Annotated in this window: 60 protein-coding genes, 1 pseudogene and 1 riboswitch (2 of these 62 cut by a window edge); of the genes and pseudogenes, 34 read left to right on the top strand and 27 right to left on the bottom strand. The window is 59.8% G+C overall.

Features of this window, described 5'->3' with window-relative positions; genetic code table 11:
* Positions 1-103: the final stretch of a hypothetical protein gene (locus tag FHT29_RS03440; RefSeq protein ID WP_132526955.1), read on the top strand. Its footprint begins 473 nt before the window's first position; the window shows 103 of its 576 coding nt (coding positions 474-576); its start codon lies off the left edge, out of view; the stop codon is at positions 101-103.
* A gap of 21 nt (positions 104-124) precedes the next feature.
* Here FHT29_RS03440 and FHT29_RS03435 read toward each other — a convergent pair whose 3' ends face one another.
* Genes FHT29_RS03435 through FHT29_RS03425 form a run of 3 tightly spaced genes read right to left on the bottom strand, consistent with a single transcriptional unit; the run spans position 125 to position 1,885 of the window.
* The gene (locus FHT29_RS03435; protein ID WP_168599136.1) at positions 125-910 is read right to left on the bottom strand and encodes an ImmA/IrrE family metallo-endopeptidase; all 786 of its coding nucleotides are present in this window, start codon (positions 908-910) and stop codon (positions 125-127) included.
* Positions 897-1,274 (bottom strand): hypothetical protein, encoded by a 378-nt coding sequence (locus FHT29_RS03430; RefSeq protein WP_132573089.1) that lies wholly within the window; start codon positions 1,272-1,274, stop codon positions 897-899. The genes FHT29_RS03435 and FHT29_RS03430 overlap by 14 nt, the downstream gene beginning before the upstream one ends.
* The gene (locus FHT29_RS03425; RefSeq protein WP_210255357.1) at positions 1,274-1,885 is read right to left on the bottom strand and encodes a transposase; all 612 of its coding nucleotides are present in this window, start codon (positions 1,883-1,885) and stop codon (positions 1,274-1,276) included. Before FHT29_RS03425 ends, FHT29_RS03430 begins: the two co-directional genes overlap by 1 nt.
* Positions 1,886-1,989: 104 nt before the next feature.
* Between FHT29_RS03425 and FHT29_RS03420 the strand changes: the two genes are divergently transcribed.
* The 4 genes from FHT29_RS03420 (at position 1,990) to FHT29_RS03410 (ending at position 5,637) form a co-directional block, all read left to right on the top strand.
* Entirely contained in the window at positions 1,990-3,141 is a 1,152-nt protein-coding gene (locus FHT29_RS03420) for a multiubiquitin domain-containing protein (RefSeq protein WP_348644847.1), read from the top strand.
* Entirely contained in the window at positions 3,141-4,535 is a 1,395-nt protein-coding gene (locus tag FHT29_RS03415; RefSeq protein ID WP_246702976.1) for a ThiF family adenylyltransferase, read from the top strand. Before FHT29_RS03420 ends, FHT29_RS03415 begins: the two co-directional genes overlap by 1 nt.
* Positions 4,532-4,864, top strand: a complete 333-nt coding sequence (locus FHT29_RS34890; RefSeq protein WP_132573095.1) for a DUF6527 family protein — start codon at positions 4,532-4,534, stop codon at positions 4,862-4,864. The genes FHT29_RS03415 and FHT29_RS34890 overlap by 4 nt, the downstream gene beginning before the upstream one ends.
* 182 nt (positions 4,865-5,046) lie before the next feature.
* Positions 5,047-5,637 carry a hypothetical protein gene (locus FHT29_RS03410; protein WP_132573097.1) on the top strand — a complete coding sequence of 197 codons (591 nt, stop codon included), beginning with the start codon at positions 5,047-5,049 and terminating at the stop codon, positions 5,635-5,637.
* 91 nt (positions 5,638-5,728) lie between these two features.
* Here the strand turns inward: FHT29_RS03410 and FHT29_RS03405 are convergent, their stop codons facing one another.
* The 3 genes from FHT29_RS03405 to FHT29_RS03395 form a co-directional block, all read right to left on the bottom strand.
* Positions 5,729-7,627 (bottom strand): AAA family ATPase, encoded by a 1,899-nt coding sequence (locus tag FHT29_RS03405; protein WP_168599134.1) that lies wholly within the window; start codon positions 7,625-7,627, stop codon positions 5,729-5,731.
* 9 nt (positions 7,628-7,636) lie between these two features.
* Positions 7,637-8,257: a hypothetical protein gene (locus FHT29_RS03400; protein WP_132573100.1), complete on the bottom strand. Its 621-nt coding sequence runs from the start codon at positions 8,255-8,257 to the stop codon at positions 7,637-7,639.
* Positions 8,258-8,615: 358 nt separating this feature from the next.
* Complete coding sequence (locus FHT29_RS03395) at positions 8,616-8,816, bottom strand: hypothetical protein (RefSeq protein ID WP_168599133.1); 201 nt, start codon at positions 8,814-8,816, stop codon at positions 8,616-8,618.
* 104 nt (positions 8,817-8,920) lie between these two features.
* On the opposite strand from FHT29_RS03395, the gene FHT29_RS03390 reads away from it, so the two are divergent.
* Both FHT29_RS03390 and FHT29_RS03385 read left to right on the top strand, forming a co-directional pair.
* Positions 8,921-9,535, top strand: a complete 615-nt coding sequence (locus FHT29_RS03390; protein ID WP_348644846.1) for a type II toxin-antitoxin system VapC family toxin — start codon at positions 8,921-8,923, stop codon at positions 9,533-9,535.
* A gap of 134 nt (positions 9,536-9,669) precedes the next feature.
* Positions 9,670-11,799: a DNA cytosine methyltransferase gene (locus tag FHT29_RS03385; protein ID WP_168599132.1), complete on the top strand. Its 2,130-nt coding sequence runs from the start codon at positions 9,670-9,672 to the stop codon at positions 11,797-11,799.
* 3 nt (positions 11,800-11,802) lie between these two features.
* On the opposite strand, the gene FHT29_RS03380 is transcribed toward FHT29_RS03385, so the two are convergent.
* Positions 11,803-12,543 (bottom strand): hypothetical protein, encoded by a 741-nt coding sequence (locus tag FHT29_RS03380; RefSeq protein ID WP_168599131.1) that lies wholly within the window; start codon positions 12,541-12,543, stop codon positions 11,803-11,805.
* Positions 12,544-13,053: 510 nt separating this feature from the next.
* Between FHT29_RS03380 and FHT29_RS03375 the strand changes: the two genes are divergently transcribed.
* From FHT29_RS03375 to FHT29_RS03325, 11 genes are all read left to right on the top strand, one after another.
* A complete protein-coding gene (locus FHT29_RS03375) occupies positions 13,054-13,245 on the top strand; it encodes a hypothetical protein (protein WP_132573108.1) in 192 nt (63 codons plus the stop codon).
* Positions 13,246-13,325: 80 nt separating this feature from the next.
* Positions 13,326-13,541: a hypothetical protein gene (locus FHT29_RS03370; protein WP_168599130.1), complete on the top strand. Its 216-nt coding sequence runs from the start codon at positions 13,326-13,328 to the stop codon at positions 13,539-13,541.
* A 25-nt stretch (positions 13,542-13,566) separates the two neighbouring features.
* The gene (locus tag FHT29_RS03365; protein WP_168599129.1) at positions 13,567-13,941 is read left to right on the top strand and encodes a hypothetical protein; all 375 of its coding nucleotides are present in this window, start codon (positions 13,567-13,569) and stop codon (positions 13,939-13,941) included.
* 22 nt (positions 13,942-13,963) lie between these two features.
* Positions 13,964-14,356, top strand: coding sequence for a hypothetical protein (locus FHT29_RS03360; RefSeq protein WP_168599128.1), 393 nt, complete (start codon positions 13,964-13,966; stop codon positions 14,354-14,356).
* 31 nt (positions 14,357-14,387) lie between these two features.
* Entirely contained in the window at positions 14,388-14,702 is a 315-nt protein-coding gene (locus FHT29_RS03355; protein ID WP_168599127.1) for a hypothetical protein, read from the top strand.
* 98 nt (positions 14,703-14,800) lie between these two features.
* Complete coding sequence (locus FHT29_RS03350; protein WP_168599126.1) at positions 14,801-15,145, top strand: hypothetical protein; 345 nt, start codon at positions 14,801-14,803, stop codon at positions 15,143-15,145.
* A gap of 69 nt (positions 15,146-15,214) precedes the next feature.
* Positions 15,215-15,517 (top strand): hypothetical protein, encoded by a 303-nt coding sequence (locus FHT29_RS03345; protein WP_168599125.1) that lies wholly within the window; start codon positions 15,215-15,217, stop codon positions 15,515-15,517.
* 1 nt (position 15,518) lies between these two features.
* A complete protein-coding gene (locus tag FHT29_RS03340; protein WP_132573122.1) occupies positions 15,519-16,334 on the top strand; it encodes a hypothetical protein in 816 nt (271 codons plus the stop codon).
* 36 nt (positions 16,335-16,370) lie between these two features.
* On the top strand, positions 16,371-18,545 hold the full coding sequence (locus FHT29_RS03335; RefSeq protein ID WP_168599124.1) for a DDE-type integrase/transposase/recombinase: 2,175 nt from the start codon (positions 16,371-16,373) through the stop codon (positions 18,543-18,545).
* Complete coding sequence (locus FHT29_RS03330; protein ID WP_132573126.1) at positions 18,545-19,495, top strand: ATP-binding protein; 951 nt, start codon at positions 18,545-18,547, stop codon at positions 19,493-19,495. Before FHT29_RS03335 ends, FHT29_RS03330 begins: the two co-directional genes overlap by 1 nt.
* A gap of 15 nt (positions 19,496-19,510) precedes the next feature.
* Positions 19,511-21,445 (top strand): TniQ family protein, encoded by a 1,935-nt coding sequence (locus FHT29_RS03325; RefSeq protein ID WP_132526959.1) that lies wholly within the window; start codon positions 19,511-19,513, stop codon positions 21,443-21,445.
* Positions 21,446-21,819: 374 nt separating this feature from the next.
* On the opposite strand, the gene FHT29_RS03320 is transcribed toward FHT29_RS03325, so the two are convergent.
* The 3 genes from FHT29_RS03320 to FHT29_RS03310 form a co-directional block, all read right to left on the bottom strand.
* Positions 21,820-22,569, bottom strand: coding sequence for an SDR family oxidoreductase (locus FHT29_RS03320; RefSeq protein WP_037195009.1), 750 nt, complete (start codon positions 22,567-22,569; stop codon positions 21,820-21,822).
* Between the two features lie 123 nt (positions 22,570-22,692).
* Entirely contained in the window at positions 22,693-23,607 is a 915-nt protein-coding gene (locus FHT29_RS03315) for an AraC family transcriptional regulator (protein WP_168599123.1), read from the bottom strand.
* Positions 23,608-23,687: 80 nt separating this feature from the next.
* The gene (locus tag FHT29_RS03310; RefSeq protein ID WP_037195018.1) at positions 23,688-24,443 is read right to left on the bottom strand and encodes a class I SAM-dependent methyltransferase; all 756 of its coding nucleotides are present in this window, start codon (positions 24,441-24,443) and stop codon (positions 23,688-23,690) included.
* 527 nt (positions 24,444-24,970) lie between these two features.
* On the opposite strand from FHT29_RS03310, the gene FHT29_RS03305 reads away from it, so the two are divergent.
* On the top strand, positions 24,971-25,432 hold the full coding sequence (locus tag FHT29_RS03305; RefSeq protein WP_037195019.1) for a cupin domain-containing protein: 462 nt from the start codon (positions 24,971-24,973) through the stop codon (positions 25,430-25,432).
* Positions 25,433-25,504: 72 nt separating this feature from the next.
* On the opposite strand, the gene FHT29_RS03300 is transcribed toward FHT29_RS03305, so the two are convergent.
* On the bottom strand, positions 25,505-26,023 hold the full coding sequence (locus FHT29_RS03300) for a GNAT family N-acetyltransferase (protein ID WP_168599122.1): 519 nt from the start codon (positions 26,021-26,023) through the stop codon (positions 25,505-25,507).
* A 16-nt stretch (positions 26,024-26,039) separates the two neighbouring features.
* Positions 26,040-27,035 carry a LysR family transcriptional regulator gene (locus FHT29_RS03295; protein WP_168599121.1) on the bottom strand — a complete coding sequence of 332 codons (996 nt, stop codon included), beginning with the start codon at positions 27,033-27,035 and terminating at the stop codon, positions 26,040-26,042.
* Between the two features lie 120 nt (positions 27,036-27,155).
* On the opposite strand from FHT29_RS03295, the gene FHT29_RS03290 reads away from it, so the two are divergent.
* Entirely contained in the window at positions 27,156-28,556 is a 1,401-nt protein-coding gene (locus FHT29_RS03290) for an MFS transporter (protein WP_037195022.1), read from the top strand.
* 45 nt (positions 28,557-28,601) lie between these two features.
* On the opposite strand, the gene FHT29_RS03285 is transcribed toward FHT29_RS03290, so the two are convergent.
* Together FHT29_RS03285 and FHT29_RS03280 are read right to left on the bottom strand one after the other, a co-directional pair.
* Positions 28,602-29,864: an RNA polymerase sigma factor gene (locus FHT29_RS03285; RefSeq protein ID WP_047562941.1), complete on the bottom strand. Its 1,263-nt coding sequence runs from the start codon at positions 29,862-29,864 to the stop codon at positions 28,602-28,604.
* Positions 29,865-29,889: 25 nt separating this feature from the next.
* The gene (locus tag FHT29_RS03280) at positions 29,890-30,288 is read right to left on the bottom strand and encodes a YciI family protein (protein ID WP_047562501.1); all 399 of its coding nucleotides are present in this window, start codon (positions 30,286-30,288) and stop codon (positions 29,890-29,892) included.
* Between FHT29_RS03280 and FHT29_RS03275 the strand changes: the two genes are divergently transcribed.
* From FHT29_RS03275 to FHT29_RS03265, 3 genes are all read left to right on the top strand, one after another.
* Positions 30,278-30,628 carry a hypothetical protein gene (locus FHT29_RS03275; RefSeq protein ID WP_131512294.1) on the top strand — a complete coding sequence of 117 codons (351 nt, stop codon included), beginning with the start codon at positions 30,278-30,280 and terminating at the stop codon, positions 30,626-30,628. The two genes, FHT29_RS03280 and FHT29_RS03275, sit on opposite strands and share 11 nt — an antisense overlap.
* 34 nt (positions 30,629-30,662) lie before the next feature.
* Positions 30,663-31,040: a VOC family protein gene (locus FHT29_RS03270; protein ID WP_047562498.1), complete on the top strand. Its 378-nt coding sequence runs from the start codon at positions 30,663-30,665 to the stop codon at positions 31,038-31,040.
* A gap of 278 nt (positions 31,041-31,318) precedes the next feature.
* Positions 31,319-32,020, top strand: a complete 702-nt coding sequence (locus tag FHT29_RS03265) for a phosphatase PAP2 family protein (protein ID WP_246702975.1) — start codon at positions 31,319-31,321, stop codon at positions 32,018-32,020.
* A 12-nt stretch (positions 32,021-32,032) separates the two neighbouring features.
* Here FHT29_RS03265 and FHT29_RS03260 read toward each other — a convergent pair whose 3' ends face one another.
* On the bottom strand, positions 32,033-32,419 hold the full coding sequence (locus FHT29_RS03260) for a response regulator (protein ID WP_037195035.1): 387 nt from the start codon (positions 32,417-32,419) through the stop codon (positions 32,033-32,035).
* Between the two features lie 229 nt (positions 32,420-32,648).
* Between FHT29_RS03260 and FHT29_RS03255 the strand changes: the two genes are divergently transcribed.
* Entirely contained in the window at positions 32,649-34,328 is a 1,680-nt protein-coding gene (locus FHT29_RS03255; RefSeq protein WP_234903743.1) for a phosphoethanolamine--lipid A transferase, read from the top strand.
* Between the two features lie 61 nt (positions 34,329-34,389).
* On the opposite strand, the gene FHT29_RS03250 is transcribed toward FHT29_RS03255, so the two are convergent.
* Positions 34,390-34,767 (bottom strand): cupin domain-containing protein, encoded by a 378-nt coding sequence (locus FHT29_RS03250; RefSeq protein WP_047562939.1) that lies wholly within the window; start codon positions 34,765-34,767, stop codon positions 34,390-34,392.
* Between the two features lie 211 nt (positions 34,768-34,978).
* On the opposite strand from FHT29_RS03250, the gene FHT29_RS03245 reads away from it, so the two are divergent.
* From FHT29_RS03245 to FHT29_RS03225, 5 genes are all read left to right on the top strand, one after another.
* On the top strand, positions 34,979-36,016 hold the full coding sequence (locus tag FHT29_RS03245) for an LLM class flavin-dependent oxidoreductase (protein ID WP_168599118.1): 1,038 nt from the start codon (positions 34,979-34,981) through the stop codon (positions 36,014-36,016).
* Positions 36,017-36,171: 155 nt separating this feature from the next.
* Positions 36,172-37,062, top strand: coding sequence for a MurR/RpiR family transcriptional regulator (locus tag FHT29_RS03240; protein ID WP_168599117.1), 891 nt, complete (start codon positions 36,172-36,174; stop codon positions 37,060-37,062).
* A 144-nt stretch (positions 37,063-37,206) separates the two neighbouring features.
* Positions 37,207-37,962 (top strand): COG4280 domain-containing protein, encoded by a 756-nt coding sequence (locus tag FHT29_RS03235; RefSeq protein WP_037195420.1) that lies wholly within the window; start codon positions 37,207-37,209, stop codon positions 37,960-37,962.
* Positions 37,959-38,165: a hypothetical protein gene (locus tag FHT29_RS03230; RefSeq protein WP_168595496.1), complete on the top strand. Its 207-nt coding sequence runs from the start codon at positions 37,959-37,961 to the stop codon at positions 38,163-38,165. Before FHT29_RS03235 ends, FHT29_RS03230 begins: the two co-directional genes overlap by 4 nt.
* A 173-nt stretch (positions 38,166-38,338) precedes the next feature.
* Positions 38,339-38,920 carry a histidine phosphatase family protein gene (locus tag FHT29_RS03225; protein WP_168599116.1) on the top strand — a complete coding sequence of 194 codons (582 nt, stop codon included), beginning with the start codon at positions 38,339-38,341 and terminating at the stop codon, positions 38,918-38,920.
* 21 nt (positions 38,921-38,941) lie between these two features.
* On the opposite strand, the gene FHT29_RS03220 is transcribed toward FHT29_RS03225, so the two are convergent.
* Complete coding sequence (locus FHT29_RS03220; RefSeq protein ID WP_168599115.1) at positions 38,942-40,366, bottom strand: PLP-dependent aminotransferase family protein; 1,425 nt, start codon at positions 40,364-40,366, stop codon at positions 38,942-38,944.
* Positions 40,367-40,460: 94 nt separating this feature from the next.
* Here FHT29_RS03220 and FHT29_RS03215 point away from each other — a divergent pair, with 94 nt between their 5' ends.
* Both FHT29_RS03215 and FHT29_RS03210 read left to right on the top strand, forming a co-directional pair.
* Positions 40,461-41,144: a pyridoxamine 5'-phosphate oxidase family protein gene (locus FHT29_RS03215; RefSeq protein ID WP_168599114.1), complete on the top strand. Its 684-nt coding sequence runs from the start codon at positions 40,461-40,463 to the stop codon at positions 41,142-41,144.
* Between the two features lie 29 nt (positions 41,145-41,173).
* Positions 41,174-41,836, top strand: a complete 663-nt coding sequence (locus FHT29_RS03210; protein WP_168599113.1) for a GNAT family protein — start codon at positions 41,174-41,176, stop codon at positions 41,834-41,836.
* Positions 41,837-41,911: 75 nt separating this feature from the next.
* Here FHT29_RS03210 and FHT29_RS03205 read toward each other — a convergent pair whose 3' ends face one another.
* Positions 41,912-42,397: an HIT family protein gene (locus FHT29_RS03205; protein WP_168599112.1), complete on the bottom strand. Its 486-nt coding sequence runs from the start codon at positions 42,395-42,397 to the stop codon at positions 41,912-41,914.
* Positions 42,398-42,629: 232 nt separating this feature from the next.
* Between FHT29_RS03205 and FHT29_RS03200 the strand changes: the two genes are divergently transcribed.
* The 3 genes and pseudogenes from FHT29_RS03200 to FHT29_RS03190 form a co-directional block, all read left to right on the top strand.
* Complete coding sequence (locus tag FHT29_RS03200; RefSeq protein ID WP_168599111.1) at positions 42,630-43,625, top strand: sterol desaturase family protein; 996 nt, start codon at positions 42,630-42,632, stop codon at positions 43,623-43,625.
* A 226-nt stretch (positions 43,626-43,851) separates the two neighbouring features.
* A complete protein-coding gene (locus tag FHT29_RS03195; RefSeq protein WP_047562476.1) occupies positions 43,852-47,175 on the top strand; it encodes a thiamine pyrophosphate-dependent enzyme in 3,324 nt (1,107 codons plus the stop codon).
* A gap of 26 nt (positions 47,176-47,201) precedes the next feature.
* Positions 47,202-47,427, top strand: a pseudogene (locus FHT29_RS03190) (flotillin family protein); the annotation flags it as partial.
* 220 nt (positions 47,428-47,647) lie between these two features.
* Here the strand turns inward: FHT29_RS03190 and FHT29_RS03185 are convergent.
* From FHT29_RS03185 to ugpC, 9 genes are all read right to left on the bottom strand, one after another.
* A complete protein-coding gene (locus FHT29_RS03185; RefSeq protein ID WP_080760682.1) occupies positions 47,648-48,493 on the bottom strand; it encodes an aspartyl/asparaginyl beta-hydroxylase domain-containing protein in 846 nt (281 codons plus the stop codon).
* Between the two features lie 298 nt (positions 48,494-48,791).
* Positions 48,792-49,181: a fluoride efflux transporter CrcB gene (gene crcB / locus FHT29_RS03180; protein ID WP_047562471.1), complete on the bottom strand. Its 390-nt coding sequence runs from the start codon at positions 49,179-49,181 to the stop codon at positions 48,792-48,794.
* A gap of 107 nt (positions 49,182-49,288) precedes the next feature.
* A complete protein-coding gene (locus FHT29_RS03175) occupies positions 49,289-50,692 on the bottom strand; it encodes a voltage-gated chloride channel family protein (protein ID WP_052212718.1) in 1,404 nt (467 codons plus the stop codon).
* Between the two features lie 116 nt (positions 50,693-50,808).
* Positions 50,809-50,897: riboswitch (Fluoride riboswitch) on the bottom strand.
* A gap of 57 nt (positions 50,898-50,954) precedes the next feature.
* Positions 50,955-51,779: a class I SAM-dependent methyltransferase gene (locus FHT29_RS03170; RefSeq protein ID WP_047562469.1), complete on the bottom strand. Its 825-nt coding sequence runs from the start codon at positions 51,777-51,779 to the stop codon at positions 50,955-50,957.
* Between the two features lie 157 nt (positions 51,780-51,936).
* Positions 51,937-52,980, bottom strand: a complete 1,044-nt coding sequence (locus FHT29_RS03165; protein ID WP_037195072.1) for a Gfo/Idh/MocA family oxidoreductase — start codon at positions 52,978-52,980, stop codon at positions 51,937-51,939.
* Positions 52,981-52,988: 8 nt separating this feature from the next.
* Positions 52,989-53,774 carry a ThuA domain-containing protein gene (locus tag FHT29_RS03160; protein ID WP_047562465.1) on the bottom strand — a complete coding sequence of 262 codons (786 nt, stop codon included), beginning with the start codon at positions 53,772-53,774 and terminating at the stop codon, positions 52,989-52,991.
* 163 nt (positions 53,775-53,937) lie between these two features.
* Positions 53,938-54,279, bottom strand: coding sequence for an SMR family transporter (locus tag FHT29_RS03155; protein ID WP_037195076.1), 342 nt, complete (start codon positions 54,277-54,279; stop codon positions 53,938-53,940).
* Positions 54,280-54,298: 19 nt separating this feature from the next.
* Positions 54,299-54,862 carry a TetR/AcrR family transcriptional regulator gene (locus FHT29_RS03150; protein ID WP_037195079.1) on the bottom strand — a complete coding sequence of 188 codons (564 nt, stop codon included), beginning with the start codon at positions 54,860-54,862 and terminating at the stop codon, positions 54,299-54,301.
* A gap of 95 nt (positions 54,863-54,957) precedes the next feature.
* Positions 54,958-55,652 carry the 3' portion of a sn-glycerol-3-phosphate ABC transporter ATP-binding protein UgpC gene (ugpC, locus tag FHT29_RS03145; protein ID WP_037195081.1) on the bottom strand. The gene runs 394 nt beyond the window's last position, so 695 of the gene's 1,089 nt are visible here — the last part of the coding sequence; its start codon lies beyond the right edge, outside the window; it ends in the stop codon at positions 54,958-54,960.

Raw genomic sequence — 55,652 nt, 5'->3', positions numbered from 1 at the left:
CACCTCCCTCTTCAAGACCGATCGACCTGCAGTCGTCGAAGCAGTCGACAAGGCTCTCCGACGCCGGGGATGGCTGGCATACGCCCAGACTTTCCAGCGCTGATTCCGAAGGTCAGCCCAAGTCCTACCCGACCATGTTGGGATCAAGGTTCAAGATCGTTACGACGCCCTCCCCAGGAATTCGAAACGACTGCTCGGTGATCTCGTATCTCGCTGCCGAAGCTTTATCGAACCAAGCGCCCGCGCCGATTTTTCGGGGGAAGCGCTGCTCTTCCTGGTTCTGACTGTGGAGTAATTCGAATGCGAAGCTGTCCGCATCCAATTCCTCTCGTGGGAACCATCGGGTGTTCATCTTGGGAGCAGATCTGTGCCATTTCCTCCCGTTGGTGCCGTGGCTGATCATCATCGATGCCGGATAAATGTCGCTGTCGATCATTCTAATCAGAGTGGCCGTGACGCTAGTTTTGAATGCTCCGGCCACCTCTTTCAGCGCATTGAGGTTCAATATCCGATGCTTGCGGCATTCGGACTTAAACATGGGCCATGGCATCAGGAGATCAGCCGCATATTGGTCGGCCGCGCGCTCGACATTATTGGTCTGCGAAAATTTGCCGATGTCCGCGGCGCGGCACGCAACCGTTTCTCCTCGATGACGAGCCCAATGGCCAAGTTCGTGGGCGATCGAGAAGCGTTCGCGTTGAGGCATGCCCCCTGGGTTTACCGAAATGATTCCCTTGTTTCCTAGGCCCGTGATCATCGCCTCGCAGCATTTGAGGCAGCGACGTTTCACGCGAAGTCCGACATAATAAGCAATTGCTTCCACATCAATGTCGCGTGGTTCGGTAATTCCAAGGGAACGAAGTAGTGCATCTGGAGACAAATTAGTTGGAATTGGGTCAATTCTCTTCATTGTCGTTATCTTCGTCTTCCAATTCCGCGAGATCTTCAAGAATTGCTTCGAGATCACCGTCCATAGAACCATCACCAAAACGAGCGGCGAGCGTGAGGCCTGCAGTAGCATCGCCAGCCTTCGCACGATCGTAGCGACGCTTCGCACGTTCCTTATCAATATTGCTCACGTTGCTGGACATGTTGCTCGAAAAGGCTCCAGCTCGAGCACGCTCCAAGCGCGACTTCGCAAGTCTTGCCTCCGCCTGCTGAATCGCGTCTTTGAATATAACCAGATCTTCTTCATCTTCGGGGCTGACGGGGGTGTCATCCGAGAAAATGAAGTCGATAAGGCTATCCAAAGCGTCCTTCTTCTTGTCGCTCATCACGACTGTCCTTCCTTCGCGCCGAACACGGCGGCCTGTTTCTTGAGCTCGCGGTTGAACCGGGTGCGCAGCGCCTCTAGGCGCGTGGCGTCGACCCCGATTGCCTCCTGCAAGTCCTTTCCAATCAAATTATCCCGGATCCCCATCATGAGCAGTTCCATCTGCTCATCTCCTGAGAACCGCGCCTCCAGGGCCGAGAGCACCTGCTCGTTCCTGATCTTCTCGGCCAGTTCGCCATCGTCCTCTTCGATGGTTATCGTGTCGAGTTGCTCGGAGGTGACGATAGCCGAGCCCTTGTTCCGGCGCACGAGCTTTCTCTCTTCGGGAAGAAAGTCTCCGTCGGAGGCAAGGCTTCGGACCACCCCTTTAAGGAACTGAATGAAGGTCTTGCTCGTGCGCCATTTCCGGCGCCCTTCGGCGATCCTGACATAGGCTTCGCTGATGAGCTCATTCGGCGTCGCAAAACCTGAACCCGCCAAGCAAGCGCGAGCCGACGCTACGAGGTTGCGTTGCTCTTCGTTGGAGAGCTGCCGGAACGCTGCGATTGCTTCGTCCGGAGAGTGATATTCGTCGTCAGGCTGATCCACCTGCTCCTCCGCATTTTCTTCCACATGTGTCGATCTCCTCCTTGATCTTCACTCTGCTTGCGCACGGGAACGCAGATTCCGACAAACTTTTTTTCATGTCGGAATCGTCAGTCCCGCGCGCAAACAGAGTGGACGACCTGTCCTCCCACAACTCCATCAATCAGGAATCTTTGACTATGACTATCGAACATCAGGAAACGGACCGCGGCAAGAACACCACTGTCGAAATCGCGGGTCTCGACCTCAACTTCCACGCTTTTCCGCTGAACACCAATACGCCTACCGGTGGCAAGATCGCGAAGGTCGCGGGGTTCGTCGCGGATCAGTATCCGTACGTCCTGCAGTGGCGAGACGACGGGGATCTCGAAGAACTCCGCTCCCAGGAAGAAGCCGACCTCGGCAAGGGCACGAAGTTCATCGTCGCGGCAAGCGACCGCAGCAACCGCATCGCGATCGAAGGCGAAGGCCTCGATTGGCCCTCTGACGAGATCTCTGGCGCCGTCGTCCGCAAGCTCGGCCGTATTCCCGCCGACCGCTCTATCTACCTCGAGCGCACGGACGAGCCGGACCGCCTGGTCGATGATGGCGACATCATCAAGATCAAGAAGGATGGCGTCGAGCAGTTCCGCAGCCGCAAGCCCGAGGTCTGGGAACTGAACGTGCAGGGCAAGAAAATCATCTCTGCCACGCCCGTCATTTCCGTGGTCGACGCGCTCACCCGCGCAGGCTTTGACCCGAACGCTTGGATCATCATCCTGAAGGTCGCAGGGCAGCCCAAGCGCCAGCTCTCTGTTGGCGACGAGATCGACCTCCGCGCTCCGGGGATCGAGAAGATCCGCCTGACGGCAAAGGATGTAAGCAACGGAGAGGCGCGCACTGCGCCTTCCCGTGACTTCGCCCTTCTGGAAGCGGACGAGTCCTATCTGGACGATCTTGGCCTTCGCTGGGAGGCCCGCAACAGTGACGGCCACCGCTGGCTGATCATCCACGACTATCCGGTTCCTGTAGGTTACACGGTCACGACCACGACGCTCGCACTTATGATCCCGCCTACCTACCCACAGGCGCAGATCGACATGTTCTACGCGTATCCGCCTCTGCAGCGGGTCAATGGAGCAGCTATTCCTGCGACCGAGGCGCTGCAGAGTATCGTCGGCCTGTCCTTCCAGCGCTGGTCGCGCCACCGCGGCAATGTCGTCCCGTGGAATCCCCAGCGCGACAACGTCGTCACCCACCTTGCACTGGTCGAATCCTCTCTTCTTCAGGAAGTCGGCGAATGATGCCGGAACGCACTCTGGCTATGACTGGCGTCACCCACGCCATGCTGAAGACGCACCTGTTGTCCGATGGCAATGAAGCCGCTGCGATCCTGATCTGCGCGCCCTCGCCCGGACCCCGCCAGCGTCTTGTTGTCCGTCAGGCCCTGCTTGTGCCGCACGATGCCTGTCCTGTTCGCAAGCCGGATGCCATCGTGTGGCCAGGCGCCTACATCGAAGACGCTATCGATATTGCCGAACCTGAAGGACTCGTCGTCATCCTGCTTCATTCCCATCCGGGTGGCTGGCTGCAGTTCTCGCATATCGACAACGAAAGCGATGCGCGGGTGATCCCCGGCTTGTTCGAAGCCTTCGGAGAATGCCACGGCTCGGCGATCATGACCCCGGAAGGCGCAATTCGTGCTCGCCTGTACGCTCCCGACATGACTTCGCAGCCCGTGGATTTGATGACGATCGCCGGCGACGACATCAGCTACTGGTGGAACGATCGCATCGTCAACGGCGTCCCGGCTGGTCGGCCGCTTGCATTTACGGGTTCAATGACCGAGGAACTCTCTCGCCTGTCCGCGGCCGTGATCGGCGTATCTGGAACGGGGTCGATTTCCGCCGAGCAGGTCGCGCGCCTTGGCTTCGTGTCTGTAACCTTGGTCGACCCCGACAAGATTGAAAAGAGGAACCTCAACCGCATCCTCAATGCGACTTCCGCCGACGCCGAACGGGGTCGTTCGAAGGTCGAGATGTTTTCCGTTGCCATTGCCGAATATCGCGGTAACGGCGTTGCCGCCGACATCTGCGACACCATCGGAACCAGGGAGGCAATCGAGGCTGTTGGCCAATGCGATGTCATCTTCTGCTGCGTGGACAGCAAGGAAGGTCGCCAGTATGCCGACCTGATCGCCTCGGCTTTCCTCATCCCGCTCTTCGATGTTGGTGTCACTATCCCGACGTTCCTCGATGACGGCAAGATTGCCATCGCCGATGTCAGCGGGCGGATCGATTACGTTCAGCCCGGCGGTTCCACGCTTTCCGATCGTGGCGTTTACACGCAGGAGAGCTTGCGCGCCGAATACCTCCAGCGGACGGATCCGGACGCATACCGGGACGAGCTGGCTGCAGGCTACATCAAGGGCATCCTCGAAGAGGCGCCGTCTGTGATCACCCTCAACATGAGGGCCTCAGCTGCAATGGTGAACGAGTTCATCGCTCGCGCCTACCCCTATCGGCAGGAACCGAACCGCAACTACGCCCGGGTCTCGTTCAGCCTCGCGGCCTGCGATGAGGATCATTACGCGGAGGACGACTTCGACCGGAGCGAAAACACGCTGCTTGGTCGTGGGGCCGCCGAGCCGCTGCTTGGCCTGCCGCTGTTTCGCAAACCAAAGAAGGTCGCCGCATGAAGATCACTCGATGGTTCCGGCGAGTATGGGGTAAGTACGGGCCCGCCCGCCGACTGTTGCTGATCGAGGGCGACACACTTCCATCTGATCTGCCCGCTCGCGACCTGGTTCTCACGCGAGACGATGGCGACGATTGGAGCGTCGGCATGCGGTGCCCGTGCGGATGCGGAGACAGGATCGAACTGTTGATCCTGAGGGAGGCTCGGCCACGCTGGGATGTCAGCGTCAACAAGGCCGGAGAGCCATCGCTCCACCCATCAGTCTGGCGAAAGTCAGGATGTAGGTCTCACTTCTGGGTTCGCGAGGGGCGGATATTTTGGTGCGAATAACCACACGACTTCTGGTCCGCAGATTGAAAGACACCACTGCTGGGCATCGGCATCTGGAAGTTACCGATGTCCATGAATTGACATGAGGCCCGCGTCAGACATTTCGAGTGCGAGTGAGGGAACGGATTCGAGATCCGCCTGGAAAGACCCCTCCGTAACAAACTGAGGAAATCTGAGCGTCCATGGCGATTTTACCCGAGAGCTTTAAAGCCTTCCAATATCAGACAGGCATCGACCGCATCTGTGATGCGTACCGGGCTTCGGCCGATACGATTAATAAGGCGGTTAGCGAAGCGACGCTGGCGTGTCTGCAGCACCTGGAAAGCGGTGTCGATGACCGGGAATATGATGAGGATGGCACCCTACTCTTTTCCACCTCCTATTCGCTCGCTCAGGCGGAGATGGACGTCATCCTAGCCGTCGCTGTCGTGCGTGAAGCGTTCATCACGAGCGCCTTTCATTACTGGGAACGATCCGCGAGAGCATGGACGGGTCTACATGAGTTCGAACACAAGTTTCCTGATCTGAGAAGGGAAACTCGGCGGCTGCATCCAGTGAGCCCGCAACTGCCCAATCTAAACCGCCTCAACAATGTCCTGAAGCACAACAGTCGTCGCGTGGATCGAACGCTTCTCAAGAACCGCCCGGATTATTTCGGCACCCTGTTTCCTAAGCGGAACGCGAACAATCCTCCGGAGCCTCGGCTCCGGATCAGCCACGAGCACGTCGAGGAAGCGTTCGACATCGTGAGGGGGTCCGGCCCGACGCGCTAGGTTTCACTTAGCCGGACCGCTACTGTGGCCACTCCTCGCAACCATGTGCGACTATTGGTCGACGAAACGTCGATCTTCTCCTGCGCTGCTCCTAAGTCGGCGAGCCGGTAGCTTTCGGTACCGAGATCGGATTTCCAGCCACGATGGCCTGGACTTCGCTGCCGGAGATTACTTCCCGCTTCTCCAGCGCGGCCACAAGACGATCAATCCCGGCTCGATTTCCATTGACGATCTCGCATGCTCTTGCGAGCTGGTCCGAGAGAACACGCTCGACCTGCTGCCGCACGTCGGTATCGTTCTCCCGAAGTCTCTGAAGAAGTTCCGGTGTCGGTGCATGGGTGTAAGCCATCGTGTCGCCCATTCCGAAGGCAGCGACCATTACTGTCGCAAGATCGGTGGCAAGCTGAAGATCTGATCCTACGAAGCCGCCTGCACCATCGAAATGCCCGCCGAAAAACACCTTCTCCGCAGCGATACCACCCAGCAGCATCGCGAGCTTGTCGAGGTAGGTTTGTCGATTTCGAAACCCGGTCGGAGGGATCTGCCACTGTACGTATCCCTGGGTTGACTGGCCGGACACCGACCGCTTGACGACTACCAGCGCATTGATCTCCGCCACCGATAGTTCCAGACCAACGACTGCATGGCCGGACTCGTGAATACAGGCGATGCGCCGCTCTTCGCCTTCCAGCAACCTGACGGCTGGCACCAGAGCGAGGATATCAGCGGCTTCGACGGGTCTGGTTTGCCGTCGGGCCTTGCGCTTGGCGTCTGCGACATATTGCTTCAGATCGGCGCCTGAACGTCCGACCGTGGCGGTTGCGACCGTCCGTAGGTCCTCAGCTGCGATCTGCTGGGGAGCTAGATGGAGCTTGACGATCTGAGCCCTTGTCTCGAGATCAGGTAGTTCCAGAGCAGAGTGCCGATCCAAACGCCCCGGCCTTCGCAGGGCCGGATCGACCTTATGCGGATAGTTCGTGGCCCCGATCACAACAACGCCACTTCGTGCGGCAGATCCGTCAAGAAGTTCGAGCATCGCGTTGACCACTTCAGTGTTGTACTCAGCGTTGTGACCGGAAAAGGAACCTCGATCGCCGAGCGAGTCGATTTCATCGATCAAAAGGATGGTCGGCCCATCAAGCTCTGCTTCGCGGAACGAACGGCGCATCGCCCGGAGCATGTCGCCGAGGTGTCCCTTGCTCTGCCACTGTGCTGACGATGCTGCAATAAAGTTGGCGCCGCACGACCGAGCCACTGCTGCGGCGAACATAGTCTTCCCCGTGCCGGGAGGACCGCTGAGCAGCAGACCAGACGACACATCATCCCACCGAATCCGGTCCTGGCGCCAGTCGTTCAAGTCAACAATGAGATCAAGCGCCCACTGTTTCGCGTCGCCATAGCCTTCGAGGTCCTCCAGTCGAGGCTCCCACGGCTTGGGCTTTTCGAACTTTACCTCTTTGGTGGCTTCCAGTTTCTCGAGAACGACGCCCAGCGAACGCCCTGGCCGCAGCGCAAGAAACAATGTGCGTGCCGGATGGACCACAAGCTTCCTGGCGACTTCAAGAGGCATGTCCAATGCGACGGAGGACTTGGCGGCGGTGACAAGATGCCTTGGATTGACGGGCGGGACGTCGACGATATCGTCCAGGCCGACCTCCAGTTCCATTGGAACTGTCGCGCCATCCTGAATCAGAACTATGACTGCGGCCCTGTATCTGATGGTGTAAATAGCGTCCGACGCGTCGGCCTCTCCCGGTCTGGGAGCAGCTGCTAGGCTGGTGATAGCGTAGCGGTCCAGGCCGACAGATTTGAGGATCGTTTCGGTGGCGTCTTTATACGCGTCGATCCAAGCTCCAGCGGGCAACCTCAATCCCAGCAGACGATCGGCACCCAGGAAGACCTTGCCGCGCCGAAGCGCGGTTCGGACGGCGCAGGCGTAGGTATGCACTTCGAGCGTCGAGGCGCGCTCGCTCAAGGGAAAGCTTCTCATGGAAAACCTCTAAACGCTGGCGCGACGGACGATGGTGTCAGGCCCGAGCGGGGCATCGTCGAGATCGACTTTGACGATACCTCCAAGGATCATCGCGGCGATCGACTGCATTGGCTTTCCATCACGGATTGCCAAAAGGCATTCGGCGAGCGTTAGGGAGCCGAATTCTTCCAATGCCATTTGTATCCGTATACGATCTCCCAACGCTGCCTCCCACCCGGCGTATCGAAGGAGGTCTCGTGCATTCTGCAATCGGGGGGCCGAAGCGAACTCCGAAATCGCGACGAACTGATATCGGCAGCCGAGCCGCCTGGTGGCATCTTCGATCCATACGGGAGTCGCCGGCTCCGCCGATATATCGATCAGAACACTCGATGTACCCAGGCTGACCTCGAAGTCCACATGATGGTGCCGAGCGTGAGGCGTGTCATTTTCCAGAATTGGTTCCAGGACACATCGCCACGAGACAACGTCCGGTTCAAGGTCAAGCAAGCAAGCGTAGTCGCGGCCTGCACGCGATCGGAATAGCGGTCGGCCCACGCATTTTAACGTACCGGCGGGAAAATAAGGTTTGTAGATGGGGAGATCGCAAGCGTCATCGCTCGCGGAATGAGCACTCAAGGTCGTCATGACCTCAACTCCACAGAAACACGATATTAGCGAGACCGGGATCCGTCCCGGGATCGGTCATCGTATTCGGAAGGTGGAGGTGCCGATTGCGCTCATGAAGGAACAAATAGAGAACGAGCCGAGCGCCGTCAACTGAAAATTTACTGCTCGAACGCGCTTGCACGCCTCCCGGGAAAACAGGGAGCAGCCTAAAGGCGCTTTTCTGTGCTCTGTAACGGTTCAATTCGGTAACGGTTGCTACGAAATACCATCACCGAAACAACGGGCTAGGACGGCTTCGATCGAATCCGTCAGCGGTTATCTTGTTGGAAATGCGATCGCCGGTTACGCTCCGCTACCGGAAATGCAGAGAACGTGATCAGGCGTCGAGGTCGTCGTCGGCAAATGGACCCGATTTTGTAAACAATTCTTCCAGAGTTTGCTTCACGGGTTCGAAGGTAATGAGAAATCTGCCGTCGATATCCGCTACTCTCTGAGCGCCCCGCGCCTTAGCCGCATCCAGAACCTCTCGGATGCGCACTTCGGCATCGTGTCTTTGCCAGTCAGAACTATGCGACATCGGCGGCCTCTTCTTAGTCGACTAGAGCCTGCGTACTGTAACACCGAAATGCAAAGTGCCTATAGTTTTTCAGGAACCTCCGCCTCCCCGCACAAGAATCTAGCGTGAAAGACTGGTCGCTGATGCTTCTGATGGATACGGACATTGTCAGCTTGATGGGCAACCCCAATGCGCCGGCCGGGCTCCGTCCATGGTTATTGGAAGTCGGCGTGCATCGTCTGGCGTTATGCTATCCGGTCGTTGCCGAGCTGATGCGTGGAGCCAACCTCAAGGTCAGGGACAATCCTGACAGAGCACTGGCGATAGCAAACTGGGCGAAGGAGCTGATAGCGACGTCCTTTCACTTTCCGGAAATGACAGCGGAAGTAGCAATGAAGTATGCGGAGATGACGGCCGTCCCCGGTCTCCGGCATATGTGGACAGTCCACAGCAATCAGAAGAGCAACAGACTCGGTCACGACCTGTCTATAGCAGCCGTGGCGATTATCCATCGGCTGCCGATAATGAGTGCCAACATCCACGACTACCTCATGATCCATCAGCTCTTTCCCCTCCCTGGTCTCTATCATCCCTTGGAGGCCCGCTGGTACATCGACCCGCCTTTCGGAGTGTCCCTGCCAGAATTTGATCCAGATGCATCGGAGTCAGATCGTGTCGCGCTGCCAAGACTGCAGCCGAGGCACACGGCAGAGGAGTTTTCCCCGCAGCCAATGCGCTGAGATGCAGGCCCTGGCGCCGAGATCCTAACGCTCGCGACAGAAATTTCCGGGTCGTTTACCGAACCTGTTTCACATCTTTCAACCCAGCCTCGATAGGTCTTGTTCCACGCAGGACATCGAATGGATTGCAGCAGATGGCTCGAAACGATCAGCAAATTACTCTCGCCGCCGCGGAACTCCGAGAGCTCGAGACCGACATCGCCAAACTCTACCTGAAGGCAGCCAACATAATCTCTGGTGTCACCGCGCGAGCATCTTCAATTGCAGTCGAATCCTTGCTCACTTCGAATGCAGGCATTGCTCTCGAAGACATTCGTCTAGTCAAATACCTGAGCTCCCTGCCGGACGATATAAAAGAGTGGCTGCCCAACGCCACCATGTCTATCGAAGCCGCAAAGTTGCTCTCGGCTGCGCACCCCGACGTGCAGAACAACGCAATCCAATATCTCCGGCATAACAAGTGTCTCGACATCGCCGACGCTCAGCAACTGATCGGGCGGCACTGGCAGGATTCGCTTGAGGAAAAGCAACGCGTCGAGAACGACCGATCGAAACTCCTCGAAAGATTGTTCGCGTCCAGATTGGCGGCAATCGAGAACGAGGTGGAAGAACTCCAATCGGCACTGTCCGAGTTCATGGACCTGATGGCAGCGGATCCGGAAGACTGGCCGGAGGGCGAGGTCTTTCAGCACAGCCCCTATTATAATGAGTCCTTCGACTCGATCTCCGCCCTTGCCCGTCGAATCCTTGGCGCGGTCAACGGCATCGTCGACAAAGATGATCTGGATGCTCTTGAGTTCGATGAAGCCACGAAACTGCGGTCGGCCCTGGCGGCGCTGCAGAGGCTGGCCGATGGTGAGTTCGCTCATAACGGCGGCTTCGGCTTCGATGTTTCTCCACCCCAGTATTTATCGAATGTGCTACATGACGCAATTGGCTACCTTGCAACGGCCGATGCGCGACCAATCGCTCGCGCGCCACGCAAACAGCTGAAGGTGTTGGAGCTGCTCGCAGGAGCCGGAGGAAGCGCGATCGGACTGATGAGCGCCGGGTTCGAGCACGTTGCGCTCGTTGAAAAGAGCGGCGACCGCGCGGACACTTTGAAGAAGAACTGGCCATCGTGGCACGTCGTGGAGGCAGACGTCAGTGAAGCTCTGGAGAACAGACTTAGGCGGTATCGAGGTGTCGATCTGCTCGCCGCCGGCCTTCCCTGTGCACCGGGAGATGGAAGCGAAGATAATCCCGACTTGTTTCCGATGATGTTCGAAGCTCTCGACATTATCCGGCCGCGGAGCTTCATGTTCCAGTACGACAAGGGACAAAGGCAGACCGCCGACGAACGAGATCTCGCCGGCACCATCGTGCGTCTTCAGAGAGATGGGGAATATCGCGTTCGCAGCTTCAGTCTCGATCCATTGAATTTTGGCCTGCCCCACTCTCGCGACCACGGGTTTATTGTCGGCATTCGCGATGATGTCCTCGGGGTGTTCCCGGACCCGCGAGCCGTGGAGCCTGTCAACGGCAATATCCTGCAGGCCATCTGGCCATTGGTTTCCCGTGACCGAGTCGCGAAGCTCTCAAACTCGGAGGAACAGAAAAAATTCAACCGCTGGGCCGACGATTGGGAACAGGAACGGGGTAAACCCGGCAACAACCTCTTCCCGACAGTTTTGAAAAAGGTGGCTTCAACGAAGGCGTGGTTGGATGCAGGCTTCAACACAGCCGAAGTCGCAGAATGCCTTCCCACCGTGGGCGATCCTCGGATCGAAGACGGGACCTTCGTGCCATTCATCACCACCGAGGTCCTCGCCGTTGCTCAAGGCTTCCCGTCGGCGTGGAAGTTCCTGGCTGAAACGCATGGCGTCCTCAGCATGATCGCCGACGCGTTGCCGCCTGTCATGGCGAAGGTAGTGGGGCTGGCGATCAGGTCCGTCCTCGAGGGAGAACTTATGGATCTCGGCCAGGCACTGACCGAGCAGGTCATCGATCCTGCTCGCATCGGGTTGGGAAAGAAGGAGATGTTGAACCTAAATGGGGCTGGGCGCCGGTGGCCACTCGAACACACCAAAGGGTCTCTGGATGTTCAAAACCAGGCCTACCGTCTGATGAGCGGAGAACCGATCGCGATCGTCGAACCCAACCACAAGCGAAGACGCAGAGTCCGCGAGGAAAGAGAAAGGATCCACGCGGAGACCGATTATCTCATGGCGTTGGAACGCGAGGCCGAAGAGTACGAGTGGAGTCTCCTTCGTCCCGACGAATAAGCGTCAACTCCGGAGGGCGGTGTCTTCCGGCGTGTAGTATCTGTCGCATAGTCGCCGCAGGGTCACCCCGAACCTGTAATGGTCCATTTCCGAAAATTCTTCGACCAGGGCGCCGTCAATGCGAAGTCTCAGGGTCGCATCCGACAGATATCGCGTGGATACCTCCACGTTGCGTCCCCGCGCGTCAGTAAACCTGAGCACTTCGAGTGGCTCTTTCTGATAGCCGCCATATAGCTGCAGGATCTGGACGTCGCGCGCCCAATGAGTGGCTACTTCGTAAAGATCGCCAAAGTTCTCGTTCACGATGCAGTTCGGTACACCGACATACGGTGGGACGGTTCCATAATATTCCAGTACGAAGCGTAGCCACTGGAACATCGCCTGTTCGTTTTCGCCCCTGATCTCCTGACGCTCCACATGGAAACGCTTCCAGGAAACGAAGCCGGTATCACCGAGCTTGCGGCATCCCCATAGGCCCACCTTCAGATGTGCATCCTGCCAGGAGGGCTCGCACCCAGCAGTAGCCTTGAAGATAATTTCAACAGGGGAGCGCCAGCCATCGTCTTCCAAAGGAAGAAATCGCACGCGGGTCGAGCCCATCGATTCCCGTAGTTCTGCAATCACACCCAACTGGTCCAGCAGCGGTCCGAGATGTTCGTTAATCTCGGCCAGGCGCTGCACCAGATTTGTTTCCGTCGCCGTCTCGTGAATCTCAGATAGGCGCTCCGCGAGCTTGTCGTCCATGAATCCCTCCATTCGCTTAGAAACGAAGGATCGAATGCTGTGTCGCAAGCCGCAAACCAAGGCCGGAGCGCTCGGAGAGCAGAAATAGACAAGATTCAGTATCAATGCTGAAATTGTTGACAATTCCTAATAATGCCCACGTTAAACGTACACATACGCGAGCGCGCGAAAGCTTACATTCAATAATATTTGAATCAATACAAATAGCGCGAAATATTCATATAGACATTTACGGAATAATTATGTAGCTGATTCGCCATTCCATCAACGCACGTATGGAAACACCCAATGTCTAACCTTGAAATACGCGCCATCCGAATACGCTGATCTATTCAGCCTCTGCTGGATCTGAGTTCAGGATCCTCCATTCGTGGTACTCAAGGTGCCGGCCAGCCTACATTAGGCATTTCTAATCTTCTAAAAAGTTCTGCTAGTGAGATTTTCGGCGGGTCTGTTTCTGAGTTTTTCCGTTTCGGTTACACGACAGGAAGAGTTCAGTGGAGGCGACCAATGCCGACGACCAACACGACCATTGCTGAGAACGCACTGCGTGAACAGTCGCTTCTGCATGTCTCCAAGGTAGCCACCTCTGACGTTCTCGACGGGTCGGACCCGTTGGCCGTCGGCTTCGCAGCTCGATCTGTCGTCGTCTGCCGACGCCCCTCGAATAGCGACTTCGCCATCCTGGCGCAGCGCGACTAACCACAGACCACCCCATCAGCCTTCCAGTCGCGTCATTGGCGCGGGCGGCGGAGCTGTGTCCAAACGAAAGAATACTGGAAATGACCCCCACTTCGAAACGGCCCGGCCTCCCCGTCATCGTCCTCGCCCCCACGATCTGGGAACGGATGTCCGTCGCCCAGAGACGTCGCCTGATGCAGCTTACTCCGGTGCTTCTGAAGAAGCCACTTGATGAAGCTCCAACCTCAGACAGCGCCGCTACCAGCGCCGCCGCCGCTCTCGGCTACTGGCTCGTCCCCGCGACCCTCAGCAAGTGACTTCAAGCTACAGAAAGGAATACCAATGTCCCACTCATCCTCCCTCTTCGGCCTGGAAATCCCGAGCACCTTTCACGCCAGCATTCGTGCCTGGGCGTCGTTCGACGTTCCCGGAGACTATTCGGACGACGAGCAGACGCTCTTCCGGTCCGTCGCCTTGGCCTATGCGGATCCGAAGCGACCGACGATGCGCCAGCTCTACAACGAGGTCTGCAACATTCTCGACGAGGACGAGAAGCGCAGCGGCATCACGACGCCGAAGCCCTCCGCGTCGACGTTCCGGCGCCTCATCCTGAGCCTGCCGTCGGACCTCGTCGACTACATGCGCTACGGGCAGCGCCCCGACCGCTTCGCCATCTTCGAAACCGCGCGGCCGTTCGTCGACCGCTCCGGACTCTGAACCTAAAGAAAGGGAAACTATTATGTCCGCAATGAACTTCGGCTCCAAGCGCGCGATCGCCGTACTGGACGAATGCATCGAAGAGACCGCCCCTCGCCTGGCTGAAATTGCCCTTCTGGCAGCAGACTACGCCAAGTCGCGACCGCAGGGTCAGCATCGAGAGGGATATCACGCCTACGAGCGTAGCACTCTCGACGAAGCCTTGGCTGCGGCCAAGGTGCGACCGGATCTCACGCACGAGATCTGGACGGTCATGGCATCAACGGTCAGCGAGCTGAACCGTCAGCTGGAAGCGCTCAAGGCGCCCGCGTTCGAGATCGTCAGCTACGAACTGTTCGGCGCATTGGTCGAATGGCGCGCAAGTGCTGATGGCTTCGTCGCCGGTCCCATCCCGTCGCCTCATCAACTCAACTGATCCATCGCAAAAATACTGAAAGGAAACCGAAATGGACCTCGAGCACCTCTCCTCCGTCCTCAATGAGATCAGCGATCGCCTGAACTATGTGCCCGACCCGACATCAGCTGCAGAGCACCTGCCTGAGCTGGTCGAATTCGAACGCTGGGTTCTGGAACTGATGACGCGCGATGCGCTCTCCGTGCCCGGGCACGACTGGGACTTCTGGAACCTGATGGCCGGATCGTTTGCGGAGTTCAATCGCGTGCTGCGCTCGGTCGGCGCACCGGAGTTGAAGCTCGTGACCTTCGACGCGTTCGAGAAGGTGGTCGCGTCGGCTGCGGGCTTTCCGACCGCCCACAACTAGCACCGTTGGCACCATCTTAGCTCTGGACGACGTTCCAAGGCAGCCGCTGCCGCTCAGCCCAAGCACCCCAGAAATCAACCTACACGAAGGAAGATCCCATGGATCAGCTCTACTACCCACGCCCGCCCGTCCCTAAGACCGCCTTTGCCAAAGAACTGGTGTTCCGTCGCATCGCAGAGGCCTCCCTGCGCCTTGAAATCAAGGCACAAAATGACCAGCGCGATCAGACTATGGGTCTCTTCGACGAGGCGGTCTTCGGCCACCTCGCTTCGGTGCTCCGCCCGACCATTAGCGACAGCTACCGCCAGCTCCAGTGGTCTGTCATGGACGCCTGCGGAACCCTGACGCAGCTTCCTTCCGAAACCACCTTCCGCCGTCGTATCGCACGCGGACGGAAGCTCGCCACCGACGCCCTCACCGGGCGAACGCGCGGGCGCCGCTGAGACCACCCCCTGATCCACTCATCTCGCAGCTCCAAGCCAAGACGTCCGGAGCCTTCCCTAGGAGCAAATATGCCGCGTACTCCTACTGCCGTCCGATCCACCCTCTCGATCCGAACCCGCTCGCGGGGACTTATCGAAAGCGAATTCCTGCAGACCCTTCCCGACGGGCTCGAGCAGGTCCCCGTCGACCTGACAGTCCTGTTGCGCAGCTTCGGTCTCGAGAACACGTTGTCCGACGCGCAGAAGCTGCGGATCCAGCAGCTCGCACCTTGCGTGGTCAGGGTCACGAACCAGACCTCGGACGCGCCGTCGGATGCGCTCTCGTCCGCTTCCGACGGAGACGTACCCACATCGTCGATGGAGGGCCGCTGAGATGTCGAACCCTGTCTACGGCAAGGCCGTTGCCGAAATGCTCCGCCGGAAAACTGCCGGTCTCTCCTTTCTGGATGAGCGCCGACCGATCAGCGATACGGGCCAGCTCCCCGCGCGGCGCTGGCACGACGAACCGCGCAAGTCTGCGCAGCCAGTAGCCACCGAAACGCGCTATTACGGCAAGCCGACGACAGGCTTGGCAACCCGCCAGCCCGCCACGCGCAACGCCGGATCCTCTCGCAGTTCCCAGATTTTCAAGGGGATCAAGGTGTTCGCCGAAAGTGAACTAGAGCGTCACTCGCTCACACGGTTCACCGCTCGCCGCGACGTGAAGCTGATCTATTCGCAGTACCCAGTGCTGCCTTGGACGGACGCCGATGGCGTCGATCACGATCACACCTGCGACCACTACCTCGAATTCTCCGACGGCATGCGCGAGGCCGTAGTCATCAAGATGGAAAAGAAGCGCGCACTGATGGAAGACATGATCGCGCGGATGTTCGCACGTGGCGTCTCGCACGTCGTCGATAACATCCGTCTCGTTACCGAGAAATACGGCAACCGGAGCACGGCTGACAACGCGCGGTGGATCCTGTGGTCGCGCAAGCACCACGACGACGTCGCGTTGAACTCGCTCCTGCAGATCATCGAGTGCATGCACGGGTTCTTCCGCTTCGGCGAACTCATGCGCGGCTGCAGCGATCCCCTGCTCCGCCGCGCCGCCATCTGGTGCCTGCTGGATCTCGAGATCCTTGTCGCGCCTGTCGGCGAGCGCATCACCGAGCTCACCTGGTTGGCGAAGGCCCCGGCCCGCTGAACCCACACATCGATCAATACCCCGAAGGACGCGCGAATGTTTGACTACCTCATTCCCCCTGCTCAGGAGAGCGCCGCAATCGTCCGTCTCCGGTCGATTGATCGTCTCGTGGTCGCAGGGGAGAGGTACATCCCCTCCGGCCGTCTGCTGACCGGATACCATTTCGTTTCGGAGCGGAGCCCGGATGCGCGTCCGTTTTTGTGGACGCACGGCGACATCCTCGAGAAGATTGGTAACGGTGCCGAAATTGTCCGCGGCGAGAAACTTCAGTCAATCGCGGATCTCGACCTTATCTACGCGGGCAAGGGCTTCGATGACTTCTCGAAGAAGCAGCAGCTTGCTGGTCGCAAGCTCAAGAAGCTCATGGATCGGTACAACGCCGCAATCCTGCGCGGCGAAAAGCTGCCGCGAAGCGACAACGTTTCCAAGAAGAAGCTTAGTGGCGAGGATGCCAGCCCGAAGTTTCAGGACTGGCTTAACGATGAATGTCGAAAGCTGAACTATGTCTTGAAAAAGGAGGGCGGAGAAACTTCCGAAAAGATGCTTTCGACCTCGCAGTTCAACAGGCTGTACCTCCGATACGAAGCCGCCGGACGCAATATCCTCGCCATCATGCCTCGCCACAAAGGCCCCGGACAGAAGACTGCTCCGTGGACTCCGGAGGCCTACGCATTCGCATTGAACGAGGCCGGTGCCTTCAAAAGCGACCTCAAGCCAGAGAAGATGGACGTCTTCGAATGGTATCTCGCCGCCCTGTGGGCTGAAAATGAGCGTCGTAAGGCGCGCGGGCAGGACGAGCTCTATCAGCTTGGCAAGACGAAATTCTACGAGATCATCGACTCGTTTCCCGCATTCGACGTGATGGCTGGCCGTTTCGGTGAGGCCTACGCACGCGAACACTTCTCGCCGAACATGGCCAGCTATCACGACGTCCGTCCCGGCAGTCTCGTTCAGATGGACGAATGGAAGGGTGACATGCTCACCCTGGTCGCGAAGACCGGGCAGTACAAAGACATTCCGCCCGGACTTCACAAGTTCCTGAAGAAGATTCGCATCTGGTTGGTGGTGGCGATTTGCGTCGCGACGCGTGCGGTGCTCGCCGTCCACGCTGTGCCGAAGCCGAATGCCCAGGCCGCCATCGACACGTTGCGGATGGTGATGTCGGACAAGACCAGATATGCGCAGCTCGCGGGCGCCACGATGACTTGGAAGCAGCGCGTCAGCCCGGAGCAGTTGCACGTCGACAATGGCTCTGCATTCATCTCGGAAGAGTTTAAGGAAGTTCTGGACGCACTCGGTATCAAACCGACCTTCCCTCCCGCCAAGAAGCCGAAAAAGCGCCCCCATATTGAATCGCTGTTCCACGTCATTGGTCCGAAACTGACGGCGTTCTTCCATGGGCGGACTTTCAGCAGCATCGCCGAAAAGGGCGACTATGACGCCAGGAAGCATGCCTCGCTGCTTGTTGGTGAATTTGTCGATGCGTTCCGCCTCGGTGTCGTCGACATCTATCACTTGAAGGCCCACGGTTCCCTCGGAGGTCGATCGCCGCACAACGTCTGGATTGATGCCTGCTCGACATACGAATGGGATCCCCCTCCGACTTCCGGCCAGATGCTGGATGCATTTGGCAAGGTCCGCACGGCATCGATCGGTAGCTACGGCATTGTCCGGCGCGACATCTCTTACTGGAACGACGATCTGATCGAGCTCTTCAAGGAAGTGGGCAACAAGCCCGTCAAGATCAAGGAAGACGCCTCCAACATCGCCAGCATTCTGGTCCAGGACAAGGACGGCGACTGGTTCCAGGTTGAGAACAAATCCGAGCTCGAAGACGGCGTGACCGCCCAGCAGTGGGACGACGTCCGCGCGGAAGACAGACGCCGCAACAAGGAAGAGACTGACCGGGACAACCCGATCCGCCACCAGGCGACCAATCGCCTGCGCGAGATGGGCCACGCGGCCGCCAAGCGCTCCCACCTGCCGCCCATCGTGAAATCCCAGAAGAAGATCGAGTCGGCCCGTGCTCAGGTCTATACCGGGTACGACGAGGGCCCGATGCCGGGCACGACCCGCCCGAACATCACCGAGGTCTTCGACGAGCTGCGAGACGGCCCGAAGCCGCAGCCAAACCCGGCACCTGAGGCTCCCGCCGGCGCGCTGCCGGCACCCACCATTTCCAAGTTTGACCGCGTAAGGGAAGAAGACTGATGACGACGCTTTTCGATGAGGACAGCTTCCGTGCCACCAAGGTTCGGGTCCGCAAGACCTATCTCGAACTCGGGAACCGCGGAGAGCAGATCCTTGAAAGGTTCGATTTCATCGACGAAAACGTCAAGGATTTCCACGCAGGAGCAGCGTCGCCGCGTCGTGGGGTCTTCGTGATGGGCGAGTCCGGCACCGGAAAGTCGTTCTCGCTCCGGCACCATCTCGCCACCTATCCTGCGTTCCAGCCCAAAATGAACAAATACGGCCGTATGACGAGGCCTGTCGTCAGCGTCACCGCACCGGACAAGAGCACTACGCTCGACATCATGACCGAAGCTCTTAACGCCATGAGAGTCCCTGTCCCGAAGCACGGCCGCGACATGCGAAAGACAATGTTGGAGCAGTTCGCGGAGAATGAGACCATCGTCTTCCATATCGACGAGATGCAGCACACGACCCGCTCGAACACCGTGGCGACGGTCAGGGCAGTGCAAGAATGGCTCAAGCGCATGCTCGAGATCAAGGAGTTTCCTCTTCATGTAATTGTGTCCGGGATGCCGACCTTGGATGCGCTTCTCGCCGAAGATCAGATCGACCGACGCAGCAAGGTGATTTCGTTCGACACGCTTGCCTGCCCGGACGATCTCAAGTGGGTCATCTTTTGCCTCGAGGAGGTGGCCGTGAAGGGCTGCGGTCTAAGTCTGGCCAACGACATCACTTCGGGCGAGGACCAGTTCTACGAGCGGCTCTGCCACGCTTCCAAAGGAGGCTTTGGAATCATGGTGGAGATGACCCAGGAGGCCTGCTTCCGGGCAATTCGGGCGGGCCGTTCTGAGCTCGCGTCGCGCCACTTCGCCAACGAATATGAATCCAACAGCTCCAATCCAGACCTGAACATTTTCAGGAGCCCCGACTGGCGCGAAATCACGTCCACCTACGACAACCACAAATAATACGAAGGCACGAACATGACCCTACCAGTTGTCGTACCCTTTCATGATGACGAAGTCGCATTGGACCTTCCTTCTAGGCTGGCACATGCTAATGGCTATTCGTCAGTTCGGCGGTTTGTCGAGGCAGCCGGCATCAGGACGACGGACCTTGCCGCAGGTGAAGAAATCGCGATCGAACGCCTGGCAAAATGGTCAGGAGTCGAACCCGAGCGCCTTTCGAAATTCGCCCAGAGGACGCTTGGACGTTCGTTGCGTTGGAAGCTTGGCGAGGCGATGTTCGACAAGGAGTCTCGCGTCGGCCATCGATATCGCTATTGCCCATCTTGCGTGGCGCATGACATTGAAACTGGTGTCGGACGCCCTGGGGCACTCACCTATACGCGCGCTGCCTGGATGACCCGTTCTATCCGCACGTGCGTTATTCACAGCGAGCCGATCGTAGAAGCACCATACTCAAAGACGTTCGGTCGAGACTTTAGCCGGTATGTCTCCGAGAACGCGACCGAGATCTGCGGCCACGCAAATTGCGCGACCACGACCTCAACTCCGTCCAACCTCGACGTGTACCTGAATGACCGGATCTTCGGCATCGCACGACAGCCCTATCTTGATCAGTTCGAGGCTTATGTTGTCGTCAACCTCTGTGTTTACCTTGGCCAGTTCGTCAAAAAATACCGGTCCGCCCTCGGCGAATTTTCCGAGGCGCCCTGGAATCTCGGCGACGCTGAGGTTGGCTTCTTCTTCGCCATTCAAGGCGAGACCGCCATCCGTCACCTGATGAGCATCGTGTTGCGCTCGTCCTGGCTCACTGGGGCGCGGAAGATGCCGTTCGGGCCGCTGGCCCTTTGGCTCCGCAGGAACCGTGACAACTCCGACTGTGCTGCGTTCGTCGAGCTGTTTCAGAATATCTCCGAGCGAAACCTTCCGTTGGGCCCGGGCGAGCTCAGCGTGTTCCGCACCCGCCGTCGGTATCTGCATACGTTACTATCGGCATCCACGGAATTCGGCATGAGTGATGAGCGCGTGCTGCAGCTCGCGGAAACCGCCGGTCTCGTCGCGCATCCGCTGCCGCGCCTCAACAAGGTTCTCATCGACGCCGACAAGCTTAACGCCGTACTCAAGGCCGCTACGGCGACCCTGACGAGCAAGCAGGCGCGGGAGAGGCTCGGTGTTACTGAAGTTGTCATGTCGCGCATCCTGAAGGCAGGCATGATTGATCTGGTAGAGCAGAAAAACGATGGCAGAAAGTTCGCACGCATCCGCAACGAGGACCTCATCAAATTCCAAACCAAACTATTCAGCAAAGTCGGCATGCTGAGCCTCGACGATGGTGGCTCATACACCACTATCGCCGACGCATCGAGGAGGTGCTTTTGCACCTCCGATGAACTGATTGCCCTTGTTCGCGATGGCTCCCTTCGGCATGTCGGCGCACTGCCTAATCACGCGTTCCGTCTCAGCGATCTGCTTGTCGACTGGACGGAGGTCATGGAGATTTTCGTAGAGAAGAGACTAGCGGCAAAGGCCGCGGGGAATGAGGTAGCGGGTGCCCAGATGGACGTCCACAGCACGATCTGGAAGAACGACATCGCACACGGGGTGCCGAGCTATCTGTTAAACAATAGGCAGGCGGCTCGCCTACTCCGCGTAGCGCCTCCGACCATCCGGTATCTCATCGACAATGGGTACGTTTCGACCACTGCCGACCGGAACATCAAGACTAAGCGCAAGCAGGCGTATATCAGCGTTGAGTCCGTCGAGAGGTTCGCCGAGAACCATATCTCGATTGCGGACCTCGCAGCCCAGCTGGAGACGCACCCTGTCATCATCGAAAAAATGCTGTCGAAGAACGGGATCAAGCCAATCTACGAACAGGAAGGCAGGGTAGCTAGATTCTATCAGCGATCCGAGCTCGAACCCCTCAATATGTTCAGTCTTCGAGTTCGCTAGAAAAACGATCACTACGACAATCAGCCCGCTTCTAGCGGGCTTTTTTTGTGTCTCCTGGACGCATAGCTGTGGCGATCTCAGACGCGTCGATATCGCGATCCTAGGATCATTTTAGACGCATGCCAAAATTAAGTTATTGATTACGTTGAGTTATTTTAGAGATTAGACGCATTTCAACGCGGTGGGATCACCTGTTATGCGCTGGACTGGACATGCAGTGCCAAACTTCCCCGCTCCGCATTTAAAAACGGCGGCATTCGGCGGAGAAAAGTTCGTATTCTTTGGATGGTAAAGATGGCCGACGAACAGGCAGCACCGGCGGGGAGGCCGATGCTGCGCTGTGATTGTCCTTTGATGATCAGGACGCTTTGCGCTTACCGGTGACGGGCCTCGTAGAGCGCGACCGCGTCGGCACCGCCCGGAAACTGAAGGCGACCTGTTGTGTCGTGGGCTGCATCCCATATGGCCGCGGCGACATCCGTTTCCTTCGTCGTCATGGCGGGGTGAGCAAATTCCGCGAAGATCGGCGTCGCGAAGCCGGCATAGGCCGGCGGGATCAGATCCTCGATCCGCACATCCGTATTCTGTGCGAAACGCGTCGTCGGGGCATAGCCGGGCTCGACCAGCCTGGCGCGGACATCGAAATAGCCAAGTTCATGCGCGAGCGAGCCGGTAAAGCCCTCGATCGCCTGCTTGCTCGCGGTATAGGCCGCCGCCAGCGGCATGGCGGCCAGCGTCACGCTCGAGGTCACGTTGACGATCACGCCGGACCGGCGTTCACGCATCTGCGGAATGACGGCCTGGCACATGGCCATGACGCCGAACGTGTTGGTGGCGAAGACCTTGCGGATGTGCGCCATCGGCGTCGCCTCGAATGCGCCTACAACACCGATGCCGGCATTGTTGACCAGCACGTCAATGGGGCCGGCGGCCGCGACGGTGGCGGCGATGCTCTCGTCGCTTGTGACATCGAGCGGCAGAATGCGCAGCCGGGCCGAGGCAGGGAAGAGGCTTGCGTCGGGGCGGCGCATCGTGGCGATCACATTCCAGCCCTTGTCGAGGAAATGGCGTGCCGTCTCCAGGCCGTAGCCAGAGGATGTGCCGGTGATCAGGATCGTTTGCATGGGAACCTCCATTCGTTTCGGATGGTTCCTTGATAGCGCCGATCATCTGGACGAAATATAATTCATTATCCATTTATATTGTTCAATCGTCCAGGTCGGCAATAAACTCGCCCGCGCTTGATCTCAGGCGTGGCCGACGCTGCCATTCATCCGGGCAAATCTTCCTGGCGGGCAGCCAAGCCGCTTGCGGAACGCCGTGCTGAAGGCGCTGGCCGAGTCGTAGCCGATGTCGTCGGCGATCCGGTCGAGCGTCTTTGCGCCGCGCAACAAGGCATCCTTGGCCAGCGCCATGCGCCAGCGGACGAGATATTCGATCGGACCGCAGCCGAGCACCGCACCAAAGCGCGCGGCAAAGGCGGAACGCGATTGGCCGGCGATTCGGGCAAGGCCTGCAACTGTCCAGTCTGCGCGCACATCGGCATGCATCGCCGCAAGCACGCGCGCGAGCGCCGGATCGCGCATGCCATGCAGCAGACCAGCGCGATCTTCGCCCATGGTGGTTCCCTGCGAGCGAAGCGCCTCGATGAGAAGAACTTCAAGCATGCGCTGGAGGATCATATCCCTGCCCGGCTCGTCGCCACGGCACTCCTCGGCGATGAGATCGATCAGCCGTCCGAGCCGAGCCGATCGCCCTTCTGATGGCGGAACATGGATCATGCGCGGCAACAGGGCGAGCAGCAGCGGCGCATTCGCCGCCTCGATACGAAACGTGCCGCCCAGCGCTATGAAATCCGCTTCACCCTCCTGCTCGCCATGGCGCACGGGCACATCCATCGGGTCTGTCGGTGTCCCGCCCAGGCCGGGACGACTGCTCAAGGTAAAGGCGGGGGTCGAGGGCAGCAGCAGAAATGCTCCCGTTTCCAGCTTCAAGGGCTCCTCGCCTTCAAATGCAATCCAGCATTCGCCCTTGAGAATGATCGTAAAGCCGGGGGCGTCATGCGCTGCATAGCGTACGGCCCAGGTGCCCCAGCCAGAAATGGGCTTCGAGATGGCCGTGTTCGGCCGAAGCAGGGCAATCACATCGCTGAGCGGGTCCACGTGGATGATCCATATAATATCGAGACAATTAATTATGGATCGTCCGAAGTGGCAAGTCCAGTGCCTGACGGCGGGCCTGGCTACAGCTTGCGATAGGCAAACATGCTCGTCTCATAAGGGAAGGAAATGTCACCGCCCTTTGAGAGTTCAGGGGTTCGCGCGATCAGCGCCCTTACCTGCTTTTCGACTTCCGCCTGTTTCTGCTGAGGCAAGGCCGCGATGAAGCTGACGGATAATGTCCGTTTGACAATGACCTGTTCTGCCGTTCCAACATGTGCGTTGCGGGCATGGCGCTCATCGATGAACTCAAATCCAGGTGCGGGAAAGACGCGGCGCCATTCCCCCGTCACATAGCGGGGCGTATTTCCCTCCCACTCATCCGTGATGGCGGACAGTTCAGCGACCCATGGCACGGTCTCGTCCCGCCCATTCCAAATGAGCCCCAGCACGCCGCCCGGCACGAGAATCCGCCTGATCTCCTGCAAGGCGGCTGCGTTTGCGAACCAGTGGAATGCCTGCGCGCAGACGACGGCATCAACGGATGCGTCTGGCAAAGGGATAGCTTCCGCCGAACCGGCCAGAGCCTGGACCTCCGGAAAGTCGGCCGTAAATTGCTCGCGCATGGCATCGATAGGCTCAACCGCAACGAGGGTTCCTCCGCATCGCCGCAGCAAGGGCATGAACTTTCCTGTGCCGGCACCCAATTCCAGAACTTTCCGGCCGGGTCCGACACCCACGATGCCGCGCAACCAGTCCAGCGCCTCGGGCGGATAGCCTGGTCGCCCGCCGACATAGGCCGCAGCACCGGTCTTGTAGCCTTCAGATGATGTATGCATTGCGATGGTCCTTGCTTGGTGGGATTTTGCCTGATCGTCAAGGCGAGTTGCATTTAGGCGGGCTTAGAGAGCTATGGCGTAGACGTAGTTATCATCATCACCCGGCGCGGTGCGCCAATAATTTCCTAATGCATTGAAAGCTCAAAACAGCTTAGCTTCCTAGACCTTGGAATGGCCCGCTACTTCACATGGCTAGAGCACAAAGGTTGGACACATTAGATGGTAGGAAGGTCTCGATGGGGTGCGTCAGCCGGACTCGCCCTTAACGATCATTCCAATTGGTTAACACACCCATCTTGTGAAACGCGCGGCGATGTCCCACATTCGCCGCCCTCTAATGCTAATGCCGTACATCATGGTTGGTTGAAGGCATGAAGGCAACACCGAGTGCATTCTTTGGCGCTTGCCCATCCAGCACCCTAAAAGAAGTGTTCGCGACACCAAACTGGACCATGACCAGCAATCATTGCTAAACTCCCCTCGACGCCGACAGCCTCCCCCAATAACAAATCCCAGGCAGACCCCTCATGCCGAAGATCGACATTGCAGCCGTGCCGAAACACAAAGGCACCCGCTATCCCGCCCCATTCAACGATCCATGCGCCGCGCGCGTACGGCAGCGGCTGGGCGATGCCGGCGGCCTTACGGATTTCGGGGTCAATCTCATGCGGTTGCCGCCCGGCAATTGGTCGAGCCAGCGGCATTGGCATTCGGAGGAAGACGAATTCGTCTATGTGCTGGAGGGCGAGCTGACGTTGATCGAGGATGAGAGCGAGACGGTGCTGCGCGCCGGCGATTGCGCCGCCTTCCCGAAGGGCTCCGGAAACGGCCATCACATGATCAACAAGTCGGACACGACGGCGGTTTATCTCGAAGCGGGAACACGCTCGCCGACCGACCTCATCACCTGCTCCGACATCGACATGATGAGCTCCAGCACCGACGGCCGGTTCGTGCACAAGGATGGCATGCCCTATCCCGACGGCTAGGCCGCTGCGCGCAATGCGGCGACGGCGTGCCCGGATGGGAAATAATGACGACATCCTGGCCGTGAGGTCGATCTATTCGACTATGTTGCTACTCACGCGGGTCGTCCGGCAGGACAAAAGATGCGTCGGCGCGCCATGCAGCATCACTTCCCGCTCGAAGTCGAAACCGCATTTTTCGAGTACGCGCCGGGAAGCCACATTGACGGGTCGAACGAGGCCGATCACTCGCTCGGCAAGCAAGTCGTCGCGCGAAAAGGCCAGAGCCTCCTTCACCAGTTCCGTGGCATAGCCGCGTCCCCAGCAATCGGGATGCAGGTGATAGGAAAGATTGAGCCCCTCGAACTCCTTCGAGACGGTCACGCCACCGAACCCGATCGGCCGCCCTTCAGCCTCGATCGTCCAGCGTCCAAATCCGTGCACACGCCAGTGCGCCCGGTCACGCGAAAGGCGCCGGGCACTCTCCTCAGGTGAATCCGGCGTCGGATCCGGTCGATGGGCAACAAGCTCGGGGCGGGCAAAAAGTGACGTGACGAAGGCAAGATCCCGGTCTTCCGGCATACGCAAAGACAGACGTTGAGTGTGCCGCACCATGAAGACCGCCTTCGGGCTACACCGCCTCGGCCAGGGCCGGCGGGTCGTAGCAGCAGGCGGCCGTGGAAACGCCTATGCTGCAGCCGCTCGCCTCCAGCGCTTCAGTCACCACGTCCACGAACAGGCGGCGCAACCAAACCGCCCGGCTGTCGGCCTGATCGATGCGCCGATAGAGCATCGTCACCGGGTCGGCCGGCAGTTCGAATGGCGGCACCGAAACCGTCAGATCATGCAGCTGCGCCATGCAGCGGGCGATGGATTCCGGGATGGTCGCAATGGCCGGAATGGCCCGCAATGTCATCGGCAGAGCGGAAAAACGCGGCGCGGTCGCCACGACCTGGCGACGATAACCGAGGCGCACCAGAGCGGCATCCACGTTTGTGGATATGGTGCCTTCAATGGAGACGGTCACATGCGGCGCACTGGCAAATTGCTTCAGTGTGAGCGGCGCGGGGCATTTGAGATGGCGGGGATCGTAGATGCAGAGCGATGCCTGCTCGAACAACGGCGCGCGAATATGCCAGGAGGCGGGCTCGTCATGCACGGAGATGCTGAAGTCATAGGCGCCCTCGTCCAGCAGGCGCGCAGCGTCGCGCTTATCGAACGCCACGCTGATCAGCCGGGCATTCGGCGCCAGCTGACGCAGCCGCGCCACCAGCGGCCCGAAGAAGGACGATTCGAGATTGTCGCACATGCCGACGCGGAACTCGCCCTGCCAGTCCGCCGGATCGAAGGCCGCCGGCGGGCGAATGGCGCGCTCGATGCCGGACAGCGCATCCTCGATCGCCGGCGCAATGGAAAGCGCCCGCGGCGTCGGCTGTAAACCGCGCCCGACGCGCACGAACAATTCGTCATCCAGCGTCTCGCGCAGCCGGCGTAACGCGGCGGAAAGGCCCGGCTGACCCAGCAACAGGCGCTCGGCCGCGCGGCTCACATTCCGCTCCTGCATCAGCACGGAAAAGGCGAGCAGCAGATTGAGATCGATTTTTCGAAGCGTTGCATCATTCATCATCGCCAGTAATACCTGACATGGTTACTATCAATTTGCAATAGGGTTTGAACGTGTACATTTTCTCGTTCCCTGCCGTTTGCAACCTCCCAAGAGGCGGCAGCACAGAAAGGAACGATCCCGATGACTTCTTCCCAAACCCGAAGCGGGGCTGGATTGGCGTTGCTGCTGCTTTGCGCCGCCAACTTCCTGGACGCCATGGACGTCTCCACCATTGGCGTGGCCCTGCCCGCAATCCAGAAAGAGCTCGGCATGCAGGCGACATCGCTGCAATGGGCCGTCAGCGCCTATGTGCTCGGCTATGGCGGCTTCCTGCTGCTCGGCGGCCGCGTTGCCGATCTCTTCGGCCACCGCCGCGTGTTTCTCTGGTCGCTCGGCGTCTTTGCTGCCGCGAGCATTGCCGGCGGCTTCGTCGATAGCGCGCCGACCCTGATCGCCGCACGCCTGATCAAGGGCATCGCCGCCGCCTTCACCGCGCCGGCAGCCCTCGCACTGCTGCTCTCCGTCTTCGGAGAAGGCAACGCCCGCGCCAAGGCGCTCGGCGTATTCTCCTCGACAGGCGCCGCCGGTTTCGTGCTCGGCATGGTGCTGGGTGGTGCTGCGACCATCATCAGCTGGCGCGCAACCATCGTCATGGGTGCTCCCGTCGCCATCCTCGCGCTGATTGTCGCGCCCTTCGTCCTGCCTGCCGATCACAAGCGAAGCGGCTCACGCGCCCGCTTCGACTGGGCAGGCGCAATCACCATCACCCCCGGACTGCTGCTCTTCGTCTTCGGCGTCACCAACGCCGCGGCCGACGGCTGGCAGGCGTTTGCCACCTGGGGATCACTGGTGGCGGCACTGGCGCTGATCCTGCTGTTCCTGCTGGTCGAGTCACGCCATGCAGACCCCATGGTGCCGCTTGCCATGTTCCGGCGCGCCAAGCTCAGCCACGCCAATGCCGTCGCCGCGCTGTTCCAGGGTGCCTATGTCGGCTTCCAGTTCATCGCGACGCTTTACTACCAGAATGTCGTCGGCTGGTCGGCCTTCGCCACCGGCTTCGCCTTCGCCCTCGGTGGCGTCTGCGTGATGTTCCTCGCCCCTCGCTTCGCCACGATCGGGCAGGCCCGCGGCACGACTTTGCTAATGACGTTCGGCGTCGGACTACAAGCCATCAGCTATCTCTTCTGGGTGCTCTCGGTCGGCCAGATCGACACGATCGTGCTGGTCGCCATCTCGCAACTCCTGCTCGGCGTCGGCTATGCCATGACCTATCCGTCCATTCAGGTCGCGGCACTGTCCGATATCGAAGAGGATAAGTCCGGCCTGGCTTCGGGCATGCTCTTCGCCTCCTTCCAGATCGGCGGCGGTATTGTCCTGGCGGCAGCCTCGGCTGTCTTCGGCGCAGCCCCCAGCTACGGTTGGAACCCCTATATCGCCGGCATCGGCTTCGTGACGATCCTGGCTGTCGCGATCACGCTGCTCGCCGCCGTCGGCCCGCGGACATCTGCGGCAAGAGCGGCAAACTACCAAGCCGCCGAATAGGCCAAAACACCACGACCCGCTCGTCAAAGAGCGGGTTCATTCCTTTCAGGCGGACGCTGCTTCAGCAGCCCGACGCATCAGCAAATCCCGCTCTCTCTCATTTCCGGCAAGCGCCGCAGCCGCCTCGAAGGCGCAACGCGCCTCGTCATACCGGCCAAGCTTATAAAGAAGATCACCGCGAACGCTGGGCAGGAGATGATAGCCTTTCAATGCGGGCTCATGCGCGAGTCGCTCGACGAGCTCCAGCGCCGCCTCGGGGCCGTCGACCATGCCGATGGCGACGGCGCGGTTGAGCTCCACGACCGGAGAGCGCAGGATCGCGGCGAGCTCCGCATAGAGTTCGGCAATCCGTCTCCAATCGGTTTCCCCGGCTGTGTGAGCCCTCGCATGGCAGGCGACAATCGCCGCTTGAAGGGCATAGACGCCACCGGCGCCGCCCAGTTCCCGCACCCGCGCCAGCGCCTGCAAACCGCGATGGATCTGCAACTGATCCCAAAGCGCACGATTTTGATCGAGCAGCAGGATCGGATCACCGGTGGCGTCCGTCCGCGCCGCCGCGCGGGAAGCATTCAATTCCATCAGGGCAAGCAGCGCATGCGCTTCCGGCTCCTGCGGCGCTACCGACGTCAGCACCCGGCCCAATCGCAGCGCCTCGTTGCAGAGCTGCAACCGCAGCCAGTTTTCACCCCGCGCCGCCGTGTAACCTTCATTGAAGATCAGATAGACGACCTCCAGCACCGTGGCCAATCGCCGCGACAGCTCCTCGCCATGCGGCGTTTCGTAAGACAGTCCCGAGTCCGAAAGCGTCCGCTTGGCGCGGACGATGCGCTGGGCGATCGTCGCTTCCGACAGGAGAAACGCTCTGGCGATCTCCTCCGTCGTCAGTCCACAGACCATCCGCAAGGCCAGCGCGACGCGCGCCTCGCGAGACAGCAGCGGATGACAAGCAGTGAAAACCAGCCGCAGCATTTCATCGCCGATATCATCATCCAGGGCGGCATCGAGATCCGGCATGACTTGCTGATCCTCTTCCATGTCCCGAACAATCATGTCGTGCTTGCGATCGAGCATCTGACGACGGCGCAAATGATCAAGCGCCCGGCGTTTGGCCGTCGCCATGAGCCAGGCGCCGGGTCGCTCCGGGATGCCCGCCTCCGGCCAGCGCTCCAGGGCGGCAACCAGAGCCTCCTGCGTCAGATCCTCGGCGAGCGGAACATCGCGCAGCATCCTCGCCAGGCTCGTGATCAGCCTGGGCTGCTCGATCCGCCACGCGGCGAGGATCGTCCGGTGGGTGCCGGCGGCCGTCACGGCCGCCTCTCCCGATTGCAGATCATCAGTGCCCGACGGCCGCATGGGGGAGCGGATCGCATACACCCTCCGCATGTGGTTCGAAGTAGGCGCGCACTTCGCATGTTCCCTCCCAGCCCGGCATGAAATCCTTGTGCAACTGCATGAACTCGACCGCCAGCGCCACGGCCTCTTCCTTGCTCTGCAGCTCGAAGATCGCATAGCCGCCGACGACTTCCTTGGCCTCCACGAAAGGCCCGTCGACAACGCTCAGCTCGCGATCCCGTATGGTGACGCGAGCGCCGGTCGCAAGCGGCATCAAGCCCGCCGTATCGATCATGCGACCGGCTTTGATCTCCCGATCGGCAAGCTTGTTTATGGCATCGAGAAGCTCCGGTGTCGGTTGCATGAAATCGGTAGAAGTGACGATAGACATGAAACGCATGGGACGATTCCTCCAGAAACGAGCCGCCGGCACCATTGCCGCTCAAATGAACCCGCTCATATTGACGACGAAGCGGCCATCGGAAAATCGACAGGCGCTTTTAAAAAAATTTGCGATCGCTTCCGAACGACAGAAAATCGAACCTCCAGGCCGGCCAATTTACCAATATCGACAGCATGGAAGCAACTTGCCTGGAACCGGAGAGGCTGGACTGGGCGACATCCTGATCCATCGCATTGCCTTTGTTGACTTCCCACAATCGTTGCAAGATGGTGGGGCCAAATTGGACCTGCGGACTTTGGAATATCCGACGCTTCCCCAGCAGCACGGACTTCCGTAATGCTCCGCAGACAACACGACGGGAGCTCGTTTCTATGTTCGACCATATCTCGATCGGCGTCAAAGACCTGGCGCGGGCGCAGCAGTTTTACGACGCAACACTTTCGACGCTTGGCTATGAACGCCTGAGCAATTTCGACGGCACCATCGGTTATGGCGCGGAACGGCCCCAGTTCTGGGTCAGCGAAGTGGAGCGGCCGGTGCCCGCCGATCGCGGTTCCGGCCTGCATTTCTGCTTCGTCGCTCCAAGCAGGGAAGCCGTCGACGCCTTCCATGCCGCCGGCATTGCCAATGGCGGCGAAGACAACGGCAAGCCGGGTATAAGGCCAGATTACAGCCAGTTCTACTATGCAACTTTCGTGATCGATCCCGACGGCTATCGGCTGGAGGCCTATTTCAAGGTCGGCGAATAGACGGCAATCCGCAATAAGCGGCGAAATGCAGCCAATCCGCCGACTCAACCTCGGATTCACTTAGCCAGCTAATGGATTTTTTCAGGCATTTCTATCTTTCAGGTTGCTGTCAGGCTTCTGTTGTAAGGGCCGCCGTGAGGCGGCTATGGCGGTGATTTACAAAAACACTGGTGGGCGCTTGTCTTAGATTTGTTTATGACAGTGGCCGGCCGATGTACGACAGTGACCTTGCATACACAAAACGCACGACGTCGGTAGGCACACCCCTCGCGGCATTTTTGGCGCTATTTGCGCTTTGGTGGCTGCTGCTGCTCGTCTTCAATCGCTTCCCCGGTATCGACCTGTGGGTAGCTCGGAGCGTTTTCACGGCCGCGCCCTGCGCATCATCGAGTGCCGCAGGCAAAATCTGCGGCACCTTTGCTCTTGCGAGGAATCCCCTTATCGAAGCGCTGCGTGATGTGACGTTGGCCCTTCCCTATATTGCCGTCGTTGTCTTGCTGGCTATCCTCGTCATGTTCTGGCGCAAACACGGCGCTCGTCGGCGAACGCTGAAAACGGATCAGTATATCGCCGCCCTGCTGTCATTGGGTATCGGTTGCGGCCTGATCGTCAATACGTTCCTGAAAGGATATGCCGGCAGACCGAGGCCGCGCAGCACGGACCTCTTTGGCGGCGGACTGGATTTCGTCCAGGCAGGTTCGTTCGCTGGCCGGTGCCTGGGAAATTGCTCCTTCGTTTCTGGAGAAGCTTCGTCCGGCGGTTGGCTCCTCTGTCTGGTGCTGCTGCTGCCGCAGCGCTGGCGCCTCCCGATCGGCATCCCACTCGCCATCGTCTCCGTAATCATGCCTATAATGCGCGTGCTCATGGGCGCCCATTACCTGTCGGACGCTGTCCTCGGCTGGCTTCTGTCGTTGGTGGTCTTTGCGGCTGCGATGGCTGTCATGGATTTCGCGCGCTCGGGATCATCCACGCAGTCTTGAAAACAGCAGCGCTCATCCGGCATTGCGCAGACGAATCAGGCGACTGAGCCTGGCTGCCTTGCGGATGCGGGCTGTCATCTCGGCAAGCCCGAAAGGCTTTACGAGATAATCAACGGCCCCGATACCCATCGCCGTCATCTGGTCCGACAGCTGATCATAGGCGGACATAACGATCACCGGCGTCGAATCCGCCCGTGCTTCCGCATGCCTTAGCAATGTGAGGCCACTTCCATCGGGCAATCGGAGATCAAGAAGAATGACGTTGTAAGCTCGAGCCGTGACGGCGGCCGTTGCGGACTCCAGAGTCATCGACCAGTCCACCGACCAGCCTTCCGCGCACAGATGATCCTGTATCGCGTTGCCGATAGTGGGATTGTCCTCGACCAATAAGACCCGCACGATTGCTCCCTCATTGCAATCAAGGAGCTATGATGAGGATTTCTGACGGCGACCTGAAATTCAGACGTCGGCGCGGCAAAAAGCAAAGATAATAGGAAGCGACCACAAAACAGCTGTGTTCAAGCGTCTGTCGTTCAGGTATTTGTCAGGAACGGCCGCCATGGTCGCCGGCTTTAACACGCAAACCTGCGCCTTGCGCCACCGGGTTTTCCGGCCCCGCCGACAGCACATGCCTCGGAGAAAACCATTGAACGAAAAAAATATATCTTCTGGCCGACATTTCGTCAGGCCGGCCATCGGCAGTGTTACGCTATGCCTTATAGTCGCTCTTTATGTACTTCTCGTGACGAACCAGATGTTCTGGACCAAGGCCTACAGCTATTTCACGACCGAACCTGCTGCCTTCATTGCCTTCGTGGCCGGTATCTCTGCAGGCATTTTTGCATTCTTCACGCTGTTCTCCGCGAAATATGTCACGAAACCCGTCCTGATCTTCTTCGTGCTGGTGGCGTCGGTATCCTCCTGGTTCAACGATCAGTTCGGCGTGATCATCGACAAGGAGATGATCCGCAATGCCGCCGTGTCGACGGGCGCTGAAGCCGGACACCTGATCACGGCGCGCTTTGCGATGCATGTGCTGCTGACGGGCATTCTGCCCTCGCTGGTGATCATCTGGGTGCGGATCGTCCATCGCCCCATTTTCAAGAAGCTTGTCCATAACACCGCCGTCATTCTCGCCTGCGTCGCCGTCTTCGTCGCTTCAGGCACCACCTTCTACAAGACTTATGCCGGCGTCGGTCGTGCCCATCGCGACCTCATGGATACCCTTAATCCGGTCATGCCGATCACCAGCGTGGTGCGCTACGCCATCGACACGCAAAGGGATGCAAATGTCGTCGCAGGCCCATTGGGGACGGACGCCCGCAGGGTCGGCGTTGTTGATAACGGCAAGCCGCGCGTCACGATCATCGTGGCGGGCGAAACCGCGCGCGCGCAGAACTTTTCGCTCGGCGGCTATGCCAAGATGACCAATCCGGAGCTGGCGAAGCGCAATGTCGTCTACTTCCCCAATACCAGCAGCTGCGGCACGGCGACTGCGACCTCGATACCTTGCCTGTTCTCCGTCTATACGCGGGCGGAATACAGCCATCGCAAGGGGCTGGAGACGGAAAATCTGCTCGATGTGCTGACCCACGCCAAGGTCGGCGTGACTTGGCTGGACAATGACACCGGCAGCTACAATGTAACCGATCGCGTCCCCTACACCTATCTGCCGCCCTCGAACGATCCCCGCTTCTGCAAGGACGGGGAATGCAAGGATGAAATCCTCGTCGACAAGGTCGATGGCTGGCTGGACAAGGTGAAGGGCGATAGCGTCCTCGTGCTGCACCAACTTGGCAGCCATGGCCCGGCGTACTATCAACGCTACCCCGAGGAGTTCCGCCGCTTCCGTCCGGATTGCCGCGCCAACGACTTCGGCTCCTGCTCGCAAGAAGAAATCACCAACGCCTACGACAATACGATCCTCTACACCGATCATATCGTCTCGATGATCATCGACAAGCTGAAGCAGCGCTCGAACTCGCTGTCCGGAGCTGTCCTTTATTTCTCGGATCACGGCGAGTCGCTCGGTGAGAATGGCATCTATCTGCATGGCGCGCCCTATATCATCGCGCCTGTACAGCAGACGCAGGTGCCGATGCTGGTGTGGATGGCCGACGATCTGGCAAAGGCGGGCGGCTACGACATGGCCTGTCTGTCCAAGCGCGCGCCTGAGGGCACGCACTCGCACGACAACATCTTCCATAGTGTTCTTGGGATGATGGACATATCGACGAAAGTCTACGATCCGAGCCTGGACGTATTTGCCGCCTGCCGCACGCCGTCGAACAAGCTGGCGCAGAAGTGATACGCGGCCCTCAGTAGCCGGCAGCCCCGTTTCGGTGGGGCTGCCAAACAATTGGGATTATTCAAAGTCGCTTAGGCTGACGGATCGTCCGCTCGTTTTCCACATTGCCCGTATTGAGCGTCGTATTCGGCTCGAAGAGCACGACTTCGCACGTCGGCTCGGCGACCGGGCAATGTTCCACGCCATGCGGCACGATGATATATTCGCCCGGACCGAGGACGATATCGCCGCCGTTTTCCTCCCGCAGCTTCATGCGCAGAGTGCCCCTGACGACCAGGAACAGCTCGTCCTCCGCTTCATGATGATGCCAATGGAAGGCGCCATCCAGCTTGACGAGCTTGACCTGAAAATCGTTGATGTCGCCGCCGACGCGCGGGCTCCAAGCCTCGTCGAAGGCTGCAAAAGCCTTGGTAAGATTGACCTTTTTCAGCGTAATCATGCGCTCCTCCTTCTCGCCAGGCAGCTTGATGTCGAAGCTAATATTGGAGGCAGTATCGCCGAACGCAACGCCGACGCTGCGGAATGCGGTCGATTGCCATTGCCATATCGAATTCCTCGAAGGTTTCAGCCGAAACTTTCCGGGTAGTTGACGATCCGGAACGGCGCTACATGCCCTCTCAATATCATTTGGACAGACGACGGGAAAAATCATGACGACAAATAATGTCGAATTCGGACTCGATACCTTCGGCGACGTGACCTTTGACGGCAACGGCGCGCCGCTGCCGCACGCGCAAGTCATCCGCAACGTCGTCGAGGAAGGCGTCCTTGCCGATCAGCTCGGCATCGATTTCTTCGGCATCGGCGAACATCACCGCGAGGACTTCGCCGTCTCCTCCCCCGAGACCATACTGGCCGCCATCGCCAGCCGCACCTCGCACATTCATCTGGGATCGGCCGTAACGGTTCTGAGCTCGGATGACCCGATCCGCGTCTTCCAACGCTTCTCCAGCCTCAATGCCATCTCGAACGGTCGGGCCGAGGTGATCCTCGGCCGGGGGTCGTTTACGGAATCCTTCCCGCTGTTCGGCTTCGAGCTGTCGCAATACGAACAGCTCTTCGAGGAGAAGCTGGACCTGTTCGCGGCTCTACTTTCCAACGAGCCGGTGACCTGGCAGGGCAGCATCCGCCCGCCATTGCAAAACCAGCGGGTTTTCCCGACCATCGAGAGCGGCCATCTGAAGACATGGATCGGCGTCGGCGGCAGCCCGGAATCAGTTGTCCGTGCCGCCCAATATGATCTGCCGCTCATGCTGGCGATCATCGGCGGCAGCCCCTATCGCTTCCAGCCCTACGTCGATCTCTATCATCGGGCCTTCGCGCAACTGGGCAAGCCTGTGAGGCCGATCGGCATCCATTCGCCGGGCTATATCGCTGACACCGACGATCAGGCCCGCGAGGAATTGTGGCCCTGCTACAAGGCTATGCGCGACCGGATCGGTCGCGAGCGCGGCTGGCCGCCCATGACCCGAAACGAATTCGAAAACGAGATCGAAAAAGGTTCGCTCTATGTCGGCTCGCCGGAAACGGTCGCCGCCAAGCTCGCCCCGGTCATCAAGACGCTCGGCATCAGCCGCTTTCAATTGAAGTACAGCGCCGGTGCGCTCGGCCACGACAAGTTGATGCGCTGCATCGAACTATACGGCCAGAAGGTCATCCCTGCTGTGCGCGCGGCATTGGCAGCATAGCTCAAGACCCGACCCGGCCGCCTTCCGTGATCGACTGGAACAGCACATGCTTCGCTACGCGGCGAGGTATGTGCTGAATCCTGTTGTCATCATTAAGTAGTAAATGCTACTAATATTAATAGGAGTAGCATTTACTACGAAACGGAATTGCACGAATGACGGAGATGACGCAGGAGCGGCAGACCTTCGAAAGCCGGGTTCTCGCAGCGCTCGATGCGCTCGCCCCGGCGGAACAGCGCATCGCCCGTTTCTTCATCGACCAGAAGCAGGCGGTCCTGCTGAATTCCGCCGCCCAGATTGCCGAGCGTGCCGGCGCCAGCGACGCGACCGTCGTGCGCACCGCACGTGCGCTTGGCTTCGAAAGCCTGTCTGCGCTGCGTGCCGCCTTGCTCTCCGAACTGACGGGCATGCCATCACCCGGCGACCGGATGGAGCGGACGCTGGCCGAGACGGGTGGCGATGCGCTTCGCCACGTGATGAGCATCCACGAAAAGGCATTGGAGGCTTTGCGGGATCAGCAGTTCGCGGTAAGCTTTGAACGTTGCATCGATATTCTGGCTGGCGCGGCGCGGCGCCATGTCTTCGGTATCGGCCCCTCAGGCGCCATGGCGGACTATGCCAGCCTGCAATTCAACCGCATCGGCCTGCCGACGAACGCCCTCTCCGTCTCGGGCATTGCCTTGGCGGATCGCCTCCTGTGGGTCGGCAAAGGCGATGCGGTGCTGATGATGGCCTATGCGCCGCTCTATCGCGAAGTCGATATCCTCCTCGATCACGCCGCTCGGCATGACGTGCCGGTCATATTGATCAGCGACGACCTCGGCCCGCTGGTTGCAGGCAAGGTGGCGGAGATCCTTCCCCTGCCGCGTGGCAATGCCGATCATCTCGCCATGCATGGCGGCACGATGGTTCTGATCGAAGCGATGATCGTTGCACTGGCAGCGAGGAACAAGGAAGCAGCCCTCGATAGCCTTGATCAACTCAGCATGCTGCGCGGTTCTATCGACAAGGCCTGGAGCAAACGCGGCACAAGGAAACGGAAGTGAACGTCGAGGCGTCCGGTGCGAGCCAAGGCTCGCATCATGCGGCGGCCATTCGGCCTCGGGCGCAAGTTCACCCAGGGAACGAAGAAAATCTACGGAGAAGACCATGCGAAATCAAAGTCCTCATCGTCATTCGGGAATCGTTTCATGAGCAGCCTCACACCCATTCTCTCCACGGTGACGGCATCCTTCCTTGGTTCTTTCGTCGAGGTCGTGGAAGCCTTCACCATCGTCCTTGCCGTCGGGGTCACGCGTAGCTGGCGCCCGGCGCTGACGGGTGCCGCGCTCGCGCTCGCCGTGCTGGCGGCCCTCGTCCTCATCTTCGGGCCGTTGCTCGCGCTCGTGCCCATCGAAACGCTGCAATTCGTCGTCGGCGTTCTCCTGATCCTGTTCGGGATGCGCTGGCTGCGCAAAGCCATTCTCCGGTCCCTGGGCGTCATCGCCTTGCATGACGAGGAAGCGGCCTTCTCGAAGGAGACCGCATCCTTGAAAGCGCAATCCACGGATCGCCGCGCCGACTACCTTGCCGGCCTCGCCGCCTTCAAGGCGGTGCTGCTTGAGGGCGTCGAGGTGGTCTTCATCGTCATCGCCGTCGGCGGCGCGCATGGCCTGACGCTCTATGCCGGTCTCGGCGCCCTTGCCGCCTTCGTTCTGGTCATGCTGATCGGGTTGCTGGTGCATCGTCCGCTTGCCACCGTGCCGGAAAACACCCTCAAATTCGTCGTCGGCCTGATGCTCACCAGCTTCGGCATTTTCTGGACTGGTGAAGGCATCGGCACTCGCTGGCCGGGCGCGGATCTCGCCTTGATCGCCATCTTTGCGATCGTTTCGCTGGCCTCCTTCGCCATTCTTCGCGGCCTGCGCGGTTCCACCGGCACCCCCACAGCAAAGGCAGCCCAATGACCGTGCTCCGTATCGCCCTGTCCGAGCTCATCGGCATGTTCATCGACGACGGCAGCCTCGCGACCCTCTGCCTGATCCTCATCCTCGTAATTGCGGGCGCGGTTGAATTTCTCGCCATGCCGCCGCTCGCGGGGGCAGTTCTCCTGCTGTTCGGCTGCCTCGCCATTCTGCTCTACAGCGTCCGCCGTGCGGTGAAGCGGTGATATTTCATGTTCCCCTGCGAGCCTCTTCGGGCCTGCAGGGGAATATGACCTCCTCAATCGCGAATTCCGCCAAGCCCACCACTGTCGCGCATGTCGCCGGATCTCGCCCCTCGACAGGACCCTTCGCGGATGCGAAGAATTCGGCATCATCAGCCAATTGGAGAAACGGTCACATGAGCAGCGCCCATCCCGAAGTCTATCTGGTGCGGCACGGGCAGACGGAGTGGAGCCTTTCCGGCAGGCACACGGGCCGAACCGACATTCCTTTGACCGCCGCCGGCGAAGAAGCCGCCCGCAAAGTCGCCGGGCGTCTGCCTGCCATCGATTTCGCCGCTGTCTGGTCGAGCCCGTCGCAACGCGCCCAGAATACCTGCGCGCTGGCGGGTTTCGGCGGTCAGCGCATTATCAAGGACGATCTGGCGGAATGGGACTACGGCGCCTATGAGGGCATCACCACCAAGGCGATCCTGGCCGAACGCCCCGACTGGCAACTCTTCCGCGACGGCTGCCCCAACGGCGAGACGGCAGCCGATGTCGGTGCGCGCGCCGACCGGATCATCGGCGAACTTCGCGCCATCGACGGCTCCGTCCTGATCTTCTCCAGTGCCCATTTCCTGCGGGTCTTTGCCACCCGTTGGGTCGGCCTGCCCCCGCAAGACGGCGCACGCCTGGTGCTCGACACGACAAGCATCAGCGTGCTCGGCTACGAACACGACCTGACCGAGCCGGTGATCCGTCGCTGGAACCAGGTCTAAAGGACACACCAACTCCGCGTCTCAGGCAGCTGCCGACATCGCAAGCAGCCTGGCAATCTTCTCCGCCGCCGCATTCGCCGCAGCGGCCTCCATGCGGGCGATACCGAACAACATCCCCGGCCGCGATGGCCCGAGATGCAGCGACGACATGGCCCGCAATGCGAAGCCGTGAGAATTGATGGAGCGAACGGCCGCGACGTCATCGACGGCGATGTCCCGGAACCAACTCGCCAGTTGCTGGCCTCCGTTGCCTTCGCCGACATCAAACCACGCGCCGCAGTGACGATTGAGGGCGGAGACAACAGCGACCATGCGTTCCGCGTAAACGGCATTCATATGCCTGAGATGCGCGCGAAACCGGCCTTCGTCGATAAAGTCGGCAAGGGCTGCCTGGATATGAACAGGCACGACCGCCCCTCTCAGCCGTTGCGCTGTCTCGACGGTCACCACGAGCCTGGAAGGCACAACGGCATAGGCGACGCGCAGACCGGGCGCGAGCGTTTTCGAAAACGTGCCGAGATAGGCGACCACTTCGCCACGATCGATGCCCTGCAACGCGGCGATCGGGCGGGAGGCATACTGAAATTCACTGTCGTAGTCGTCTTCCAGCACGATCGCGCCCGTGGCGCGGGCAAATTCGAGCAGCGCAAGGCGGCGTGACAGGCTCATGGTCACGCCAGTCGGATATTGATGCGAAGGCGTGACGTAGATCAGCCGCGGCGGCGGTCCGTCCGCGCGGGCAATATCGATGCCTTCCTCATCGCAGGGCACAGCCACCAGAGCGGCACCCGCCATCCGGAGCAATGCGTGCGCGGTGGCGTAGCCGGGATCCTCGATCCATGCGAAGCCACCGTTCGGATGATCTGCCCAGAGCAGAACGCTCGCAAGCAGGCTGATCGCCGCGCCGGTCGAAGGCACGATCAACACCTGTTCGGGACGGGCGATCACGCCGCGCGTCGCCGAAATATGGTCGAGGATTGCAGCGCGCAATTCTGGAATGCCGCCATGGGCGCCATAACCGAGATCATGCACCCGAAGTGACCGGCCGCGGGCGCCGAGACATCGCGCCCAGGCGGCATGGGGGAAAGCGGAGACATCTGGCACACCGGGCTCGAACAACCCACCCGTGGCGAACTCTGTGGTCTGGGACGAGTTGGGCGGTGGCGCTGCGACCTGCCCCTGCAGGGGTGGCGTCGAGAAAGCCGCAACGCGGGTTGCGGCACCTGTCGTCGATTGCAGATAGCCCTCCGCCTTCAGGCGGTCATAGGCGTTGACCACGGTTGAGCGCGCGACACCGAGCGAGATGGCCAGCGCCCGCGTCGAGGGCACGCGTTGCCCCGCTGGCATCTGCCCATGAAGGATACGGTCGCGCATCACGCGATAGACCTGCCCTTCCAGATCACCCGAGGTCCGGTCGAGCGCCGGCCATTGCGCTACAGATGTCATCAAGCTCCAACTGGTCTGTTAAAAATCGAGAAACTGGCTGTTTATAGCCTACCTCTTTGCTGGCAGAGATCAACGATCAATCGATGAGGAAGAGATGGCCGATCACTATCCGCCCGCCACAGAGGACTACCCGACTACTGAGCGCAGCCGCGTGCGGCGCAGCCCCCGCCGCGGCAGCCACGCCCGCGCCGAAGTCCACGCCATTCTGGATGCCTCTCCTCTCTGTCACGTCGGCTATGTCATCGATGGTGCGCCGTATGTGACACCGACCTTGCACTGGCGCGAAGGCGAATACGTCTATTGGCATGGCTCGGCCGCCAGTCGCTTCCTGCGTGCGGCGGAAGACATGCCAGTCTGCCTGACCTGCAGCATCATGGACGGCTATGTGCTCGGCCGCTCCGCCTTCAATCATTCGGTCAACTACCGCTCCGCCATGGTCTTCGGCACGGCACGCCTGGTTGATGACGTCGAGGAGAAAGCCGATGCCTTGCGCCGCCTTATCGAAGACCTGTTTCCCGGCCGCTGGGACAGCCTGAGGCCGATGACGGGGCAGGAAGCGAAGGCGACATCGGTCCTGCGGATGAAAATCGACGAGGCGACTGCCAAGGTCCGCAACGGCCCGCCGGGCGACATCGACGAAGCGGACTACCCGGTCTGGGGCGGCGTCCTGCCCATAAGAAGCCAGCTGGCCCCGGCGCAAGCCGCGCCCGGCATGCCCGACGGGATCGCGCTACCGCAATCGCTCTCGGACCTGATAGGATCGGGCCGGATTCGCTGAGCTGCATTTGATGACCAAAGGACTTTGACATGGATCTTGCCAACTGGAGCGGCGTGCCACGCCCCGAAAGAATCACCCTCGAAGGTCGCTATGTGAGGATCGAACCGCTCGATCCGGCGCGCCATGGCGCGGAGCTGTTTGCCTCGGCTCAGGCTCCTGGCGCCGAGGATCGCTTCCGCTATCTGTTCGAGGATGCGCCTGCCGATTATGCTGCCTTTTCTCCCTGGCTCGAAAAATCTGCCTCCAGCACGGATCCCCTCTTCTTTGCGGTGATCGACAAGCGGACCGGCCGTGCCGAAGGTCGCCAGGCCCTGATGCGCATCGATAGCACGCACGGCGTCATCGAGATCGGCAGCATCCTCTGGGGGCCGGCGATCGCCCGCAGCCGCGCGACCACCGAAACCCTCTATCTCTTTGCATCCTACGTCTTCGATACGCTCGGCTACCGCCGTTTCGAATGGAAGTGCAACAATCTCAATGAACCGTCGAAACGTGCCGCCGAACGCTTCGGCTTCACCTTCGAGGGCATTTTCCGTCAGCATATGGTCGCCAAGGGCCTGAACCGCGACACCGCCTGGTTCGCGATGATCGATGCCGATTGGCCGAGACTGAAGGCCGGATATGAGCGCTGGCTTAGCCCCGAGAATTTCGACGAAGCCGGGCAGCAGAAGAGCAAGCTGACGTTCGTCTAACCAGCCAGAGCCCCTCTGGTGTGGTGTTTCGATGCCAAAGGGATTTTCGGCAGCACACGACGCGTTCGGTTTCCTCTATGCAACCAAAAACGCGCTTCGCATCAGCTCGACAACATCCGAAACCATCGGCCCCGTCACCTGCGGTGGATTTGGTGCTTCGCAAAACTCCCGCCAGATATAAAATGTCAGCTCTGCCCCATCCGTCTCCGGCTCGGCGGCAGGCCTGCCGAAGGAGGCGAGAACTCGATAGCGCTCATCCTTCCAGAACAGGGTCTCAAGCCAATCATAGACCGGTATGATATGGAAATGGATCGGATGCCCCGGCGAATGACCGTAACGGCCGATATAGACACGCTTGGGACGAAGCAGGGTTTCGACTTCCCGCTGCGCCCTGGCAAGGAGAGGACCAAGCGATACAAGCGCTCCGGTCGGCAGATCGTACAATGCGTTGGTTCCCGACTTGGAGCCGACCATCAGGTAGCCCGGCAGGACCGTGTCGATGCGATGGTTCACGCGCCAATGTTCGGTCTCGTGAATTCTGAACTTGGAAGGAATATCCAATTCCGACACCTTTTCATTGCCGTCAGGGCAGCCTTCCCTAGAACAGTCGTTGGACGAGCCGGATTCCCGACGTAGAGCAGCCGAGGATGGCGAACTCGATCGGTGTCAGCAATATAATGAACCAAAAACACTTCTGTTCCACTCAAGATTCCGCTTCCGTGGCCGCAATCATCACGGTACATATCGCCTATATTCGCGCCAACCCACCTGATGACGATCCGAGGATAGTGGCATGACATTTCAGAGCAGTTCGCGTCTCTACGCTGCTGTTTCATCCCTGTTGTGGCCGGCCATCTTTTGCGCCGGACTGACGGGTTCGTATTTCGCGTTCCATTCGCAGATGCATCTGCTGTGGTTCAATGTCGTCTATCTCTCGGTCGTTGCGACAATCGCGCTCTTCGAGCGGCTCATGCCCTATGAGGAGACTTGGCTCGATGCCGATGGCGAGACGTTCAACAACCTCGCCCATACGCTGCTGAGCAAGGGTGCCGTACAGATCGCGGCGGCCATCAGCACGTCATTTCCGATGGCGGTGGCAATCGTTGCGCAACCTTTCCTGAGCCACAAGGCAAATATCTGGCCGGATCAATTGCCGATGGCCTTGCAGGTCGTGCTGGGACTCATCATCGCCGAATTCGGCCTCTATCTCGCCCATCGCCTGGCCCACGAGCACCTGTCGCTCTGGCGTTTCCATGCTTTGCATCACAGCGTCGAACGCCTGTGGGTCATCAATACCGGGCGCTTTCATATCATCGACAGCCTGTTCAAGATCGCGCTCAGCCAGATCCCGCTCTATCTGCTCGGCGCGCCGCTGCCAGTCTTCCTGTGGATCGGCGCCGTCACGGCCTTTATCGGCCTTCTGACCCATTGCAACATCGATGTGCGCACCGGCCCGCTCGACTGGATCCTGTCGACTCCGCGCCTGCACCGTTGGCATCACTCCAAGCTGCTTGCCGAGGGCAACACCAATTACGGCGAGAACCTTGTCATCTGGGACCAGATCCTCGGCACCTATTATAATCCGCCGCGCCCCTCCTCCATCGACATCGGCATCACCGGCAAGGTCGCCGACAGTTTCCTCGCCCAGCTTGTGCAACCCTTTTCCAAGAAGGGCGCCAAGCAGATCATCGGCAAGAAGCCGAAGGAATTGCGGGACAAGGAAGAGCTGGCCGCAAAGGCGGCTGCCGCCCGCGAGCAGGCCAACGAACCGATCCGCAAATCCAGCTAGCACCCCCTCCGGTTCGTTGCACCAATCCGAATTTCCGGGTGGGAAAAATGTCGAACTCGCTCAGCAAAGGGCATCGGCTGCCACGAATCCCGGCCGGGCCAAAGCACGTAAATCCATTTCAATTCGAGTGGATATTGTCATTTAACGTGTATTGAAAAAGGCACCCGGGGGGGTTACCTAGGTCCACACAAATTATTCATGATGAAAGATTAGGAAAATCATTGAGATGGAAGGGAGGTTTACCACAGAATACCTCAAGCAACTCCATAGAATATTCTTTATTTCTAGAGAAATAGATAGGCTTGAGCGAGAATTCATTAAGCAAGGCATAGCACATTTTCATGTCTCCGGCGCCGGGCACGAGTCGACGGCGCTGCTCAACGAATTCCTCCATGACGACGACTGGCTGCATCTGCACTATCGCGACAAGGCCCTGATGCTGGCGCGCGGCATGCCCATTCGTGAGTTCTTCTCGAGCCTGCTCGCCACAGCCAATTCCCATTCCGCCGGCCGGCAGATGAGTGCGCATCTATCCTCACGCGCGCTCAACATCACCTCCATCGTGGGCCCGGTCGGCAACAATGCGCTGCATGCGGTCGGTGTCGCCGCATCGCTGAAATACAAGCCCGGCATGCCGATCGCCATCTGCTGCGTCGGCGACGGTACGACCCAGCAGGGCGAGTTCCTCGAGGCCGTGGCAGAAGCGGTTCGCAGCCAGTATCCGATTGTCTTCATCGTCGAGGACAACAGTTTCTCCATCTCGACACGGACCAGCAAGCAGACCTTCTTCGATCTGCCCGATGGCCCCGCATCCTCCTTCTACGGCATCGACATCATCCGCACTGACGGCGACGATCTGCCGGCCTCGCGAGAGGCCTTCCGCAAGGCTGTTCGCCACAGCCGCAACAACCGTACGCCGAGCATCGTGCTTCTCAATCTCGAGCGCCTGTCCGACCATACCAATGCCGACGACCAGAAGACCTATCGCACCCTATTGGAGATCGAATCGGGCTCTTCCCGCGATCCACTTCCAAACTTGCGGGCGATGCTTCAAAAAGCGGGCGTCAGCGCTGATGCGCTCGAGAAGATCGAACAGGAACTGACAGCAGAAGTGCAGGCGGAAGCCGCACTCGCCCGCAAGGAAGATGCACCCGAGGTCGAGCCGGATGCAAAAGCCCCATACCCCGCCTCCTTCGCCAAAACGGCGGAGTATCGCGGTCTCGAGCGCGAAGCAACGCTGACCATGCGCGAGGCGCTGAACGGCGTGCTCGACAGGCAATTGGCCGCCAATCCCGACGTCGTGCTGTTCGGCCAGGATATCGAAGATCCCAAGGGCGATGTCTTCGGCGTCACCCGCGGCCTTAGCACCAAATATCCCGAGCGCGTTCGCAACGCAGCACTCACCGAATCCACCATCGTCGGCACCGCCGTCGGCCGAGCGCTCGCCGGGCAACGGCCGGTCGCCTTCCTGCAATTCGCCGATTTCCTGCCGCTCGCCTATAACCAGATCGTCTCGGAAATGGGCAGCATGTACTGGCGCACCAAGGGCGCCTGGGAATCTCCCGTGATCCTGATGGTGAGCTGCGGCGGCTACAAGCCCGGCCTCGGGCCGTTCCACGCGCAGAGCTTCGAAAGCATGCTGGCCCATACGCCCGGCATCGATGTCGTCATGCCCTCCAGTGCCGGCGATGCCGCCGGCCTGCTGAATGCCGCGTTCGAATCGAGGCGCCCCACCGTTTTCCTCTATCCGAAAGCGGTGCTCAACAATTCCGACGGCCGCACCTCGACCGATCTCGACAAGCATTTCGTCCGTCCGGGCCTGTCGCGCTACGTTGCCCGCGGCCGCGACCTGACACTGGTCAGCTACGGCAACACGGTGTCTCTCTGTGCCAACGCCGCCAAGGCCTTCGAAGCGCAGGGCTTTTCCGTCGAGGTGATCGACCTCCGTTCCATCTCGCCGTGGGATGAAAGGGAAGTGCTGGCAAGCGCCAAGCGCACGAGACGGCTGATCGTCGTGCATGAAGACAACCGCACTGTCGGCATGGGCGCCGAGATCGTCGCCACCGTCACCGAAAAGGCCGACGTTCCCGTCGTCGTCCGCAGGCTTGCCCGCTCGGACGCGCATGTTCCCTTCAATTTCCGCAACCAGCTCGAAATGCTGCCGTCCTATAGCAAGCTCGTCGACCTGATGGCTGAGGTTCTCGAATGCGAGGTCACCTGGCACGAAGAGGATGATAGCGGCCCGACCGCCGCCATCAAGGCAATCGGCTCCGGTCCCGCCGACGAGAACGTGTTGATCACCGATCTCCTGGTCAAGCCGGGCGACACGATCGAGGTCGGTCAGCTCGTGGCCGTCGTCGAGGCGACGAAGGCCTCGGTGGAAATCTGTGCCAATATCGGCGGAGTCGTGCTCGAGGTCTTCGCAAGGATCGGTGACCAGATCGCCACCGACAGCACGCTTCTGACCGTTGACGCCAACCGGGATACGAGCGAACAGAACTTCGCTCTCGCCTCGGAGACGCAAAACAAATTCGTGCTGCGCCGCCTGAAATCGCACTCCATTCCGGCACTGCGCCGTCATTCCGGCAGTTTCTCGGAAATAGCCGTCAGCGGCATCGGCTTTGCGACCGGCGCCCGCCGGGTCGCCAACGAAGACATCATCCATCATTGGCCGAACCGGCGCGCCGACGAAATCTTTGCACTGACCGGCATCAAGAGCCGGTTCTGGGTCGGTCCGGGAGAAGGCACGTTGAGCCTTGCGACGGCGGCCGTTCGCGATCTGCTGCGCCAGACCCAGATGTCGATCCACGACATCGATCTGGTCATCGCCGCGACGGGCACCCCCGATATCGCCACGCCGTCGCTTGCAAGCCGCGTCGCCGTTGCGGTCGCCGAAGACGGCGTGCGGCCGTCCCTTGCCGCCTACGATATGGGCGCCGCCTGTTCCGGTTATCTCTACGCGCTGCAGCAGGCCTACGATTTCATCGCGCAGCAGAATGACGCGAAGGTGCTGATCGTCACCTCGGAAGTGCTGTCTCCGCTGCTCGACATGAAGGATTTCTCCACCGCCATCCTGTTTGGCGACGCCGCCACCGCCAGCCTCGTGACCACCCGCGACATGGCGCGCAGCCCGCTATTTGCGGCGAGCCGTCCGACCATCAGCGGCCGCCCCGAACCGGGCGATCTTCTCTTCGTCCCTCTGCCGGATGAAGGCGTCATCGCCATGAACGGCCGCGCGGTCTTCACCGAGGCGGTGCACTCCATGTCCCGCTCGATCGAGGACGCTTGTGTCGACGCCGGAATTGAACTCGCCAATCTCGATCTGCTGGTGCCGCATCAGGCCAACCAGCGCATCATCGACACCATCGCCAAGCGCAGCGGCCGCCCGGCACTGAGCGTCATCGAGAACTACGGCAATACCAGCTCTTCGAGCATCCCGCTTGCCATGCTTCACGTCGCCAACGAACGGCCCGAGCCGCTCAATCTCGGCCTCGTCGCTTTCGGCGGCGGCATGACATCGGGCGCGGCAATCGTGCGCACGATAAAATAGTCATCGCAGCAGCGGTTGCTGCCATTGCAGCCATCGCCGCCGAACAGGCAATCGCCGAACGCGAAGTCATGGCCAAGCAGGTGCGCGAGTCCGCCAACGTCGGCTCGACCCGTGCTGTCCAGCAGCATGAGACGGAGGCTCGCGCGACAACCGGATCGTCGCGCAGGAAAGCACCATTGCGGTCGCCAGCAAGAGCCGCGAGGAGTCGGAAGCTAGGCGAAAGCCGAAACCGCACGCGCACTCGCCATCGCCTGCTCAAGGAAGCCGGCTTCGATGGTGACAATGCCATCTCGACGCTGCCTGGCAATCTAGGCGGTAAAACCGCTACCACGCAGTCAAGCGATGATAATGACGAAGATACCGAAGAGGCGGATAAGCCAACTCAACCGCTGAGCCTGAGCGACCAAAAGCAAAGCCCCGGAATCCGCAGCGGATTCCGGGGCTTTTCATAGAATTCACAAGCCAGCGTGGATTATGCCCTTGGGCGATTTCTCAACGCCTCTGCCTCGGCATAGAACTTCTTTTCCCATTCCTTGTGGTTGTCGAGACCTTCCTTGATGAACGGCGTGAAGATCGCCAGGTTCATCAAGGCCCAGTTGACAAAGCGGGCTGGGAATTTCAGCGGCTTGACGAAATCGACGAAGAGCACCACGCGGGTCTTGTCGGTGTGGTTCCAGGCTTCATGCTCGTAGGCGTCGTCAAAGATCAGCGCCTTGCCTTCCTGCCAATGGCAAATCTGCTTGTCGACGCGAATGGCGAGCTGGTCCTGTGGTTCTGGCACGATGAGGCCGAGATGCAGGCGCAACACGCCGTTATAGGGGCCGCGATGCGCGGGAAGATGCTTGCCGGGCTCGAAGATGGAGAACATGGCGGTCGTCAGCCCGGGGATTTTCTGTACCGCCGCCCAGGTGTTCGGGCATGCCTTGATGTTTTGCTCGGACTTCACGCCGAAGCCCAGAAGGAAGAAGGTCTTCCAGCGGGTGTCGGTCGAGATGGTCTTCACATCGGTGGAGATGTCCTGGAATGTCGGCAGCTCGCTCTGGCGCAGCAGCACCTTTTCGAGCTCCGCGCGGATCGCCGGATAATCCTTCTCGATCTCGGCCGCCCAGGGGAAGGTCGCGCTGTTGTAAACCGGCGGATTGCCGAGCTTGGCATATTTCAGATTGAGGCCTTCGGCCCAGGCAACGATGCCCATGAAAAAACGTGTCAGGGCGCTCGGGCGGTCCATCGGCGCGATGCCGGTTGTGCCAAAGGTTTGTTCCGGAGCATGAGATTCGGTGGAAGTGGGAGCAGGTGCGCTCAAGGGGCTCTCCGTCATGTCTGTCTTTAGGGCGGTCAGGGAGGAAGGCTGCCTCAGGGGGAATCTGCACGGAAATTCCGGGGGAGCAACAGGTTCGACGCTTTCAATGCTCGCCCGCCCGTTCCTGATTGACGCCGGACTCCTCTGTTATGCGATGATCATAATAAGCGTTTATATGAGTTGATTAGTCGAATTTCGCAAGAGAGTCCGTTCACAACGAGCGGTGATTTGTCGTGGATTGAATCTCCGGTGATTTCTCGAAGAAATTCACCCCAGAATTGGCAAAAATACGGCACGACAGACCTGAGCCATCCGCCTAGATGGTTTGAGCCTGAATTATTAGCCGGACAACGGCAAATCCGGCAATCAGGCCCCCTATCGACAGAAAAACGGACAAGCCGACATAAGCCACGAAGGGCATCCATTGGCCGCGCTCCCAAAGCACGACGCTCTCCAGCGCAAACGTTGAAAACGTCGTGAACCCGCCCAGAATGCCTGTTGTCAGAAAAAGCCGAAGCTCCTGCGACACTCCGCCACGGAAGGCGAAATATTCCGTCAGCACCCCCATGATGAACGCGCCGACGACATTGATGATAAGCGTACCGAACGGAAATTCGCCCCCGAACAGACGAGCAGCAAGCTCGTTGACGCCGAGACGGAAAGCGCCACCCAATCCGGCGCCAAGAAAAACGACAAGATAGATCACGACAATCTCCCGCTGCGGTTAAGCGCCGATATTCACGTCCACGACATTGCCGATCAAAACATCTTGATCATCAGCTTCGCAATGCTCGAGACAATCGCAAAGCGACCTTATTGAATGTCCCGCTCCTGTTGTAGCGGCGGCGGGGCCTGATTGTTTTTGCGATCATCTTCACTGCGTCCATTCATGGCGATGTCGCGAATATGGCGAAGAGGGATACCGGAGGGAATGTGGCCGGAGGCCGCGCTCTTTGCGATGCCGAGACGCTGCGACAAATAGATGCTGGTATGGCCGCTGCAGATGTAGGCAAGAAAACAGGCGACGGCGAGATAGACCGTATGCGTGGCGCCGAAGAGCTCGATGCCCATGATCATGCAGGCGAGCGGCGTGTTGGTGGCCCCGGCAAAGACGGCGACGAAACCCAGACCTGCAAAGAGATCAGCAGGCGCGCCGAGGATCGCCGCAAGCGCATTGCCGAGGGCCGCTCCGATGAAGAATAGCGGCGTCACCTCCCCGCCCTTGAAGCCGGCGCTGAGGGTGACGATCGTGAACACAGCCTTCCAGAACCAGCTCCAGTAATCGACATCAGCCGGATCGAAGAAGCCGAGGATCGTCGCGTCGGCGGGATTGGGCGACCAGACGCCAAGCCCGAGATATTCCCGGGTGCCAAGCAGATAGACGAGACCGATCAGCACCGCGCTGGCGATGACAGGCCGCAGCGGCGCGTAAGCACAGAGCCTCTTGAAGGCCGCAGACGCTATATGCGAGATCTCGCTGAAGCAGCGCGCCATCAGGCCGAAGAGCACGCCGGCGACGCCGACTTTGACAAGCAGCAGCGCATCGAGATGGAACGTGCTCGCCGGAGTGCCTGAGAGATAGCCGATATGGTACTGGATATGCTCGATGCCCCAGGCATGGCAGGTCCAATCGGCTGTTATCGCGGCCGCAAGGCTCGGGATCAGCGCTTCATACTGCATGCGCCCGATCGTCAGCACCTCAAGCGCAAAGACCGCGCCCGCGATCGGCGTGCCGAAGACCGCGCCGAAGCCGGCTGCTATGCCCGCCATGAGAAGTATGCGGATCTCGGCATGACTGAGGCGGAAAACCCTCGCGAAGGCGCTCGCAATGCTACCACCGAGCTGCACCGCCGTTCCCTCGCGCCCGGCAGAGCCACCAACCAAATGCGTCAGAACAGTCGACACGAGAATGAAGGGCGCCATGCGCAGCGGCACGCCGCCGCCAGGCTCATGGATCTGATCGACGATCAGGTTGTTGCCGCCTTCCGCTCCGCGGCCGAAGCGCTGATAGACCAACACCATCAGGAAACCGGCAACCGGCATCAGGAAGATCAGCCAGGGATGTTCGAAACGCGCCGCCGTTGCCCTATCCAGGCTCCACAGAAACAGTGCGCAGAGCGAACCGACGGCTACCGCCATCGGCACGACAAGCGCTACCCATTTGAACAGGCCGCGAAATTGCTGAAAACGATATTGAAAGAACAGAGATGCGGACATCATTTCGCCCCTCCCGCAGCACCGAAATTGGCTCTGTCGGGGACAATGGATATGAAATCTGAAAGAGATAACGGCAATAAAAAAGACATGACTCTACTCCCTCGCCTTTCGAGGCGCTTTGAGTAGGAGTCATCAGCTTCCCTGGAAAATTCAAGGCAGCGGTTCGGCCACCATGGCCCGGCAGAAATCCATTACCGTTGGATTTTTCATACAGACAGGAAAGCGCCTCTGTCAATCCGGGCGCCCGCCAACTCTATTTCCATCAATCGGCCTTGGCGATCATTTCGATCGGCGCAATCAGGCCGCTTCCGACCGACATGCCGACATTGCCCACGCGCTCCGCCGCCCTCGGCCCCATCAGTGCGCCGAGGCTCAGCGTCTGACCGCCAACGGCAGCGCTGGCACGCATCTCCTGCGCCATCCGGATCGCCAGAGCGCTGCGGTCCTGCTCGGATTCCACGGTGAAGCCGGCCTCTTTGAGCAGTTGACGATAGGTTTCGGGGCTGCGGACGAAGCTCGTTTCCGGCGTCATCGCCCAGGGCATCGGATAGGGCAGCGCGCCGTCGCGCATCTGCATGACTTCGTAGAGACCAAACCGGCCGCCGGGCTTCAGCACACGCCGCGCCTCGGCAAACAGACGCGCCTTGTCCTCGATGTTCATGCCGACATGGATCAGCGTCGCTCGGTCGAAGCTTTGGTCGGCAAAGGGAAGCGCCAGAGCGCTCGCCTGCCGAAACGACACCTGCGCGGCCATGCCGCAACGCTCGGTCAGGACATTGGCGACCTTGACGAATTCATCGGTCAGATCGACGCCGGTGACCGCGCAGCCATAGGTGCTGGCGATATAGCGCGCCGGCCCGCCAAGCCCTGATCCGATGTCGATGAGCCGCAGGCCATCACTCACGTCGAGGTCCCGAGCAAACTCCCGCGTGGCTTCGCGCCGCCCGAGATGGAATTCATCGATCCCAGCAAGGTCGTCGATGCTGAGATGATCGATATCCTTACCGCCCGCGGTAAGTGCCGCAAGGAGCGTCTCCTCCAGTGATCCATGCGTATAGTGGCTAGCAACCTTTTCTTCGGTGGACATAACACCTCCTCCCACAACCTCGTATCCGGAGCTTTCATGGAGGAATGCTGCGCCTGCCTCCGTATCCCGTCAAGCAATTGCGATAATATGGGTGGACCTTAATGAAGCGGCCGCCCGAAGGCGGCCGTTTGAATGTCGAGATGAAGCCGAGACGGCGTCAAACCTTCAGTTCGCGCCGCTCCGTCTCCGTCACCATGGCGAGATCCAGCACGCGCTGCAAGTTGGCAGCGTGGCGGAAGCTCGGGTCCTGGCTGCTGCCGGTCATAACAGCCTCGGCGAAGCGCTGATAGTTGGTCAACACCGGCGGCACCTCGATGACCCTCCACGTCGCCGTTTCGGTGTCATCGCCAAGGCAGCCGCGCAGTTCGGAACCATTCGGGCTATGAGACACCTCAAGGCCGCCGCGCTCGCCATAGATACGCAGCTTCAGCTCGTTCAGATGTCCTGTCGCCCAACGACTCGCATGCACCACACCGAGCGCACCGTTGGCAAAATCGACCGACATCGAAAAGCTGTCGTTCGCATCCAGCGTATACTCGCCGATGCGCTCGTCCGGCGCCTTGTTGAAGGTCTTCAGCCGGGCGAAGACATGATCGATATCGGTCGCCGCGCCATAGGCGGCGAAATCGAGAATATGGATGCCGATATCGCCAAGAACGCCGTTGGAGCCATGACCGGTGGACAGCCTCCAGAGCCACTTGGATTCGCTGCGCCAATCGCCCCATGCCCTGGAGACGAGCCAGCTCTGCAGATAGGATGCTTCCACATGCTTCACTGTGCCGATCTCGCCCGAGATCACCATCTCGCGCGCCTTCTGCAGTTGCGCGACATTGCGATAGGTCAGGTTGACCATGTTGACGACGCCTGCCCTTTCGGCCGCCTCCGTCATCTCAAGCGCTTTTTCATAGTTCTCCGCGAGCGGCTTCTCGCAAAGAACGTGCTTGCCGGCGGCAAGCAGCGGCAGGGTCGTCGGATGATGGGCCTTGTCGGGCGTGACGTTGGTCACCGCATCGAATTCATTCCAGGCCAGCGCCTCGTCCAGCGACGAGAAGCGGTTCCTGATGTCGAACGTATCGCAAAAGGCTGTGAGCCTCGTCGCATCCGTATCGACGGCGCCAACGATCTCGACGCCGGGAATACGGGCGAAATGCTCCACATGGTTCTTCGCCATGCCGCCCGTGCCAACTACTATGAGACGCATATTATACCTCAGCGATAACCGGCTTCGCCGGCTTGGTGCAGTCTTGGGCCACGCTCGACGATCGGCTCCAGCGCCTTTTCGACCGGCACATTCGGCGCATCATGGATGCTCGCCTGCGTGCCGAGCGGATTATGGGCCCATTTCACGGAGTTGATCAGCACCTTGTGGACGGTGTCGTTGTGATAGGTCGGGTAAGTCTCGTGGCCGGGGCGGAAATAGAAGATATTGCCCGCGCCACGGCGCCAGGTCATGCCGGAACGGAAGACTTCGCCGCCCTGGAACCAGGAGATGAACACCGTTTCCAGCGGCTCGGGAACGGAGAACTGCTCGCCGTACATTTCCTCGTTTTCGAGCTCGAAATGCTCGCCAAGTCCGGCGGCGATCGGGTGACGCGGATTGATGACCCAGAGACGTTCGCGCTCGCCGGCCTCGCGCCACTTCAGCGCGCAGGGCGTGCCCATAAGCCGCTTGAACACTTTCGAGAAATGACCGGAATGCAGGACGATGAGACCCATGCCTTCCCAGACGCGCCTGGCTACGCGCTCGACGATCTCGTCCTTGACGGCGCCGTGGTCCTTGTGGCCCCACCAAAGCAGGACATCGGTATCCTTCAGCCGGGCCTCGCTGAGGCCATGCTCCGGCTCCTGCAACGTTGCAGTAGTCGCCTCGATACCGGCATCGGCATTCAGCGCCTTGGCGATCGTCGTATGCATGCCTTCCGGATAGATCTCGGCGACGACCTTGTTAGTTTGCTCATGGATGTTCTCGCCCCAAACGACGGCACGAATAGTCATTACGGCACTCCTCTTATACCATTGAAATTGAATAGGTTATGCGGTCTAAAGCGCTTTGGAAAAGCGCCGCTTTTCGAGCCTCCAGCAGCCATCCTGCGCAAGACATAATGCGTCCCCGATGATTTGACAAAGGCAAAAACGGCCATGGATAACACCTGCTTTTTCAGTGCGACACGGATTTTGAAAAGAGATTGACGACAAGGACGCCGGCGATGATCAGCACCAGGCCGACGATGGCGGCAAGATCGAGTTTCTGGCGGAAAAACACCAGCCCAACGGCTGAAATCAACACGATGCCGAGCCCACTCCAGATGGCGTAGGCAATGCCCACCGGAATGACCCGCAGCGTTACCGAAAGACAATAGAAGGCGGCGGTGTAGCAGACTACCAGCACGGCCGTCGGGCCGAAGCGGGTGAACTGCTGCGACATCTGCAATGCCGTCGTACCGATCACTTCCAGCACGATCGCAACCAGCAGCATTGCATAGACCGATGCATTCGCCATTCCGTCTTCTCCGATGTTCCTAAAGTTGCGTGAGCTCGATCAGCCGCTCGACCAACCTGTGGCGGGCGCTCTCGTCCATGTCCTGACTGCCGAGCAAGTCCGCCAGCCAGATCCCGTCGGTCGCCAGCCTGACGATTGCCGCATCCACTGAGGAGTCCGTTCCGACATATTCCTCGCTGCGCTCGCGCACCCAGTCATGCCAGCGCTGGCGCAATTGCGGCTCGCTGAGCAGCACCATCGTCACCTGCGCCCAATCTTTCGTTCCCTGCGGCTGGTCGCGCAGCGAAAGGCAGGCGTGGAGATAGCCGCGAGTAAAGCGTCCGTGCGGCAGTGGATCGGCGCGCATCGCCTCCTCTATCGCCGCATCCAGCCGCTCGATCAGGCTGTCGAACAGGGCTTCGAGGAGCATGTTCTTGCTGGGAAAATGATGCAGCAATCCGCCCTTGCTGACACCCGACGCGCCGGAAACGGCGTCCAACGTCACCGCCGTCATCCCTTTTTCCGAGGCCAGCCGCGCGGCCACCTCCAGCAATTGCCGGCGGACGAACAGAGGCTGCTTTTTCCTATGGTGCGCAGTGGACATGGCGGCATAACATACCAATTAGACGGTTTCGTCAACGAACTATTCGGCAACCCTAAAATTCATGAATTCCAGACATCATCCGGGCCATTCTCTCCTCAATTCACGCAATGATGCGCGACATCATTCTCATCGAAGATCGACACCTTTGCCGCATCAACGGCGAAGGCAATCGGCGAACCGGCAATGACGGTGGTCATGCCCGGATCCGTGCCGATGATCTTCGAACCGTCCTTGAGCCGAACATGAACGAGCGAGCGGTCGCCCAGGCGCTCTACCGTCTCGACGTGACCGGCAATGCTACCTTTTTCCGCTGCCGTGACCACCAGATGCTCCGGGCGGATGCCGAGCGTCAAAGCAGAGCCTCCGATACCGTTGAGCGGCACCGCCGTGTTGATGACCGAGCCATCCGGCAAAGTCGCAGTTGCAAGGCCGCCTGCTTCGCCGACGCTAGCCATGGTAATAAAGTTCATTCCGGGAGAGCCGACGAACTGCGCGACATAGCGGGTTGCCGGGCGCGTATAGATCTCGACAGGCGTGGCCACCTGTTCGATCTTCTTGTTGTTGAGCAGCACGATACGGTCGGCAAGCGTCATCGCCTCCACCTGGTCGTGCGTCACGAACACCATGGTCGCTCCCAGCCGCTCATGCAGCTGCGCCAGCTCGACGCGCGTGCGGGTGCGCAGGCCGGCGTCGAGATTGGACAGCGGCTCGTCAAACAGGAAGACATCGGGCTCGCGCACGATGGCGCGGCCGATCGCTACGCGCTGGCGCTGCCCCCCCGACAGCGCCG

Source organism: Rhizobium sp. SG741, from assembly GCF_012275435.1.
In the GTDB taxonomy this organism is placed as follows: domain Bacteria; phylum Pseudomonadota; class Alphaproteobacteria; order Rhizobiales; family Rhizobiaceae; genus Rhizobium; species Rhizobium lusitanum.
Note: the sequence above shows the minus strand (reverse complement) of the source record. Positions and strands in the feature narration are given on the sequence as shown.

Coding starts and splice junctions, on each gene's coding strand:
- FHT29_RS03435 (WP_168599136.1), bottom strand. CDS start 910: ATGAAGAGAATTGACCCAATTCCAACTAATTTGTCTCCAGATGCACTA.
- FHT29_RS03430 (WP_132573089.1), bottom strand. CDS start 1,274: ATGAGCGACAAGAAGAAGGACGCTTTGGATAGCCTTATCGACTTCATT.
- FHT29_RS03415 (WP_246702976.1), top strand. CDS start 3,141: ATGCCGGAACGCACTCTGGCTATGACTGGCGTCACCCACGCCATGCTG.
- FHT29_RS34890 (WP_132573095.1), top strand. CDS start 4,532: ATGAAGATCACTCGATGGTTCCGGCGAGTATGGGGTAAGTACGGGCCC.
- FHT29_RS03410 (WP_132573097.1), top strand. CDS start 5,047: ATGGCGATTTTACCCGAGAGCTTTAAAGCCTTCCAATATCAGACAGGC.
- FHT29_RS03405 (WP_168599134.1), bottom strand. CDS start 7,627: ATGAGAAGCTTTCCCTTGAGCGAGCGCGCCTCGACGCTCGAAGTGCAT.
- FHT29_RS03400 (WP_132573100.1), bottom strand. CDS start 8,257: ATGACGACCTTGAGTGCTCATTCCGCGAGCGATGACGCTTGCGATCTC.
- FHT29_RS03395 (WP_168599133.1), bottom strand. CDS start 8,816: ATGTCGCATAGTTCTGACTGGCAAAGACACGATGCCGAAGTGCGCATC.
- FHT29_RS03385 (WP_168599132.1), top strand. CDS start 9,670: ATGGCTCGAAACGATCAGCAAATTACTCTCGCCGCCGCGGAACTCCGA.
- FHT29_RS03380 (WP_168599131.1), bottom strand. CDS start 12,543: ATGGACGACAAGCTCGCGGAGCGCCTATCTGAGATTCACGAGACGGCG.
- FHT29_RS03375 (WP_132573108.1), top strand. CDS start 13,054: ATGCCGACGACCAACACGACCATTGCTGAGAACGCACTGCGTGAACAG.
- FHT29_RS03370 (WP_168599130.1), top strand. CDS start 13,326: ATGACCCCCACTTCGAAACGGCCCGGCCTCCCCGTCATCGTCCTCGCC.
- FHT29_RS03365 (WP_168599129.1), top strand. CDS start 13,567: ATGTCCCACTCATCCTCCCTCTTCGGCCTGGAAATCCCGAGCACCTTT.
- FHT29_RS03360 (WP_168599128.1), top strand. CDS start 13,964: ATGTCCGCAATGAACTTCGGCTCCAAGCGCGCGATCGCCGTACTGGAC.
- FHT29_RS03355 (WP_168599127.1), top strand. CDS start 14,388: ATGGACCTCGAGCACCTCTCCTCCGTCCTCAATGAGATCAGCGATCGC.
- FHT29_RS03350 (WP_168599126.1), top strand. CDS start 14,801: ATGGATCAGCTCTACTACCCACGCCCGCCCGTCCCTAAGACCGCCTTT.
- FHT29_RS03345 (WP_168599125.1), top strand. CDS start 15,215: ATGCCGCGTACTCCTACTGCCGTCCGATCCACCCTCTCGATCCGAACC.
- FHT29_RS03340 (WP_132573122.1), top strand. CDS start 15,519: ATGTCGAACCCTGTCTACGGCAAGGCCGTTGCCGAAATGCTCCGCCGG.
- FHT29_RS03335 (WP_168599124.1), top strand. CDS start 16,371: ATGTTTGACTACCTCATTCCCCCTGCTCAGGAGAGCGCCGCAATCGTC.
- FHT29_RS03330 (WP_132573126.1), top strand. CDS start 18,545: ATGACGACGCTTTTCGATGAGGACAGCTTCCGTGCCACCAAGGTTCGG.
- FHT29_RS03325 (WP_132526959.1), top strand. CDS start 19,511: ATGACCCTACCAGTTGTCGTACCCTTTCATGATGACGAAGTCGCATTG.
- FHT29_RS03320 (WP_037195009.1), bottom strand. CDS start 22,569: ATGCAAACGATCCTGATCACCGGCACATCCTCTGGCTACGGCCTGGAG.
- FHT29_RS03310 (WP_037195018.1), bottom strand. CDS start 24,443: ATGCATACATCATCTGAAGGCTACAAGACCGGTGCTGCGGCCTATGTC.
- FHT29_RS03305 (WP_037195019.1), top strand. CDS start 24,971: ATGCCGAAGATCGACATTGCAGCCGTGCCGAAACACAAAGGCACCCGC.
- FHT29_RS03300 (WP_168599122.1), bottom strand. CDS start 26,023: ATGGTGCGGCACACTCAACGTCTGTCTTTGCGTATGCCGGAAGACCGG.
- FHT29_RS03295 (WP_168599121.1), bottom strand. CDS start 27,035: ATGATGAATGATGCAACGCTTCGAAAAATCGATCTCAATCTGCTGCTC.
- FHT29_RS03290 (WP_037195022.1), top strand. CDS start 27,156: ATGACTTCTTCCCAAACCCGAAGCGGGGCTGGATTGGCGTTGCTGCTG.
- FHT29_RS03275 (WP_131512294.1), top strand. CDS start 30,278: ATGAAACGCATGGGACGATTCCTCCAGAAACGAGCCGCCGGCACCATT.
- FHT29_RS03280 (WP_047562501.1), bottom strand. CDS start 30,288: ATGCGTTTCATGTCTATCGTCACTTCTACCGATTTCATGCAACCGACA.
- FHT29_RS03270 (WP_047562498.1), top strand. CDS start 30,663: ATGTTCGACCATATCTCGATCGGCGTCAAAGACCTGGCGCGGGCGCAG.
- FHT29_RS03255 (WP_234903743.1), top strand. CDS start 32,649: ATGCCTCGGAGAAAACCATTGAACGAAAAAAATATATCTTCTGGCCGA.
- FHT29_RS03250 (WP_047562939.1), bottom strand. CDS start 34,767: ATGATTACGCTGAAAAAGGTCAATCTTACCAAGGCTTTTGCAGCCTTC.
- FHT29_RS03245 (WP_168599118.1), top strand. CDS start 34,979: ATGACGACAAATAATGTCGAATTCGGACTCGATACCTTCGGCGACGTG.
- FHT29_RS03240 (WP_168599117.1), top strand. CDS start 36,172: ATGACGGAGATGACGCAGGAGCGGCAGACCTTCGAAAGCCGGGTTCTC.
- FHT29_RS03235 (WP_037195420.1), top strand. CDS start 37,207: ATGAGCAGCCTCACACCCATTCTCTCCACGGTGACGGCATCCTTCCTT.
- FHT29_RS03230 (WP_168595496.1), top strand. CDS start 37,959: ATGACCGTGCTCCGTATCGCCCTGTCCGAGCTCATCGGCATGTTCATC.
- FHT29_RS03225 (WP_168599116.1), top strand. CDS start 38,339: ATGAGCAGCGCCCATCCCGAAGTCTATCTGGTGCGGCACGGGCAGACG.
- FHT29_RS03220 (WP_168599115.1), bottom strand. CDS start 40,366: ATGACATCTGTAGCGCAATGGCCGGCGCTCGACCGGACCTCGGGTGAT.
- FHT29_RS03215 (WP_168599114.1), top strand. CDS start 40,461: ATGGCCGATCACTATCCGCCCGCCACAGAGGACTACCCGACTACTGAG.
- FHT29_RS03210 (WP_168599113.1), top strand. CDS start 41,174: ATGGATCTTGCCAACTGGAGCGGCGTGCCACGCCCCGAAAGAATCACC.
- FHT29_RS03200 (WP_168599111.1), top strand. CDS start 42,630: ATGACATTTCAGAGCAGTTCGCGTCTCTACGCTGCTGTTTCATCCCTG.
- FHT29_RS03195 (WP_047562476.1), top strand. CDS start 43,852: ATGGAAGGGAGGTTTACCACAGAATACCTCAAGCAACTCCATAGAATA.
- FHT29_RS03185 (WP_080760682.1), bottom strand. CDS start 48,493: ATGACGGAGAGCCCCTTGAGCGCACCTGCTCCCACTTCCACCGAATCT.
- FHT29_RS03175 (WP_052212718.1), bottom strand. CDS start 50,692: ATGTCCGCATCTCTGTTCTTTCAATATCGTTTTCAGCAATTTCGCGGC.
- FHT29_RS03170 (WP_047562469.1), bottom strand. CDS start 51,779: ATGTCCACCGAAGAAAAGGTTGCTAGCCACTATACGCATGGATCACTG.
- FHT29_RS03165 (WP_037195072.1), bottom strand. CDS start 52,980: ATGCGTCTCATAGTAGTTGGCACGGGCGGCATGGCGAAGAACCATGTG.
- FHT29_RS03160 (WP_047562465.1), bottom strand. CDS start 53,774: ATGACTATTCGTGCCGTCGTTTGGGGCGAGAACATCCATGAGCAAACT.
- FHT29_RS03155 (WP_037195076.1), bottom strand. CDS start 54,279: ATGGCGAATGCATCGGTCTATGCAATGCTGCTGGTTGCGATCGTGCTG.
- FHT29_RS03150 (WP_037195079.1), bottom strand. CDS start 54,862: ATGTCCACTGCGCACCATAGGAAAAAGCAGCCTCTGTTCGTCCGCCGG.